The organism is Variovorax rhizosphaerae, from assembly GCF_037889975.1.
Classification (GTDB): domain Bacteria; phylum Pseudomonadota; class Gammaproteobacteria; order Burkholderiales; family Burkholderiaceae_C; genus Variovorax; species Variovorax rhizosphaerae.
In genome coordinates this window covers 111,620-168,325 of the sequence record NZ_JBBKZT010000009.1, presented here as the reverse complement: position 1 = coordinate 168,325, position 56,706 = coordinate 111,620, and the positions used below count along the sequence as shown (strand labels likewise).

Sequence of the window (56,706 nt, the reverse complement as noted above, 5' to 3'; positions counted from 1 at the left end):
GGAAGCCACCTGGAGCGGCGGTCGTGTCGTGCGCGACTACACGGTGCTGCTGGATCCCCCGCGCAGCCGCCCGGCCGCTCTCCCGCCGGTCAACCCGCTCGGGCCGCAGATCCAGATCGGCAACGCACCCCCGACGCGGATGGCAGCGCCTCCGGTCGCGCCCCCGATGGCACAAGCGGCCACGCCGCGCGCACGTCCGGCGCCAGCACCGGCGCCCGAACGGGCGGTGCGCACAGGCACCGGCGATGGCCAGCGGGTTGCGGTGCGCCCAGGTGACACTGCCAGCAAGATCGCGGGCGCCTACAAGCCGGCCGATGTGTCGCTTGACCAGATGCTGGTGGCAATGTTGCGTACCAATCCGGATGCCTTCCTCGGCGGCAACGTCAACCGCATGAAAGCCGGCGCGGTCATCAATGTGCCGAGCGCCGCGCAGGCCACCGCGACACCGCCCGATGAAGCCCGTCGCACGATCACTGCCCAAAGCCGTGATTTCAACGACTATCGCCAGCGCCTGGCCGGCAATGCGCCGACGTCCAGGGTGGCCCGTGCAGGGCGCCAGGCGGGTGGCAAGGTGCAGACCAACGTCGAGGACCGCAATGCCGGCACAGCCTCCCCCGACAGGCTCACTGTCTCGCCCGGCGCGTCGACCCAGTCGGCCGACGAGAAGCTGGCGGCGGAACGCCAGGCCAAGGACACCAGCACCCGCGTTGCCGAACTGTCGAAGAACATTTCGGAATTGAACAAGCTGCAGAGCGTCACCGCGCCGAATGCCGGAGCACCTGCCGCTGCACCCGCGACGCCAGCTCCCGCACCTGCTGCAAACACGCCCGCCACCGCGCCAACGGCTCCGGCCGTCGCCGGACCCGCACCGTCAGCGCCCGGCGTGACGGTGCCCGTCGCCGCGTCGCCCGCAGTCCCGGCCACTGCTGCAACCACCCCGCCAACGCCTGCCGCAGCGGCCACGCCCGAACCTGGTGCCACCAAGCCTCCAGCTGCCACGCCAGTGAGAGCCCCGGCGCCATCCGAACGCGGTTTCTTCGCGGAACTGATGGACAACCCGATGATGCTCGGCGCCGCCGCGTTGATCGCCTTGCTCATCGGTTTCCTGCTTTACCGCGTGCTCGGCCGCAAGCGCCAGGATGCCGGCGACAGCGTGTTCCTGGAAAGCCGCATCCCCAAGGACTCTTTCTTCGGCGCCAGCGGCGGCGAATCGGTCGACACCAAGAACCGCGGCTCGATGGCGTCGTCGCTCTCCTACTCGCCGAGCCAACTCGACGTCGGCGACGTGGATCCGGTGGCCGAAGCCGACGTCTACCTGGCTTATGGCCGCGACCTCCAAGCCGAAGAAATCCTGCGCGAGGCGCTGCGCAGCACGCCAGAACGCACCGCCATCCACCTCAAGCTGCTCGAGATCCATGCCAAGCGCCGCGACCTGCGCGCCTACGAGGCCCTGGCCGCCGATGTACACAAACTGACCAGCGGCACCGGCACCGAATGGAACCGCGTGGTCGAGATGGGCCGTGAACTGGACCCGGGCAACCCGCTGTACCAGCCCGGCTCGCGTCCGCTGGCAGCGGCAAGCACAGGCGCCGACACGGCCCTCGCAGGCAGTGGCGACACCGCGGTCACCGTCCCGCTCAAGATGCAGGCCAAGCCGGTGGCGCGCGAGCCGGTTGCATCGCCGCCCGCCTTTGTGGCATCGGTCGCGCCGCTGGATTTCGATCTCGACCTGAGCAAGCCCCCGGTCGCCAAGACGCCTGTGCAATCCGTGGCGGTGCCGGTGCCGGTGCCAGCGTCAGTGCCGGTGCCAGCGTCAGTGCCCGTCTCCAAGCCAACGCCGCCGGACGCCGCCCTGCCCCCAGCACGCCCGCAGGTCACGGACATCGACGACAACGAGCGTACCTTGCGCCCCGCGTTTGACGATGGCCACGGCAACAACACGGATTTTTTCAACGATTTCGACACAGCGCCCGCCACGCTGGACCCGTTTCGCCGCGCCGCCTCGCAGCAGGATGAGCGCACCCAGCCGGCCACGCTGCGCGCAGGCCTGCCGGGCGATACCGGCTTCATCGAATTCGACATGAGCTCCATGACTGGCCGTGCACCGCTCGAGACCCGCCGCGGCAGCCTCGAAGGCCACGACGACCCGCATGAAAGCCCGCACGCGATCAAGCTGTCGCTGGCGCGCGAACTGCAAGCCATCGGCGATGCCGAAGGCGCCCGCTCGCTGGTCGAGGAAGTGGCGGCCGAAGCCACCGGCGACCTCAAGGCCGAAGCCAGGCAGTTGCTGACGCAGCTCGCCTGAACCCCGCCCCGCCCATGACCGTTGCGCTGTGAGGCTGGCCCTCGGCATTCGCTACAACGGTCAGGGCTACCAGGGCTGGCAGAGCCAGCTTTCCGGCCAGACGGTACAGGACAAGCTGGAGAAGGCCATCGCGGACTTCGCCCGGAAGCGCATCGGCACCCTCTGCGCGGGCCGCACCGATGCCGGCGTCCACGGCATCCTGCAGGTCATCCATTTCGACACCGACATCGAGCGCACGCCCAACTCGTGGGTGCGCGGCACGAATCGCTTCCTGCCCGACGACATCGCGGTGCAATGGGCGGTGCCGGTGCCCGACGAATTCCATTGCCGCGCCCAGGCGCTGGCGCGCCGCTACATCTACCTGCTCTCGCAATCGCCCGTGCGGCCGAGTCTGGAGGCGGGCAGGGTCGGCTGGTCGATGCGTGCGCTGGATGGCGACGCCATGCGCAGCGCCGCGGCGCTGCTGGTCGGCGAGCACGATTTCAGTTCCTTCCGCGCGTCGGCCTGCCAGGCGAAGTCGCCGGTGAAGAACCTCCGCCGCATCGAGATCACGCGCATCGGCGAGGGCGAGCGCTGCCGCTGGCAGTTCGAGTTCGAGGCCGACGCCTTCCTGCACCACATGATCCGCAACATCATGGGCTGCCTGGTGCGCATCGGCCATGGCGACGAGCGGCCCGAGTGGATCAGCGAGGTCTTGCAGGCGCGCAGCCGCGTGGTCGCCGCACCGACTTTCTCGCCGGACGGGCTCTACTTCCTCGGCCCGTTGTACGACGCCATGTGGGGCCTGCCGGCCGAGGCGACGATGCAGTCCGAGCGCCCTGCCTATGATGGCTGGGCTTGAGCGCCGAACCGGCTGCAACCGTCAGGCGGCGCTGCATGGCGCGAAAACTTGAAATGACCCCCACCACTCGAATCAAGATCTGCGGATTGACCCGCGAGCAGGACGTCGACGCCGCAGTGGAAGCCGGCGCGGACGCGATCGGCTTCGTCCTCTACCCCAAGAGCCCGCGGGCCGTGAGCGCCGAACGCGCGGCCGAACTGGCCTCTCGCCTGCCCCCCTTCGTCACGCCAGTCCTGCTGTTCGTCAATGAGGACGCCCCAACCACCATAGCCGCCCTGACCCAGGTGCCCGGCGCCATGGCCCAGTTCCATGGCGACGAGACGCCCGCGCAGTGTGACGCCGGCGCAGGCAACGGCCGTTTTCGTTACATGCGCGCCGCCCGCATTCCAATTGGCGCTGCCGGCGCGGCCTTCGACCTCGTAAAATACGCGGCTGATTTCTCCAACGCCCAGGCCATCCTGCTCGACGCTCATGTCGACGGATTCGGCGGAGGCGGCAAGGCATTCGATTGGTCACTCCTTCCACACGTCGCAAACGCTCACCTCGTCTTGTCTGGTGGGTTGTCGCCTGCCAACGTCGGCGATGGCATCCGTGCGTTGCGCCCGCGTTGCAAGACGCTGGCCGTTGACGTGAGTTCCGGCGTGGAAGCCTCCAAGGGCATCAAGGACGCCGCCAAGATCCGCGAATTCATTGCCGCCGTACGCGCGGCGGATTCGAACGCCACCTGACCGCCGCACCCCTTGTTCCTCCGGGCGTGGGCTGCGGCCACCGAACGAGAGAAACATGGACACCCCCACCTACCAGCAACCCGACGCCAGCGGCCATTTCGGCCCCTACGGCGGCACCTTCGCGAGCGAGACGCTCACCCACGCGATCAACGAACTGCGAGATGCCTATGCGCGCTTCAAGGACGATCCGGCCTTCCTCGCGGAATTCCACTACGAGCTGAAGCACTTCGTCGGCCGGCCCTCGCCGGTCTACCACGCGGCCCGCACCAGCCAGGAAATGGGCGGCGCGCAGATCTACCTGAAGCGCGAGGACCTCAACCACACCGGCGCCCACAAGATCAACAACGTGATCGGCCAGGCCATGCTCGCCAAGCGCATGGGCAAGCCGCGCGTGATCGCCGAGACCGGCGCCGGCCAACACGGCGTGGCCACGGCCACGATCTGCGCGCGCTACGGCCTCGAATGCGTGGTCTACATGGGCAGCCAGGACGTCAAGCGCCAGAGCCCGAACGTCTACCGCATGAACCTGCTGGGCGCCACCGTGGTACCGGTGGAATCGGGCAGCAAGACGCTGAAGGACGCGCTCAACGAAGCCATGCGCGACTGGGTCACCAACGTCGAGAACACCTTCTACATCATCGGCACCGTGGCCGGCCCGCACCCGTATCCGACGATGGTGCGGGACTTCCAGAGCGTGATCGGCATCGAGGCGATCGACCAGATGCCGGCGATGCTCGCGGCGCAGGGCATCACAGGGGAGGCCGAGGGCCGGCAGCCCGATGTAGTGGTCGCCTGCGTGGGTGGCGGCAGCAACGCGATGGGGATCTTCTACCCCTACATTCCGTTCAAGAACACGCGCCTGATCGGCGTGGAAGCGGCCGGGGAAGGGCTGGACAGCGGCAAGCATTCGGCCTCGATCCTGCGCGGCAGCTCAGGCGTGCTGCACGGCAACCGCACCTACCTGCTGCAGAACGAGGACGGGCAGATCACCGAGACGCACAGCATCAGCGCCGGCCTCGACTATCCCGGTGTCGGGCCAGAGCATGCGTACCTGGCCGACATCGGCCGCGCCGAATACGTCGGCATCACCGATGAGGAAGCGCTGCATGCCTTCCACTACTTGTGCCGCACCGAAGGCATCATCCCCGCCCTGGAGTCGAGCCACGCGATGGCCTATGCGATGAAGCTTGCGAAGACCATGCGACCGGATCAATCGATCCTGGTAAATCTCTCGGGACGCGGGGACAAGGACATCGGCACCGTGGCCGACTTGTCTGGCGTCGACTTCTATGACCGCCCTTCCATGCGCGGTCTGCAAGTGAAGGGAGGCAAGGCATGAGCCGCATTGCTGCAACCTTCGAGGCGCTGCAAGCCCAAGGCCGCCGCGCCCTGATTCCCTATGTGACGGCCGGCTTTCCGTTTGCGGACATCACGCCGGAACTGATGCACGGCATGGTCCAGGCCGGCGCCGACGTCGTCGAACTCGGCGTGCCCTTCTCCGACCCGATGGCCGATGGCCCGGTGATCCAGCAGGCCGGCGAGAAGGCGCTGGCGCTGGGGATCGGCATGAAGCAGGTGCTGGCGATGGTCGGCGAGTTCCGCAAGACGGACCCGAAGACGCCGGTCGTGCTGATGGGCTATGCCAACCCGGTCGAACGCTACGACGGCATCCACGGCAAGGGCGCCTTCGTGCGTGACGCGGCCGCGGCCGGTGTCGACGGCGTGCTGATCGTCGACTACCCGCCGGAGGAGTGCGAGGACTTCGCCGCCGAGCTGCGCGCGAAGAACATCGACCTGATCTTCCTGCTGGCCCCGACCAGCACCGACGAGCGCATGGCGCAGGTGGCGCGACTGGCCAGCGGCTATGTCTACTACGTGTCGCTCAAGGGCGTGACGGGCGCCGGGCACCTCGATACCGACGCGGTCGGGCAGATGCTGCCGCGCATCCGCACGCACGTGAGCATCCCGGTGGGCGTGGGCTTCGGCATCCGGGATGCGCGCACGGCGCAGGCGGTGGGGGCGGCAGCGGATGCTGTCGTGATCGGGACGAAGATCATCCAGTTGATCGAGGAACAGCCGCGGGACAAGGTGGTGCCGGTGGTGGGGGAATTCCTGGCAGGGATTCGCCAGGCTTTGGATTCGCTGCCGCCAGCTACCGCCAAGAGCGCAGCTGGTCGATAATTGGGCGTTTTGTGCTCTACCCTGGCCCTCATCCGCTTGTGGATCAGGAGTTGGCGGTGGCGCAACGATTTACCCTCACCTCAACCCTCTCTCGCTGGCGGGAGAGGGCGTGAACAGTCAAGAAGGTGCCCTTCTTGAGAACCCAGGATCCCCCCATGAGCTGGCTTGAAAAACTGCTTCCGTCCAAGATCGTCCAGACCGACCCGAGCGAGCGCCGGCAGGTGCCTGAAGGCCTGTGGATCAAATGCCCGAGCTGCGAGACGGTGCTCTACAAGACCGATCTCGAGCACAACCAGAACGTCTGCCCGAGCTGCAGCCATCACCATCGCATCGGCGCGCGCGCCCGGCTCAATGGCTTCCTCGACGCGGAAGGCCGCTACGAGATCGGCCAGGAGGTGTTGCCGGTCGACGCGCTCAAGTTCAAGGACAGCCGCAAGTACCCCGAGCGGCTCAAGGAAGCGCTGGAGAACACCGGCGAGACCGATGCACTGGTGGTCATGGGCGGCTCGGTGCATTCCATCAACGTGGTGGTCGCCTGCTTCGAATTCGAGTTCATGGGCGGCAGCATGGGCAGCGTGGTCGGCGAGCGCTTCGTGCGCGGCGTCGAGACCGCCATCGAGCAGAAGGTGCCCTTCATCTGCTTCACCGCCACCGGCGGTGCCCGCATGCAGGAAGGCTTGCTGTCGCTGATGCAGATGGCCAAGACCAATGCCGCGCTCACGCGCCTCGCGAAGAAGGGCATGCCCTACATCAGCGTGCTGACCGACCCGACCATGGGCGGCGTCTCGGCCGGCTTCGCCTTCGTGGGCGACGTGGTGATCGCGGAGCCCAAGGCGCTGATCGGCTTTGCCGGCCCGCGCGTCATCGAATCGACGGTGCGCGTGACCTTGCCGGAAGGCTTCCAGCGCGCCGAGTTCCTGCAGACCAAGGGTGCGATCGACTTCATCAGCGACCGCCGCGAATTGCGCAAGACGATCGCCAACACGCTGGCCATGCTGCTGCGCCAGCCCGCCGACGCCGTGAGCTGAAGCACTGACGCTCGCCCCCAGGATCCGCGCCACCGCGTAGCGCGGATCCAACCCCCTGCCGAGGGCAGCACCAGAGGCCCGGCAAAGGTTCCTCGGCGTTTCTGGAATAGAGGCGCCACAACTGGCGTGCCGGGCTATTTGTCGATCACCCGCCGCGCGAATTCTTCGAGATAGTCAAGCAACTGGTTGGCGCCAGCCGCGGCCGCGGCCTCGTCGCCGGTGGCGATGCCTTCGGCCAGCTTCATGTGCATGCGCGCAGCCTCGCCGATCTCGCCTTCGTGCTGGTAGGCGTACCAGAAGCGGCGGCATTGCACGACCAGCGGCACCACGCACTGCACGGCGGACTGGTTGTGGCTGGCCTGGTGATTGACCACGTCGAGTTCGTGGTCGGCCTGCATGTAGTCGTGCAGGTTGCCGCGCGACGCGGCCTTCATCATCTTCTCGGCGCGCACGACGATCGCCTTTCGCTGCTCGGCCGTGGCCCGTCGCGCTGAACAGCCGGCGATCAGGCACTCCAGAACGCGCCGCGTCTGGAGCACGTCGAGATGGTCGGCCAGGTCGATGGCCGACACCAGCAGGCCGCGACGGGGTTGCTGCACGATGAGCCCATTGGAGACCATGCGCAACAACGCCTCGCGCACCGGCGTGCGGCCCAGGCCTGTCATCTCCACCAGTTCGCCTTCGACCACGGGGCTGCCCGGCTGGAGTTGCAGCGTGGCGATCAGCGCCTCGATGGCGTCGTACGCCACGTCCGCGGCACGGCGCTTGGACGGGGCGGGGGAAGTGGTAGAGGTAGGCATGGCGACAGTGGTTGCGAGGCTCATTGTCCCTGCGCCATAGGCACGTCCGGAAGCTGTGGCGCGAAGCCGGCCAGCGTGGCGGCGCGCGCCGGCGTCAACGGCGGGCGCGGTGTCGCTGGGGACCAGCCGAGCAGGAACTGCGCCGCCGCCCCGCAGACCCGCCCCTGGCAGGCACCCATGCCGCAGCGGGTGTGCAGCTTGGCGTCGTTCCAGTCGGAGCGGCCGGCCAGTGCGCCGAAGGGCACGTCCTCGCAGCGGCAGAACACGGTGTCGGGCTGGGTGAGCGTCCGAATCTGCTCTCCTGGCGAGAAGCGGCGGTGCAGTTGAGCGGCGAAGGCGTCCCAGCGCGCGAGTTCTTCACGCTGGCCTTCCGCCGGAATCGCACGTCCCACCGCCGAATGCCCGGCGATCGCGCCCTGCAACAGCGCCCGCTCGCTGCCGCCAATGCCCGTGCATTCGCCGGCCGCGAAGATGTTCGGCACGCTGGTCGCCTGGTTGGCGTTCACGTTGAGCGCGAGTCCGCCCGGCTGCGCAGTGACGGCGCAACCGAGCATGCGGCCCAGTTCGGTGTTGGGCACCAGGCCGAAGCCGCAGGCCAGGCGATCGCAGGCGAATTCCTCCGTCCCGTCACGGCCGTGCCGCAGCGTCACGGATTCAAGGCGGCCCTGGCCCTGGGCCGACAGCACGTGTGTACCGCTGCGGTAGCCCGGATGCATCAACGTCAGCGCCTGGCGCGCCTTGCCCGGCCAGCGCGCCAGGTGCGCCGCAAAGCCGAGCACATCGTGCAGCGGGGCCTGCTCGGCCACGCGCAGCACCTTGGCGCCGGCCTGGGTGGCGGTGGCCGCCGCGGCGAGCAGCAAGGGCCCGGTACCGGCGACCACGATGCGTTCGCCCTTGACCGGCATGCCGCCCTTGATCAGTGCCTGCAGTGCGCCGGCGCCGGTCACCCCAGCAAGGGTCCAGCCCGGAAAGGGCAGCAGCAACTCGCGCGCGCCGGTGCAGAGGATCAACTTCTTCCACTGCAGCAGCCAGCCGCGTTCCCCGTCTTCCAGCAACAGTTGCCGGGCGCGAGGCGCCGCGACGACGCGGGTGCCGCAATGGACACGTATGTTGGCCCGCTGGGTCACGGCGTTGCGGGCTTCGCGGGCGGCCGTGGGCAATTCGACGCCGGGACCATCGCGCCAGATCTGGCCGCCCGGCGCCGGGTTGTCGTCGATCACGACCACCGAGCCGCCGCCGAAGGCTGCCGCCGCCGCTGCGGCCATGCCCGCCGGGCCGGCGCCGATGACGAGGACATCGCATTCATCGAGCGCGAGTCGGGTCATGTCCATGTCTCCACTTGCATGCCCGCGACGCAGACCGTCTGGCAGGCCAGTCGCCGCGCGCCGTCGATGGTCACGCGGCATTCCTGGCAGATGCCCATGCCGCAGAACGGCGCACGCAGCTCGCCGCCGATGGCGCGACGCGTGACACCGAGGCTGAAAGCGTCCGCGATGCGCAGCGCCGCAGCCACCGAGCTGCCGGCCACAACCTCGACCTGCTGGCCATTGACCTGCAATACGACGGATGGCACCGGCTTCATGTGGCGGTCGCCTGTGCAAAGCGTCCTGCCTCGTAAGGCACGGGATCGAACGCCGGAGCGCGGCCGGTCATCAGCGCGGCCAGCAAGGCGGCAGTGCCGGTGGCGGTGGTCACGCCCAGGCCCTCGTGCCCCACGGCCAACCAGAGGCCTTCGCGCGACGGATGCGGCCCGAGCAAGGGCAGGCTGTCGGGCGTGGCGGCGCGCAGGCCGGTCCAGGTGCGCAGGATGTTGAGGGCGGCCAGCCCGGGCACGTAGTCGATCGCGCGCCCCAGCATCCGGGCGAGCATGTCGGGCTCCACGAGCGGGTCGACCGTGTCGAACTGGCGCGACGAACCCAAGAGCAACTGGCCGGTGGGCCTCGGCTGCAGGTTGAAGGCGACGGAGGGCGTCTCGCTGTGGTGCGCGCTGGTGACGTAGCCCAGTTCGACCAGTTGATGGTGCACCGTGCCCGGGTAGCGGTCGGTGATCGCGAGGTGGCCCTTCTTGGGACGGATCGGGAGTTCGGGGCACAGCTGCGTGGCCTGGATGCCGTTGGCCAGCAGCACCTGCGGCGCCTCGCGCACGCTGCCACCGACCAGTCGCACGCCGCCGTCCTCGATGGCTTCGACCTGGGCATGCTCGATCTCGATGCGTTCGCCGCCCTGCGCCAGCAGCCAGCGCGCAGCATTCGGCGCGTAGACGATGCCGTCGCCCATGACTTCGAGCGCACCGGCCAGGCCCGCACGCAGCGCCGGCTCGGCGCGGGCCAGTGCGGCTGCATCTAGCAGGCGGCAGGCGACGCCATGCCCGGCGAGTCGATCCTGCTTCTCTTCGGCAGCGGCCATCTCGGCGGCGTCGGACGCGATCCAGAGCGTGCCGCACGGGCTCCAGGCGCAGTCGGCGGCCATGCGTGATGCGAGGCCGCGCCACAGTTCGAGCGACCGGCGGCTCAATTCCAGTTCCGCCGGGTTGTCGTCCATCACGACGAGATGCCCCATGCCGGCGCCGGTCGCACCACCCAAGCCCGCATCGAGCACGCGGACCTTGAGGCCGGCCTCCGCCAGCGCATGGGCGCAGGCAGCGCCGACGATGCCGGCCCCGATTACCAGGACGTCAGGTTGCATCGGTCGATCGGCGAGGCGTCGAAAGGTGTGAAGATTTCGTAGCGAGGGCGCCGAGGTCGGGTCGCGGAGCGGAGCCGTACTTCAGTACGGTGCCAACGCATTTGCGGCAGAGGCTAACAGTTGCGCGAAGCGCTTGTTGTGCCGGAGCCAACACCACAGGCCCGAGATCGGTGGCCGCAGTAGAAATGTTCACACCTTTTTCAGGGGCGGATGCCCCAGGCGAAGGGATCGTTGGCGTCGACCAGCAGCGTGGCCTCCGCACTGACGTGGGCACGACCGCGCAGGATGGGAATGACCTGGCCGTCGACCAACGCGTAGCTGGCCTCGAACACGCTGCCGATCACGCTGGCCTGGCGCCAAACCTCGCCGGGCGCCAGCTTGCCGTCGGCGGCGAGGCAGGCGATCTTGGCGCTGGTGCCGGTGCCGCAAGGAGAACGGTCATACGCTTCACCAGGGCACAGCACGAAGTTGCGGCTGTCCGCATCGTGCGTCGGGCCGGCGAAGAGTTCGATGTGGTCGATCTCGGCGCCCTCGGCCCCTGTGATGCCCTGCGCCGCCAGCGCCGCGCGCAAGGCGACGGTGTAGCGGGTGAGCGCGGCCAGGTTGTCGCTGGCCACGCGCTGCCCGTGCTCACGCTCACTCACCAGGAAGAACCAGTTGCCGCCCCATGCCACGTCACCATGCACGCGGCCATGGCCCGGCACGTCGACGGCAACCTGCGCGAGGTGCCGGTACGCGGGCACGTTGCGCACGCTCACCGAGCCGTCGTCGTGCAGCGTGGCATTGACCGTGCCGACTGGCGTCTCGATCCTGTGCTCGCCAACGCCGATGCGTCCCATGTGCGCCAGCGACACGACCAGCCCGATGGTGCCGTGGCCACACATACCGAGGTAGCCGGTGTTGTTGAAGAAGATCACGCCGGCCGCCGCGTCCGGCGAGACCGGCTCGCACAGCAAGGCACCGACGATCACATCGCTGCCGCGCGGCTCCAGTACGGTGGCCGCGCGCCACTTGTCATGGTCGCGCGCCAGCAGCGCCTTGCGCTCGGCCATGCTGCCGCCACCCAGGTCGGGGAATCCGCCGATGACGAGCCTCGTCGGTTCGCCGCCGGTGTGCGAGTCGATGACCTGGATGCGGTGCATGTCGGATGGCAGCAGCTGGATCAATAGCTCGCGAGTGGCGTCGGCGCGGCGTTCTTGAACGTCGACACCGTGATCGGCGCCTGCGTCATGTTGCCCTTATCGTCATAACTGTAGGTGCCGACGGCGCCCTTGTAGCTGTTCTTGTAGAGGTAGCCCGCGACCTTGTTCGGATCGACCGAGCCGGTCTTCTCGATGCCCTCGCCGATGAACATCAGCTGGTCGTAGAACGAGGCCGCGTAGGCGTCCGGGTCGAGGTTGAAGCGCTTCTTGAACTTGGCCTTGAAGGCCGCGCCGCCCGCGGCCTTGTCGAGCATGGTGCCGCCCTGCGCGCAGTACACGACGTCGTTCACCGCATCGCCGCCGATCTTCCCCATCTCGGGGCTGCAAAGCGTGTCACCGCCCAGCAGCTTGGCCGACATGCCCAGGCCCTTCATCTGCCGCACCATCGGCGCGGCCTGCGGCGCGTAGCCGCCGAAGAAGATCGCTTGCGGTTCCTGCGCCTTCAGGCGCGTGAGGATCGGCTGGAAGTCGACCGACTTGTCGGTGGTGAACTCCTGCCCCACCACCGTCAGGCCTTGCTTCTTCGCTTCCTTGACGAACTCCTCGGCCACGCCCTGGCCGAACGCCGTGCGGTCGTCGATCACGCCGACCTTGGTGGCCTTGAGCACCTTGGCCGCGTAGACCGCCATGGCCGAGCCGATCTGGTTGTCGCTGGCGATGATGCGGAACAAGTTCTTGTAGCCGCCCTGGGTGACCTTGGGATTGGTGCCCACCGTCGACACCAGCGTGTCACCCTGGCTGTAGACGCGCGACGCCGGAATGGCCACGCCCGAGCAATACGGGCCCATGACGAACTTGACGTTGTCATCCACCAGCTTCTGCGCGGCCGCGACGCCGGCCTTGGCATCGCACTGGTCGTCTTCGGAGACCTGCACGAACTTCAGCGTCTTGCCGCCGACCACGATCTTCTTCGCGTTGAGTTCCTCGATGGCCAGTCGCACGCCGTTCTCGTTGTCCTTGCCGGCGAAGGCGTTGGGGCCGGACAGCGGTCCGGTCTGCCCGATCTTGACGACCTGCTCCTGCGCCATCGCGTGCCCCGCGAATGCCATGGCCGCGAGTGCCACGCACGAAATGTTCCGGTAGTTCTTCATTCCCTTGTCTCCTTCAGTTTTGGAAAACACCAACGGCTGCCGTCAGGCCACCGATTGATACTGAACCGGCCGGGTCGCCAGCGCCTTCTGCACGATGGCTTCCACGGCCTTGCGCTCGTCGCCGATCAGCGGCAAGCGCGGACGACGCATGTGCTCGGTGCCGACACCGGCCAACACGTCGATCAACTTGAGGTTCTGCACCAGTTTCGTCGATACGTCCAGGTGCAGCATCGGTGTCATCCACTGGTACAGCTTGAGCGCCTCGGCGAACTGGCCGGCTTTCATGAGGTCGTAAAGCGCCACGGTCTCGCGCGGAAAGGCGCAGCCCACGCCGGCCAGCAAGCCATCGCAGCCCAGCGCCAAGCCTTCGTAAGCGAGGTCGTCGACGCCGAGGAACAACTGGTAGCGGTCTCCCAACGCATTGCGCAGGTCGGTGATGCGGCGGATGTTGTCCGTGCTCTCCTTGATGGCCGCGATCCATTGGCAATCTGCCAGTTCGACCATGTGCTCCGGCTTCAGGTCGACGCGGTAGGCGACCGGGTTGTTGTAGACCATGACCGGCTTCTGCGCGGCCTCGGCCATGGTGCGGACGTTCAGCATCGCCTCGCGCGCATCGGCCACGTAGATCACCGACGGCATCACCATGAAGCCAGCCACGCCAATCTTGTTGGCTCCGTCGATGTAGCGCAGTGCCTCGCGCGTGCTGGTCTCGGACACGTTGGCGAGCACCGGGATGCGACCGTTGGCGGCCTCCAACGCGATGCGCGCCACCTCGAGCTTTTCTTCCAGCATCAGCGTGCTGGCCTCGCCGAGCGAGCCGCAGGTCACCAGGCCGTGAATGCCGTTGCGGATCTGGAAGTCGATGTGCCGCGCGGTGCCTTCGGCATCGATGCTTTCATCGGCATGGAACTTGGTGGTGATGGCAGGGAAGATGCCTTGCCAGCGGGGGTTGCTCATGGGGGGACGCTCCTGGGTTCGAGGGCATCGCACTCCACGGCGAGGCCTGGCGCCAGTGTAAATATATTAGCAAGATATCTACAAGCCCCGTTTACCGGCTGTAGCAATCTCCCGGGCCGCGTCCCGCGAAGCGCGAACGCTCGGCTACCCCAGTTGCATGACCCATCCGCGCAGGTCGACCAGCACGAAAGCCACCACCTGCAGCAGCACGACCGCGATGAGCGGCGTCAGGTCCACGCCGCCGATCAAGGGAACATAGCGGCGCAGCGGCCGCACCAGCGGCTTCGACAACCGGGCGATCAGGTCCTGCAGCATCGAGGAAGCGCCAGGCACCCACGACAACACGGCGTACACGATCAGCAGCGCCATCAATCCCGAGACTGCCAGGCGCATCAGGTCGACCAGCGCCACCAGCGGCAAGGTCGACCAGCGCGTCGGCTCGCCCATGAACATTAGGAACAGGCACTTCACCAGCACCAGCAGCCAGGCCGCGAGCGCGCTGGAGAGATCCCAGCGCCGAAACGGCGGCACGACCCGGCGCAGCGGCACCACGATCCAGTCCGACACCGCGAACACGAAGCGTCCCAGCGGATTGCCGAAGGGCACGCGCTGGTACTGCATGTAGAGCCGCAACAGGCAGGCGCCGCCGAGCAGGCCGACGATCACTTCCAGGAGATACGAAAAAATCTGGGTCATTGGTGCTAACAGGAACGTGCCGTGATGATAGCCACGGCATGCGTGCGCGCCCGCCGGGCGCCGGCAGACTTTCTCCGTTCGCACCGGCCCATGCCCCATCGGCATGAGACCCGAAACGTCATCCAGTCGACAACAGGCAACAATGTCGAACACTTCCACGCGGAAGCAGAATTCTCGACTCCCAGCCCGCCACCTCCCGGGGAACTCGTCATGCCGCAGCCATCGCCTCCGACGACCACGCCGTTGCCGCTCTTCCCCTTGGGCACCGTGCTGTTCCCGGGCGGCTTCATGCCCTTGCGCATCTTCGAGGTGCGCTACCTCGACCTGATCAACAGGTGCTATCGCAGCGGCGAACCCTTCGGGGTGGTGAGCCTCACGCAAGGCACCGAGGTGTTGCGGGCCGGTGCACAAGCCGAGCGCTTCGCAGACGTCGGCACGCTGGCCACGATCCGCTCATTCGAATCGCCGCAGGCCGGCCTCCTGCAGATCGAATGCGTCGGCGGCCATCGCTTTCGCATCCACAGCAGCGCGCAGCAGCAATACGGCCTGTGGACGGCGCAGGTGGAGGCCATCGAGGACGACGTTGCGCTGGCCATTCCAGACGACCTGCGCCATGCCGCCGCAGCGCTGCAACGCCTGGTCGACACACTGGCGGAACGACGCAGCATGCAGGCCATGGACGGCATGCAACTGCCCATCTACAAGCCCTACCGCTTCGACGATTGCGGCTGGGTGGCCAATCGCTGGTGCGAGTTCCTGCCGATCCAGGCCCAGGCCAAGCAACGATTGCTGGAACTCGACAGCCCGCTGATGCGCCTCGAACTGGTCTCCGATCTGCTCGCACACACGGGCATTGCTGAATAGTTCGCTACGTTTTTTATAGCAACCGATGCAGGATTGACGGGCACTCCAGCCCCAATCCGGGCGAACCCTATGAGGCTAAAATGCCCGCCTTGCGCAACGCGACCCTCCGAATCGCCCGCCGCGCCCTCCCCCTCACCTGATTCGCAGCAGCACCCATGTCCGATCACCTGACGCCATCCGTTCCCACGCCCGCAACCGCCGCCGCCGCGCCCGCTGCCGACGACAACCAGCTCATGGCGGAGCGTCGCGAGAAACTCAAGGCGATGCGCACGGCGCAGGCCGAGGGCAAGGGCGTTGCCTTCCCCAACGACTTCAAGCCCGGCCACCGTGCCGCGTCGCTGATCGCCGCGCATGGCGAGACCGATGCCGAACCGCTCGAAGCACAAGCCATCACCGTCAGCGTCGCCGGCCGGATGATGCTCAAGCGCGTGATGGGCAAGGCCAGCTTTGCCACGCTGCAGGATTCGACCAGCCGCATCCAGCTCTACGTGACGCGCGACGCGATCGGCGAGGAAGCCTATGCCGATTTCAAGAAGATGGACCTCGGTGACATCCTCGGCGCCGAAGGCACGCTGATGAAGACCAAGACCGGCGAGCTGTCGGTCAAGGTCACGAAGCTGCGCCTCCTCACCAAGAGCCTGCGCCCGCTGCCCGACAAGTTCCACGGCATGGCCGACCAGGAACAGAAGTACCGCCAGCGCTATGTCGACCTGATCACCGACGAAGCCGCCCGCACGCGCTTCGCCGCCCGCAGCCGCGCCGTCAGCGCCCTGCGCGAGTTCATGGTCGCCAACGACTTCCTCGAAGTCGAGACGCCCATGCTGCACCCCATCCCCGGCGGCGCCAATGCCAAGCCCTTCAAGACGCACCACAACGCGCTCGACCAGGAGATGTTCCTGCGCATCGCGCCCGAGCTGTATTTGAAGCGCCTGATCGTCGGCGGCTTCGAGCGCGTGTTCGAGATCAACCGGAGCTACCGCAACGAAGGCATCTCGGTGCGGCACAACCCCGAGTTCACGATGATGGAGTTCTACGCGGCCTACTGGAACTACCAGGACCTGATGGACTTCACCGAGATGATCATCCGCACCATCGCGAAGAAGACCGTCGGAACGGAACAGCTCACCTACCAGGGCAAGGCCGTGGACCTGAGCCAACCCTTTGAACGCCTGACGATCCGCGAAGCGATCCTCAAGCACACGGACGCGGGATCGAACGTCGATGACACCGCCTGGCTCATCAACGCCCTGCGCAAGATCGGCCTGAACGAAGAGAAGGACAAGCTGTCGCAGCGCAGCCTGGCTTCCCTGCAGGTGATGTACTTCGAGGAGACCGTCGAAGAGAAGCTCTGGCAGCCGACCTTCATCATGGAACACCCGACCGAGATCTCGCCGCTGGCCCGCGCCAACGACGACCGCCCGGAAGTCACCGAACGCTTCGAGCTCTACATCACTGGCCGTGAATTCGGCAACGGCTTCAGCGAACTGAACGATGCCGAGGACCAGGCCGCGCGCTTCAACGCACAGGTCGCGGCCAAGGACTCGGGCGACGACGAAGCGATGTTCTACGACCACGACTTCGTGCGCGCCCTCGAATACGGCATGCCCCCGACCGGCGGCTGCGGCATCGGCATCGACCGCTTCATGATGCTGCTGACCGACTCGCCGAGCATCCGCGACGTGATCCTGTTCCCTGCATTGCGCAGAGAGGCGTGATGCGAGCCAAGGCCACATCGGCCGCGGCGATCGGGATCGACTTCGGCACTTCCAATTCGGCCATCGCCTCGGCGGTCGCCGACGGGCCGGCGCGCCTGCTGCCGCTGGAGGGCGACTACACGGCGATGCCGACCGCGCTCTTCTTCAATGCCGAGGATCGCAGCACGCACTTCGGGCGCGAAGCCGTTGCGCTCTACCTCGCCGGCACCGAAGGCCGGCTGATGCGCTCGCTCAAGAGCCTGCTCGGCAGCGCGCTGATGCAGGAGCAGACGGCCGTGTACGACGGCATGCTGAGCTACGAGGACATCATCGCGCGCTACCTGCATGAACTGGCCACGCGCGCCGAACGTGAACTGGGCCATCGGCCCGAGCGCGCGGTCATCGGCCGCCCGGTGCATTTCGTCGATGACGACAGCAAGCGCGACCAGCGGGCCGAAGACGGCTTGCGCGCAGCCGCACGTGTCGCGGGCTTCCGCGAGGTGAGCTTCCAACTGGAGCCCATCGCCGCGGCCTTCGACTACGAGCAGCGCGTGACAAAGGAGTCGCTGATCCTCATCGCCGACATCGGGGGCGGCACCTCCGACTTCACCGTGGTCCGTGTCGGCCCGGACCGCATCGCCCGCGACGACCGCAGCGACGATGTGCTCGCCACCACCGGCGTCCACATCGGCGGCACCGACTTCGACCAGCGCCTGAACCTCGAGCGCGTGATGCCGCACCTGGGCTTCCGCCACCTCGGCCCGCAAGGCCGCGAAGTGCCGAGCACGGTGTTCTTCGAACTCTCGACCTGGCACCTGATCCATTGGCAGCAGACGCCCAAGGCCATCCGCCAGACGCAGCTCCTGCGCACCAACTACAGCGACACGAAGCTGCACGACCGGCTCATGCGCGTGCTCAAGCAAGCCGACGGCCATCGGATCGCCAACGCGGTCGAACAGGCCAAGATCGAGGCCTCGATCTCCGATGCGGAAGTCAGCATCGAACTCGACAGCGCCGAGCCCGGACTGGAGACGACGCTGACGCCACAAGACATGGCGCAGCAGCTCGCCACGCAACTCGAATCCGTCGTCGCTTGCGCGCATGCCTGCGTGCACCGCGCCGGCCTGCGCAGCGGTGACCTCGACGCGATCTACCTGACCGGCGGCTCGTCCGCGCTGCGGCCGTTCCAGCAGGCCTTGCGCCATGGCTTCGTCGGCGTGCCGCTGGTCGAGGGCGACCTGTTCGGCGGCGTCGCGGCCGGACTCGCCTACGCCGCGCGCGGCAAGGCGTAGATGTGAAGTACCTGGCCGGCTATCCGCCCGCGCTGCTCGCGCAGGTCAAGCAGCAGATCGAGTCACCGACTGGCCTCGCCGGCCTGCTGCGCAAGCGCTACGCCGCCGCCCACGAAATCCGCACCGACCGCGCGCTGTACGACTACGTCAACGGCCTCAAGTCCGACTTCATGCGCAATGCGGAGCCGCTCTCCAAGGTGGCCTTCGACAGCAAGCTGCACGTGATCCGCAACGCGCTCGGCACGCACACCACGGTGCAGCGCGTGCAGGGCAGCAAGCTCAAGACCAAGCGCGAGATCCGCGTGGCCAGCCTGTTCAAGGAAGTGCCGGAAGAGTGGCTCCGCATGATCGTCGTGCACGAGCTTGCGCACATGAAGCAGCGGGACCACGACAAGGCCTTCTACGCGCTCTGCACGCACATGGAGCCGGCCTACCACCAGCTTGAATTCGATATGCGCCTCTACCTTACGCACCTGGACCAGGGTGGCGAGCGGCTGTGGTCCGCCGCCGAATTGCGACCGCAATAGCCGGCGGCTACAGTGTCCGCTCCACCCAGCACACCGGGGATGCGATGACACAGTTCCTCTGGCAGGACCGGGACCAGCGCGCGTACACCTACGTCTTCAACCCTCGCCCCGAATGCCTGGCCCTGATCCAGCGCGACCCGACGGTGGCGTTGGACATCGGCTGCGGCTCCGGCGCCGTTGGCCAGGCGTTGCGCCAGCGCTTCCCGCATTGCGCGCTGTGGGGCTGCGAGTTCGATCCCTCCGCCGCCCAACTGGCCCGCCAGCATTTCGACCATGTTGTCGAACAGGACGTGGAGACGGTCGACTTCAACGCCCTCGGCCTCGCCAAGCCCTTCGACCTGATCTGCCTCTTCGACGTGCTCGAACACCTGGTCAACCCCTGGCAACTGTTGCACGGTCTGCTGCGCATCGTCGCACCCGATGCCCACCTGCTCGTGAGCCTCCCGAACGCATCGAACCTGCCGATGCTCTACGACGCCCTGCGCGGCCACTGGCACTACCGTCGCTGGGGCCTGCTGGATTTCACCCACCTGCGCTTCTTCACCGACTTCGACGCGCGCAAGATGTTCTACCAGGCCGGCTACCGTGTGCTGGACCATCGCGTCACGTATCTCGGCGAAGGCGGCGCGATCTTCCAGCGGCATCGGGGCGAGTCCTTTCCGTTGAGCCTGAGCGTGGGCGAGCTCTCGATCAAGGTGCAGTCGGTCGATGACCTGTCACGCCTGTGCGCCGACCAGAACCTCTACCTGATCGCGCCGCACCACGGCCAACTGCACGACGACGCCGAGCGCACCATGGCTTCGGCAGCCTACCCGCACACCTTTGCGTTCGGCGGCGATTGATCCATCAAGCCTCGTCCAGATGCCCCTGCCAGATCGCGCAGCGCTGCGCCAGGTAGGCTTCGACGGCGGCGCGGTTCTCGCCTGACACACTGGGCCGCGGCGACCCCATCGCCTTGCGCAGCGCCACCACCCCGCGCGTGGCCGATTCCCGGTCGAGAAACACCACCGCGTTGCCCCGCAGCAGCGGCTCCATCGCCTGCACTTCGGCAAAGCTCAGGTCCGGAAACCAGGTCAGCAACAGCCGCGTCTTCGCGCTGATCACGCCCACCTGCAACGCAACCATGTCGACCGAGGCCTGGCCCGCGTGCGTGCGGTAGCGCGTCATCACGCCCGGCAGGTTGGCGAAGTGGCCGCCAGCCAGGGTGCAATCGACCCACATGCCGTAGTCGCAGCTCAGCGGAAAACGCGGGTCGTTGACGATGGAATGCTGGCGCAGGAAGTCCATGCGCACCGTGCTCGCCGGATTGCCGATGTTGTTCATGCCGGTCAGCAGGTTGGCCTTGATGGTGCCGTCGTCCGCGGGCAGGCTGACCAGTCCGTTCTGCAGGCCGAAGTACAACAAGGCGCCACCGCAGACATCCACTTCCGGATGCGACTCCATGAAGGCGACCTGCTCGGCCAGCCGCGTCGGCTCGGCCACATCGTCCTGGTCCAGCCGCGCCAGGTACTTGCCGCGCGCCAGCCGGATCGCCAGATTGGAGGCGTTCGCAACGTTGAGATTGGCCGGTTGCCGCACCACCCGGAAGCGCGCGTCGCGGCAGGCGTCCTGGAGGATGCCCGGCGAGCCGTCGGTCGAACAGTCGTCGATGAGCAGGCATTCCCAATCGTCGAAGGTCTGCGCCGAGATCGAGTCGAGCGCCTCGCGCAGGTACGCGGCGCCGTTGTAGACCGGCACATGGAAGCTCACCAGTGGCGTGCGCTGCGCATCAGCCACCGCGTCCGTCCTCAGGCGGCGAAGCGCGCAGACACCGTGCCGAGTACGCCGAAGTCGACCTGCACCACGTCGCCCGCGACGATCTCCAGCGGCACCAGACACGTGCCCGTGGTCACGAACTGCCCCGCGCGCAAGGTCATCCTCTGCTGCGACAACTCGTTGACCAGCCACGCGAGCGCGATGCGTGGATCGCCCAGCACGGCGGCGCCGATGCCGTCGCGCTCGTAGCTGCGTGCGGTGCCGGTCACCGTGGCATGCACGCGATGCGCCGCAAGGTCCAGATCGCGCCACGGCACCGACACCGTCGGGCCGAGCACGAACTCATGCGCGCAGGCGTTGTCCGCGAGGAGCTGCGCCTCGCCCGCCGTCACGAAGTCGGCAAAGCGCGAGTTGGGCACTTCAATGCCAAGGCAGAGGTCGCCGACCGCAGCCATCGTCTCCTCGATGCTCCACGCCTGCGCACGCGGCGGCATGTCGCGCGCCATGCGAAACACGAACTCGGCCTCGGCCACCGCCATGCGGTTGCCCTTCATCGAGAACGCGCTGCCATCCGGATGCACCCGCTCGGCCATGATGCGGCCGGCGAGCGGGCCGCTCACGTTGATGTGCTTCTGCCCGGCCGCGCTGGTCGCGGCGATCTTCCAGCCCGCGACGGGCTTGTCGCTGCGGGCTTCGAGCAAAGCCTGGATGGCATAGCCCTCGGCGCGGGTGGTCGGCCGATCCGCCGGCAACAGGTGGTCGATGGCGGCACCGAGTTGCCATGCGCTCCAGAACGCGTTGGCGGCTTCGCTCATTTGATTGGGCGTCATGGTTCTTGTCTCCGGGTCAGTCTTGCAGCAGCGCACGGGCGCGCCGGTAGTGTTCGGATGCGGTCAGCTCGGCCCACGCCAGCGCAGGCGTGCGGGGCAGCAGCGCGCGGCGGCGGCGTTCGCAGTCCGCGTTGGGCGCCCAGCGTCCGTCAGCGCGGGCCTTGTCCATGTCGGCCAGCAATTCATCGAGCGGCGCGCCCTCGCCCACGCTCTGGTTGCACAGCAGCGCCAGGTCGCAGCCCGCGCCGAGCGCGGCCAATGCCGCATCGCCATAGCTCAGCAGCGTGCCATCGATCCAGCGCGCGGCCTCCATGCTCAGGTCGTCGCTGAACACCGCACCATCGAAGGCGAGTCGCGTGCGCAGGATGTCGCCCAGCCATCTGGCGGAGAAGCCTGCCGGCCGCGCATCCACTTTGGGATAGACCACATGCGCCGGCATGACCGCGGTGAGCGTGTTGCTCAGCCAGTCGTAGGGCCGCGCGTCGTCCGAGAGGATGGCCTTGAGGCTGCGCCGGTCGACCGGCACGGCCACGTGCGAATCGGCCTTGACGAAGCCATGCCCGGGAAAGTGCTTGCCGCAGTTGGACATGCCCGCTTGCAGCAGGCCCTGCATCAGGCTCTTGGCCAGCAACGAAGCCACGCGCGGATCGCGGTGGAAGCTGCGGTCGCCGATGACGCTGCTGCCGCCGTAGTCGAGGTCGAGCACCGGTGCGAAGCTGAAGTCCACGCCGCAGGCGCGCAGTTCCGATGCGAGCACCAAGCCGCAGGCGGTGGCGGCGCGCGTGGCCTCCATCGGGTCCTGCATCCAGCGTTCGCCGAGCGAGCGCATCGACGGCAACCGCGTGAAGCCGTCGGTGCGAAAGCGCTGCACGCGGCCGCCTTCATGGTCGACGCAGATCAGCATATCGGGCCGGATCTTCTTGATCTCGGCGTTGAGCGCGGTCATTTGCGCGCGGTCGGCCCAGTTGCGCGCGAAATGAATGATGCCGCCGACCAGCGGATCGGCTAGGCGACGGCGGTCGGCGGCGGTCAGTTCGGTGCCCGCGACGTCGATGATCAGCGGGGCGTGTATCGCTTCGGTACTCATTGGATAACCTCCGCGCTACGCGCTGCGGTGCGAGCGCCTTCGGGCGGCCGGGCGGTGCTCATGCTCTTTCAACGACGACAAAGCTCGCCGCGTAGTCGGTTTCGTCGGTCACGGTAACGTGGGCGGTCAAGCCCTGCGCCTCGAACCATTCCTTCAATGCACCATGCAGCACGATCGTCGGCTTGCCGCTCGGCAGGTTCGTGATCTCGCAGGAGCGCCAGGTCATCGGCATGCGCATGCCCATGCCGATCGCCTTGCTGAAGGCCTCCTTGGCGGAAAAGCGCGTCGCCAGGTAGCTGATGCCGCGCTTCGGCCAGCGCGCACTGCGAGCCTGCCAGGTCACGAATTCGGCATCGCTCAGGACCTTGCGCGCAAAACGCTCGCCCTGTCGCTCGAAGGTGCGGGCGATGCGGCGCACATCGCAGATGTCGGTGCCGATGCCGTAGATCATGGTGCCCCCACGCTCGGCACTGGCGTGTCCTCGCTGCCCCCCGAGGGCGCGCTCGCACCTTGGGGCGGCCCGGCGGTGCTCGGGTATGCCCCCACGCTTGGCACTGGCGCGGCCTCACCGCCCATCGAGGGGGCGCTCGCACCTTGGGGCGGCCCGACGGTGCTCGGGTGCACCCCCACGCTCGGCACAGCGCTCATCCCGCCTCGGCAATGCATTGCAGATAGGATTTGGTCGTCGCCTCGTATCCCAGTTCCAACGCATCCGCCACGAAGGCGTGACCGATGGAGACTTCCAGGACGCCCGGCACAGCGCGCAGGAATTCGGTGAGGTTCTCGCGGCTCAGGTCATGACCGGCGTTGACTTCGAGCCCTGCCGCCCGGGCCGCACGCGCGGCCTCGGTATACAGCGCCAGCACGGCATCGGCACGCGAGGTGCCGCGCGAGGCGGCATAGCCTTCGGTGTAGAGCTCGACGCGGTCGGCGCCCACGGCCTTGGCCGCAGCCATCATCTCGGGCTCCGGGTCCATGAACAGGCTCACCCGCACGCCCAGCGCCTTCGCCTCGGCGATCAGCGGGCGCAGCCGAGCCGCGTCCTCGGGGAAGATCCAGCCGTGGTCACTGGTCGATTGCGTTTCGCTGTCCGGCACGAAGGTCGCCTGGTGCGGCCGCAGTTCGCGCACGAAGTCCATCAGGTTGTGGAACGGATTGCCTTCGACGTTGAACTCCACGCCGGGCCATTCCTTGGCGATCAGGGCCGACAGTTGATGCACATCCTCCGCGCGGATGTGGCGCGCATCGGGCCGCGGATGCACGGTGATGCCCTGCGCGCCGGCATCGAGGCAGGTGGCCGCAGCGAACAGCACGCTCGGGATGCCGAGTTCGCGCGTGTTGCGCACCAGCGCGACCTTGTTGAGGTTCACCGAGAGCGCCGTCCCGGTGTGCTTTTTGGAGGTGGTGTTCATAGGCCTTGCAGGTCCCGGATCATTTGGCGGGTGCGCAGTGTGGTGACGCCGCAATGGTAGTTGAGCAGCATGCGCAATTGGGTGCGCAGCGCTGCCCCCAGGCCCGCTTCCATGCCGGCCACGTGATGCACCGTGGCCGAGAACGGCGCGCGGTCATCGAGCGTCCGCTGCAGCGCCAGCCATTCCACGCCGCGCAGCGCAGCCAGTTCGCCAGCCTCGGCCTCGCGGAGGCCGGCTTCGGGCGCCAGGCTGTAGCGCGCGTCGGGGTCGAGCGGCGCCAGCGTCGAGGTCTGCACTTCCAGCGACGGCAGCAGCCCGATCTCGCGCAACAACAGCAACTCGAAGGCACGCAAGGCGGAAGATTGCGTGGCCGCCTGCGCATCGCCATGGTTCGTCGCCAGCACCTGCACAACCGCCGCATAGGCATCGAACAGCGCCTCGTGCGCATCGTCACGCGCCAGCAGCCGCATCATCAGTTCATTGACGTAGTAGCCCGACAACAGCGACTCGCCCGTCGGCATGACATGCCCGCCCATCCACTCCGCGCCCTTGAGCGTGCGGATCTCGGTGTCGCCGCTGAAATTGAGTTGCAGCGGCTGCAGCGGCAGCAGCACCGGCCGAAAGTTGGAACTCGGCCGCTTGGCCCCCTTCGCGACCAGCGCGATGCGCCCATGGTGCCGCGTGAAGACTTCCAGGATCAGGCTCGACTCGCTCCAGTCGTAGCGATGCAGCACATAGGCCGGCTCGTGGGCGACGCGATGCGTGGCCGCTTTCACGTCCTATTCGTACCCAAAGCTGCGAACCCGCGCCTCGTCATCGGCCCAGCCGGAGCGCACCTTGACCCACAGTTCCAGGAACACCTTCGCATCCGCCAGCTTCTCCAGCTCCACGCGGGTCTCCATGCCGATGCGCTTGATGCGCTCGCCCTTGTCGCCGATCACCATCGCCTTGTGGCCGTCGCGCTCCACCACGATGGTCGCGGCGATGCGCAGCAGGCGCTTCTGGCCCTTCTTCTGCGGCGCCTCTTCCTCGAACTTGTCGATGATGACGGTGGACGTATAGGGCAGCTCGTCGCCGGTCAGGCGGAACAGCTTCTCGCGCACCAGCTCGCTCGCGAGGAACTTCTCGCTGCGGTCGGTCAGCTCGTCTTCGCCGTAGAACCAGGGCTGCTCGGGCAGGTACTTCTCGCAGATGCCGAACAGGCGCTCGATGTCCTTCGAATTCTTGGCCGACATCGGCACGATCTCGGCGAAGTCGTGCTTGGCCTGCATCGTCTGCAGCCACGGCGCGATGTCGCCGCGGCGGTGCACGTTGTCCAGCTTGTTGGCCAGCAGCACCGTCGGTATGCCCTTGCCCAGCAGCTTGAGCACGCGCTCGTCGGCCGGCGTGAAGCTGCCGGCCTCGACCACGAACAGGATCAGGTCCACGTCACCGACCGCGCCCTGCACCGTCTTGTTGAGCGACTTGTTCAGCGCGTTCGCATGCAGCGTCTGGAAGCCCGGCGTGTCGACGAACACGAACTGCGTTGGCCCGATGGTGCGCATGCCGGTGATGCGGTGCCGCGTGGTCTGCGCCTTGCTCGAGGTGATGCTGATCTTCTGGCCGACCAGGGCGTTGAGCAGCGTCGACTTGCCGACGTTCGGCTTGCCGACGATGGCGATCAGGCCGCAGTGTTGCGGGCCGGCGTCGCCCGCGCCCTCGTCAGAAGGCGGGGGGGGAATGGGAAGATCCGAGGTCATGTTGGCATTGTCGTGGAACACCGCGAGCCAGCCTTGCCAGACCACGGGTGCGGCCCCCGATGGGGGCGAAAAGGGAGAGCGACACGCAGTGCCGCGGAGCCCGGAGGCGAGTGCTATTTCTTCGACTTGAGCCGGATCAACATCGCCGCCGCAGCCGCCTGCTCCCCGGCGCGGCGTGAACCGCCAATGCCGCGTTCACTCAGGGCCAGCTCAGGCACCTCGCAGACGACATCGAAAGTTTGCTTGTGCGCCGCCCCGAGCGTGTCGACCACGCGGTAGAGCGGCAACTTCATTTTGTGGCCCTGCAGCCATTCCTGCAATTCGGTCTTCGGATCCTTGGACGCGGCTTCCATGCGTGGATTGATCTCGACCGCTTCGTACAGTCGATGCACCAGCGCCTCCGCCGCCACATAGCCGGCATCGAGATACACCGCGCCGATCAATGCTTCCAGCGCGTCGGCCAGGATCGATGGGCGGTTCGGCCCGCCCGACTTGGCCTCGCCCTCGCCCAAGCGCAGCAAGGGTGACAACTGCAGCCGCAGCGCGATCTGGTGCAGCGTGTCCTGCTTGACCAGGTTGGCCCGCACGCGCGAGAGGTCGCCTTCGGGCAAGGCGGAGAGCCGGCGGTACAACAGGTGCGCCACCGCCAGGTTCAGCACCGAGTCGCCGAGGAACTCGAGCCGCTCATTGTGGTCGGCCGAAAAGCTGCGATGCGTCAGCGCGAGTTGGAGCAGCCGCCCATCCGCGAATCGATGCTGCAGGCGCGCCTGCAGCGCAGCATGGCCTCCCTCACTCACGACGAATTTCTCACGATGTTCAGCGCGACTGGCCCTTGTACTTCATCGTCAGGTACGCCGGTCCGAACAGATGGATCTCGCGCTCGTACGCATACGACACGACCACTTTCTCGCCAACCTTCTCCACGACGATGTCCTTGCCGGTCAGCTTGAAGTCATCGATGGCCTGGGCACGATCGAAGATGGCGCGTACTTCAGGGACGGTCACGCCCTCCTTGGCCTGGGTCGCTGCCTTCTGGATGGCCTGGTACTCGACCAGCGTCGGAATGACCTGCGCCACCACCACACCCACACAGGCCAGCACGATGGCCACGAACAGGAGTCCGATGAATGAAATACCGCGTTGCTTGCTTCTTGGAGTCGACCGATATGCCCTCATTGCCCTCTGTCCTTCGAATGGTGTTGCTTGCTCAGTGAATCGAACCGATGCGGCCGAAGTCATGGCGACGCCGTCATGGTTCAAAGGCCCGCCCGCGCCGCACTCGTGGCGCACGAACTCCAAGGATGCACACCGCGGATTGTCGCGCGCGCCTCCCCGGACCCCAGTTGCTGCGAGTACCTTGTGGATGAAACCGTCGACACTGTAACGACAAATGTGACGGGTCGGTAACGAGTTGATCCGCCGTTTGGCATCGTCCCGACGGCCTGCTCGGTACGAGACCATAGCCCGGGCCCCCATCCGCGGCAGTGGCGTTTACTCGAAACCGCCGATGCGCTTCCAGTTGCCGAAATTCATCCAGACGAAGAACGCGCGCCCGACGATGTTCTTGTCCGGTACGAAACCCCAGTAGCGCGAGTCCGCGGAATTGTCCCGGTTGTCGCCCATCATGAAATACATGCCCGGCGGCACCTTGCAGACCACGCCTTCGACGTTGTAGCGGCAGTTGCCCTGGTCTTCGAACGGAATCACCTCCGCCTCCGACAAGCCGGCACGGCGGCTGTCGGTGTTCAGGATCTTGTGCTTCTTGTCGCCGAGCACCTCCTCGAACTGGGGCGTCTCCCGCATGTAGGTGTCTTTGTCGTCGTTGCTGTCGCCGAAGTACGGCGCCAGTGGCGTCTTGCTGACCGGTTGCCCGTTGATCGTCAGCTTCTTGTTCAGGTAGGCCACTTCGTCGCCCGGTATGCCCACCACGCGCTTGATGTAGTCCATGCTCGGCTTGGGCGGATAACGGAACACCATCACGTCGCCGCGCGCCGGCGGTGTGCCTTCGGTGATCTTCGTGTTGATCACGGGCAGGCGCAGGCCGTAGGTGAACTTGTTGACCAGGATCAGGTCGCCGGTCAGCAGCGTCGGCATCATCGAGCCCGACGGAATCTTGAAGGGTTCGAACAGGAACGAGCGCAGCAGGAACACCGCCACGATCACCGGGAACAGCCCCGCCGTCCAATCCAGCCACCAGGGTTGCATCAGCAGGCGCTCGCGCGCCTTGTCATCCACCGTGTCGACCTTCGTGATGCCCTGCTGCGCCAGCCGCTGATTGCGCGCGCCCAAGGAGGCTTCATACGCGGCGGCCGCCTTCGCGCGCTTCGGCAGGAAGTAGAAGCGCTCGGCCAGCCAGTAGATGCCGGTGACCACGCTGGCCAGGAACAGCAACAGTGCGAAGTTGCCTTCGACCGCGCCGAAGTACCAGGCGCCGATGTAGCCGACGAACGCGGCGAGGATCAGGGAAGTGAGAAAGGCCATGGGGGAAAAATCAGTCCTCGACTTGCAGGATCGCGAGGAAGGCCTCTTGCGGGACTTCCACGGAGCCGATCTGCTTCATGCGCTTCTTGCCCGCCTTCTGCTTTTCGAGCAGCTTGCGTTTGCGGGACACGTCGCCGCCGTAGCACTTGGCGAGAACGTTCTTGCGAAGGGCCTTGATTGTCTCACGCGCAATGATGTTGACCCCGATCGCCGCCTGGATGGCCACGTCGTACATCTGCCTCGAAATGATCTCGCGCATCTTGCCCACCACCGCGCGGCCGCGGTACTGGCTCTGGCTGCGGTGCACGATGATCGACAGCGCATCGACCTTCTCGCCGTTGAGCAGGATGTCGACCTTGACCACGTCGGATGCCCGGTACTCCTTGAACTCGTAATCCATCGACGCATAGCCACGGCTCACCGACTTCAGCTTGTCGAAGAAGTCGAGCACGATCTCGCCGAGTGGCATCTCGTACGTGAGCATCACCTGGCGGCCGTGGTAGGCCATGTTCATCTGGATGCCGCGCTTCTGGTTGGCCAGCGTCATCACCACGCCCACGTATTCCTGCGGCATGTAGAGATGCACCGTGACGATCGGCTCACGGATCTCCATCATCTTGCCGACGTCCGGCATCTTCGACGGGTTCTCGACCATGATCACTTCGCCACCGGTCTTCACCACCTGGTAGACCACACTCGGCGCAGTCGTGATCAGGTCCTGGTCAAACTCGCGCTCGAGCCGCTCCTGCACGATCTCCATGTGCAGCAGGCCAAGGAAGCCGCAGCGGAAGCCGAAGCCCAGCGCCTGGCTCACCTCGGGCTCGTAGTGCAACGACGAGTCGTTGAGCTTGAGCTTCTCGAGCGCGTCGCGCAGCGATTCGTACTCGCTCGCCTCGGTCGGGTACAGGCCCGCAAAGACCTGCGGCTGGATTTCCTTGAAGCCCGGCAGCGGCTCGGTCGCCGTGAATGCCGCGCCACCCGTGCCGGCCTTGATCAACGTCACCGTGTCGCCGACCTTCGCGGCTTGCAGTTCCTTGATGCCCGCGATGATGTAGCCCACCTCGCCCGCTTCGAGCGATTGACGCGGCTCGTTGTTCGGCGTGAAGACGCCGAGGCTGTCGGCGTTGTACATCGCGCCCGAAGCCATCATCTTGATGCGATCGCCCTTGGCCAGGCGACCATCGACCACGCGCACCAGCATCACCACGCCGACGTACGCATCGAACCAGCTGTCGATGATCATCGCGCGCAGCGCCGCATCCGGATTGCCTTTCGGCGGCGGCACACGCGCGACCACTGCTTCAAGAATCTCCTCGATGCCCATGCCCGTCTTCGCGGAGCAAGGGATCGCATCGGTCGCATCGATGCCGATCACGTCTTCGATCTCGGTGCGTGCGTTGTCGGGGTCCGCGTTGGGCAGATCCATCTTGTTGAGCACCGGCACCACTTCAACATGCAGGTCGAGTGCGGTGTAGCAGTTGGCCACTGTCTGTGCCTCGACACCTTGCGATGCATCGACGACGAGCAATGCACCTTCGCATGCAGAGAGCGAGCGACTCACTTCATAAGAGAAGTCGACATGGCCCGGTGTGTCGATGAGATTGAGGTTGTAGACCTTGCCATCGCGTGCCTTGTAATGCAGCGCAGCAGTCTGTGCCTTGATGGTTATCCCACGCTCTTTCTCGATGTCCATCGAGTCAAGAACTTGCGCTTCCATCTCGCGGTCAGCGAGCCCGCCACAGCGTTGAATCAGGCGGTCCGCGAGCGTCGACTTGCCGTGGTCGATGTGCGCAATGATGGAGAAATTTCTGATGTGATTCATCAACGGGAACGCTTAAGTACTTGAATTGCCTTGCACGCAGAAGGGGTGGGGCAAGAAAAAAGGGCGCGTCTGCAAGAGACGCGCCCTGAACCAACAAGCAATGGCAACTGCAGTAGTTGGAACTTCATTGTAGGCAAAAAGGGGGTCGCGTACATGCGGGGACAGGCTCTCGACGGGTCGTTGCAGGTCAGCAACATCTAACTTGTAAACACGTTATCCACAGGCTGGGTGGATCACTCTCTTAACAACTTGTGGGTGATCTGTGGAGCACCGGTGGACGGATGGCTGGAATCTCGCATCGTGGAGACGACCTCCCACGCTTATGCGTGCAGTCGGTCCAAAGGCAGGTCTATTCTACCGAAAAACATCATTAGCTCATTCGGAAGTTTGTGAGTGCTAACTAAAGTTAGCGCATTTTCGAGGCCAAAAAAAATTTCAAAGTGGGTGTCGAGTAGGCCGAAAGATGCAAAAAAAGGCCCCAATCCCGACTAATGGTTGGGGCCACTTGACGCCTTCCAACGTTCAGCGCGTCGGTCGGATCAAGGCATATTGCGCCCACTCGCCGCGCCGGAACAGCACGCTCACGGCCTTGGACTTGTCGGCCTTGCCGATCGCGCTTTCGAACTCCTTCATGTTCGCGACCTCGGTATTCGAGACGGCAAGGATGACGTCGCCCTCTCGCAAACCGGCGCGTGCGGCGCCTTCGGTGGCGGCATCCACCTTGACGCCACCCTTGAGCTTGAGCTCCTTCTTCTGTGTATCGTTCAGATCGCTCACTGCAAGGCCGAGCGATTTCGCCGCGGCGGAGGCCGTCGACTTGGGCGCCGGCTCTTCACGCTCATTGGAGGCACGCTTGGCTGGCTTGTCGGGCTCGATCTCGGCAATGACGACCGTGATGTCGCGCGACTGGCCACGACGGAACACCGTGAGCGTGCTCTTCGTGCCCGGCTTGGTGTTGCCCACCAGTCGCGGCAGGTCGCTCGGCTTCTCGATCGACTTGCCGTCGAACTTGGTGATGATGTCGCCCGGCTCCACGCCGCCCTTCTCGCCCGGCGAGCCCGCTTCGACGCTGCGCACCAGCGCCCCTTGCGCCTTGCCGAGGCCGATGGACTCGGCCACGTCCTTCGTGACCTGGTCGATCTGCACGCCGATGCGTCCACGCGAGACGCGGCCATTGGTGCGCAGTTGCTCGCTCACGCGAATCGCCTCGTCGATCGGGATCGAGAACGAGATGCCCATGAAGCCGCCGGAGCGCGAGTAGATCTGGCTGTTGATGCCGACGACCTCGCCGCGCATGTTGATCAGCGGGCCGCCCGAGTTGCCTGGGTTGATGGCCACGTCGGTCTGGATGAAAGGCAGGTAGTCGCCGGTGTCGCGCTGCTTGGCGCTGACGATGCCGGCGGTCACGGTGTTCTCCAGGCCAAAGGGCGAGCCGATGGCCATCACCCATTCGCCCACGCGCAGCTTGCTGATGTCCCCGATCTTCACCGCGGGCAGGCCGGTGGCTTCGATCTTCACCACGGCGACGTCGGTGCGCTTGTCCGCCCCAATCAGCTTCGCCTTGAACTCGCGCTTGTCGGTCAGCGTCACCAGCACTTCGGAGGCGTCCTCGACGACGTGCGCATTGGTCATCACGTAGCCGTCGGGCGTGAGGATGAAGCCCGAGCCCACGCCGCGCGGACGTTCTTCTTCCTGGGGCTGCTGAGGCCGGTTCGGGCGCGGACCCTGGCGCGGCGTGCCGGGCATCGGCTGCCCGAAGAAGCGTCGGAAGAACTCCTGCATCTCCTCGTCCATCTCCGGGCTGCTGCCACGCTGGGCGACCTTTTCGACGGTGCGGATGTTGACCACGGATGGCCCGACCTGGTCGACCAGATCGGTGAAGTCCGGCAGCGTGCGGGTCTGCGCGTGCGCGGCGGTCGCTGGCAGGAAGGTGGCACTGGCGGTGCCCACCAGTGCGAATGCCAGCAGCGCGGCGCGGATGCGACTTCCCTCAACCTTGAAAATCATCATGTTTTCTTTCAACTGAACAACGAGCAACAACAAACAACGAGACGCTCTTGTGAATATGGGGCGCCCCAAAGGTTCAGCAAGCCGCGCATTCAACGCGTTCGCGCCAATCCCTGTGCAAAGGCTTCCAGTGTCTGCGGCGGCACTTCACCGACCGCCGTCAGCCACCAGTCGCCATCCTTGTCGGCGAGCCGGCGCGTCAGCGTGTAGGTGGCACCGAGCGTCAACACGACCTCCTGCGATCGTCGCTGTGCATCGTAAGGCTCGAGGAACAGCGACACCGACGCAAGCCCATCCGAAAAAGTCCATTGCAATGTGTTTTCACGGTTCGCGCTGCCACCCATCGCGCGCCGATAGCAACTGATCGGCTTGAATCCCGCCACCGGCGTCTTCAAGGCCCATCCTTCGGACTGGGCCGTGGTGCGCTGCAACTGGGATTTCTCGACCTTGTAGCCGGCCGTGCTGGCCATCATCTGTGACAGCGCGTGCATCTTGATCGGCGCGTCGAGCTGAAGCTCCGAGAACGCCGATTGCTCGACCACATTGCCTTCGCCGTCCAGCGTCTGCAACTTCACGACCAGGCCCGAGCGACGCTCGCTCCATACGCGATAGCCGAAGCGCAACGTGTCACGCGGCACCAGTTGCACGACATCGGCATCGAAGCCTGCCACGCGGTCGCGGCCAGTGACACGGGCGCTGTACAGGTCGCCGAGGGAGGAATCCGGTGCGCCCAGCAGGTTCGGGAACAGTTCGAGGTTTTCACGGCGCTCGCTCCGGGCTACCCGGCTCTCGGGCAGGAAGGTCATCACCTGGTCGTTGCGCCGGAAGGTCGTTCGCGGCGGGCCGGACAGCGCCTCGATGCGCTCCATCTGCTGGTCGCCCTCGCAGACATGCCAGATGCGCGCGCTCGACAGGTTGCCCACGGCCGCCGACACCACGAAGGTCCCGATGTAGCTGCGTTGGCGCGAAGCCGAACGCATGCGCTGCAGCCATTCGACCACGCCCATCGACGGCGGCGTGTCCGCCGCGAGGCTCGGCGGTGCTCCCTTGTCAGTCGGCAGGGCCGCGGGCCGCGCAACATGCGTCTGCGCAGCCGCCAATTGCCACAGGCACAGCACGGCGAGCGCCATCACGGCCCGGCGCACAGCCCCCGGCGACGAGGCTGTCATTGCGGCTAGACGGGGCAGCACGATCAGCGCGACGGTCCTTCGAAGGTGGCGTTGCGCAGGAACGTCGACGGCATCTGCGACCCGCCACCCGCCTGCTGATGCGCGGCGAGCAGTTCGTCGAGGCGAGCGTCCCGCAACATCACTTGCGGCGCACCGCTGCCGACCTGCACGCGGGTCGGCACGGCGACGGCGCTGGTCGCGTGCGGATCGGCCGCCGCCAGCACAGAGCCCGCAGGCGCCTGTGGGGACACCAAAGCTTGTGGTTGCTGCGTCTGCGGCTGGGTCTGCGCCAGCTGCGCGCCCGCCGGCGCCCCACCCAGCGAGCCGGACAAACTCCAGCCCAGCGCAGCCACCGCCACCAGCGACGCGGCACCCGCCACCAGCTTCCAGCGCAACACTGGCTCATTGGCCGGCTCGGCACGCCGCTGGAGCGCCACCACCGCCGGCGCCACAGGCACGGAAACCCGCACCGGCGACTCGTGCGCCAGGCGCTGCTGCAGCTTGGCCAGGAAGGCATTGCTGTCGCTGCACGGCGCATGCGCGCCCGAGCGCAGCACGTCGCCCACCAGGTGATACGTACGCCAGGTGGCCTGCAATTCCTCATGCGCGCCGATGTCGCCCACGGCCTCGGCGAAGGCCTGGCCCTTCAACTGGCCGTCCGCCAGGGCGGAGACCTGCTCGCGAATACTGTCTGATGGATGGTTCATCTCTTTCACCCTGCTTACCAACGTTTGCCGGACTGGTTGTCGAGCAGCGGTTTGACCCGCGCCGATATCGCCTCGCGCGCACGGAAGATCCGCGAGCGCACAGTGCCGATCGGACAATTCATGACCTCGGCAATCTCTTCGTAACTCATGCCCTCGATCTCGCGCAGCGTGACTGCCTGGCGCAATTCGGCCGGCAGCGCATCCATGGCGGCCTCGACCGCACTTGCGATCTCCTGGGCTGCCAGCACTGTTTCAGGGGTTTCGTCGGTGGTTGGTTCGTTTGTCGGCCGGTAAGTTTCATCTTCGTCTTCGGAAGATGTGCGCAATGCGGCTTCGGACACCGTCGGATCGCGCTTCATGTCGACCAGCGCCTTCTTGGCAGTGTTGACGGCGATGCGGTAGAGCCAGGTGTAGAACTGCGCCTCGCCGCGGAACTGGTGCAGCGCGCGATAGGCCCGGATGAAGGTCTCCTGAGCGATGTCCTCGACCAGGTCGACATCGCGCACCATGCGGCCGATGAGCCGTTCGATCCGGCGTTGGTACTTGATCACCAGCAGCTCGAAGGCCTTCTGATCGCCTGCGACGGTGCGCTGGACCAGCTGGAAGTCGACCTCCCCCGGACGTGGACCCGCGGCAGGATCGGCGATCGAACCCGTCTCGGGTGGCACGGGTGGGGGCGCGGAGGCGGTCATGGAGAGTCGTGCGAGGCGCCCTGGAGCGCCGATGGCTGCGGCGCAGCGGCTGGCCCGTCGGGTTCAACCGGCGAGGCGCGCGAATATACCGCACGGCGCAGTTCCAGCCAGCGCTCGGGGGCACTGCGCCGCTCCAGCCACAGCCAGCGATGGCGGCGCTTCGGCGCCCACAGGCGCACAAGCATCAGGGATTGGAAATCAAGCGCCGGCGTCAAGCGCGCCGCACGAAAGTTCACCGCGCCGGTCATTCGCCAATCCCGCCCGTCGAAGCGCAACTCGCCCGGCCGCTGGCGCCCCAACAGCGCCCCGGCGGCCAGCGCCGCCAGCAAAACGCTGCAAGCGAGCATCGTCGCGCGCCAACCCCCTGCGCCGATCTGCCAGCACACCCAAGCCGCGCAGCCAGCGCCAGCCGCCCAGATCGCGACCAGGAGGCGCGCCGCAACGCGCGAACGCCCCATCGGATAGCTCACCGATGGGGCGTTGTGCATGGGATATCCGGAAGACTCAAGCCCGCTTGAACACCAGCGTGCCGTTGGTGCCGCCGAAGCCGAAGTTGTTCTTCACCGCGACGTCGATCTTCATGTCCCGCGCCTCGTTGGCGCAGTAGTCCAGGTCGCACTCCGGATCCTGGTTGAAGATGTTGATCGTCGGCGGGCTCTTCTGGTGATGCAGCGCGAGCACCGTGAACACCGACTCGATGCCGCCCGCGCCGCCCAGCAAGTGGCCGGTCATCGACTTGGTCGAGTTCACCACCAGCTTCTTCGCGTGATCGCCGAAGCAGTTCTTGATCGCGTTGGTTTCGTTCAGATCGCCGAGCGGTGTCGAAGTGCCATGGGCATTGAGGTAGTGCACCTCGTCCCTGTTCACGCCGGCGTTGGCCAGGGCCATGTCCATCGAGCGCTTGGGGCCGTCGACGTTGGGCGCGGTCATGTGGTACGCGTCCGCGCTCATGCCGAAGCCGATCACCTCGGCATAGATCTTGGCGCCGCGTGCCTTGGCGCGCTCGTATTCCTCGAGTACCAGCACGCCGCCGCCCTCGCCCAGCACGAAGCCGTCGCGGTCCTTGTCCCAGGGGCGGGAGGCGGTCTTGGGATCGTCGTTGCGCGTGCTGAGCGCACGCGCAGCCGCAAAGCCGCCGATGCCCAGCGGGGAAACCGTGGACTCCGCGCCGCCGGCGATCATGACGTCGGCGTCGCCGTACTCGATCATGCGGGCGGACAGGCCGATGGCATGCAGGCCGGTGGTGCACGCCGTGACCACGGCGATGTTCGGCCCCTTGAAGCCGTACTTGATCGACACGTGACCGGAAATCATGTTGATGATCGAGGCCGGCACGAAGAACGGCGACACGCGGCGCGGGCCGCGGTTCACGAGTTCCGCATGCGTCTCCTCGATCAGCGGAAGTCCGCCGATGCCCGAACCGATGTTGCAGCCGATGCGAACGGCCTCTTCATGCGACAAGGCCTCACCCGTGGGCAGGCCGCTGTCAACCACCGCCTGCATGGCGGCGGCCAGGCCGAGATGGATGAAGCGGTCCATGTGACGCGCTTCCTTCTCGGGAATGTATTGGGTGATGTCGAAACCCTTGACCTCGCCCGCAAACTTGCAGGCGAAGGGGCTCGCATCGAAACTGGCGATCGTGTCGATGCCCGTCTTGCCGGCCAACAAGTTGGTCCAGCAATCGACAGCAGAGTTTCCGACAGGAGCGATGCAACCGAGTCCGGTCACGACGACGCGGCGTTTGGTCATGCCGGCAAACCTTTCTGGAAGCGTTGGAACCGTGTCCGGGGCGCGCAGGGTGCGAAGGAGTGCCGAGGGCCCGGACGGTTATCAGCGAGGCCTGTCAGGCCTTTTGGTTCTTGGAGGCGTAGTCGACGGCGTTCTGCACCGTCGTGATCTTCTCGGCGTCCTCATCGGGGATCTCGATGCCGAATTCGTCTTCGAGGGCCATCACGAGTTCAACCGTGTCGAGCGAATCGGCGCCGAGGTCGGCCACGAAAGCCTTCTCGTTGGTCACTTGGGACTCTTCGACTCCGAGTTGCTCGGCAATGATTTTCTTGACTCGTGCTTCGATATCGCTCATTTGGTTCCCTCTGAGGGTTGTAAAGAATCGTTGGATTTTAGCCGGCCGAATTGTGGCATTTGCCACACCGGCCGTCCGGTGAAAAATGGGCCCTTGCCCTTGCTTACATATGCATGCCGCCGTTGACGTGCAATTCCTGCCCCGTCACGTAGCCGGCTTGCGGTGACGCGAGGAAGGCCACCGCATTCGCGATGTCGGCCGGCTTGCCCAGGTGGCCCAGCGGAATCTGGGTGAGCAGCGCTTGCTGTGCTGCCTCGGGAAGCTTGGCGGTCATGTCAGTTTCGATGAAGCCCGGCGCCACGCAATTCACGGTGATGGCTCGACTACCCAACTCGCGGGCGAGCGCCCGGGTCATGCCTGCCACGCCGGCCTTGGCGGCCGCGTAGTTGGCCTGCCCGGCATTGCCCGATGCACCCACCACGCTGGTGATGCTGATGATGCGGCCATAGCGCTGCTTCATCATGGGCTTGATCACGGCGCGCGACATGCGGAACACGGCGCGGAGGTTGGTGTTCAACACGGCGTCCCAGTCATCGTCCTTGAGGCGGGCCGCGAGCATGTCGCGGGTGATGCCGGCGTTGTTGACCAGGACGTGCAGCCCGCCATAGGCCTTGACGATCTCGTCGACCAGCGCATCGACGGCCGGGCCGTCGTTGACGTCCAGTGCGCGGCCTCGGCCGCCGTATGCACTGAGCGCCGTGGTGATCTTCTGGGCGCCTTCTTCCGTGGTGCCGGTGCCAATGACCTTGAGGCCGCGCTGCGCCAGCTCCAATGCAATCGCGGCGCCGATGCCGCGCGACGCGCCCGTCACCAGGGCGATCTGGCCTTCGAACTGGATATTGCTCATGCTGTGGTGCTCAACAGGTTTTGGGTTTCGGCAAGCGTTGCTGGATCGTAGACCGAGGCGGCGGCCAGGTCGGGCGCTATTCGCTTGGCCATCCCGGCCAGCACACGGCCGGGGCCACATTCGATGAGGGCCGTGACGCCACGCGCCTTCAGCGCCTGGACGCTCTCGACCCAACGCACCGGGCCGGCCGCTTGGCGCACCAGCGCTTCGCGGATCCGCGATGGCTCGGTCTCGACGGACACATCAATGTTGTTGAGAACGGGAATTTGAGGGGCGGCCAGTTCCATCGTGGCGAGCTTCCCGCGCAGTGCCTCGGCAGCGGGTTTCATGAGGCTCGAATGGAAGGGGGCCGACACCGGCAGCGGCAACGCACGCTTGGCGCCGTTGGCCTTGAGCACCTCGCACGCCTTTTCGACCGCGGCCTTGCTGCCGGCGATCACGGTCTGCATCGGATCATTGAAGTTGACCGCTTCGACGACCTCGGCACCGCCCGCGCCGAAGCCTGCCGTCACCTCGGCGCAACCCGCGATGACCTTGGCCGAATCCATGCCGAGGATGGCGGCCATCGCGCCAGTCCCGACCGGCACCGCCTTCTGCATCGCGTCGGCCCGGAATCGCACCAGCGGCGCGGCCTGCGCCAAGGTCAGGACGCCGGCGGCCACCAGCGCCGAATACTCGCCCAGCGAATGGCCGGCGACGATGGATGGCTGCGCGCCGCCCTCGGCGAGCCATGCGCGCCAAGCGGCCACGCCGGCCACCAGCATCACCGGCTGGGTGTTCGTGGTCAGGCCGAGCGCTTCCTTCGGGCCCTCATGGATCAGCTTGGCAACATCTTCACCCAAGGCGTCGGAAGCCTCCTCGAGCGTCTGACGGACGGCCGGATGATCGCCCCATGCGTCGAGCATGCCGACGGCCTGCGAACCCTGACCCGGGAATACAAATGCGAAGGAAGTCATCGTTGTCATGTCTCCAGTCACGCGGCCACACCTTGTTGCGGGCGCCTTGCGCTCAAAAATTCAAAAGCACCGAACCCCAGGTGAAGCCCCCGCCCACGCCTTCGAGCATGCAGGTGTCACCCTTCTTCACCTTGCCGCTTCGCACGGCATCGTCCAGCGCGAGCGGGATCGACGCGGCTGAGGTGTTGCCATGTTCATGCACCGTCACGATCAGTTTGTCGCGCGAAAGCTTCAGCTTCTTCGCGGTGCCATCCATGATGCGGATGTTGGCCTGGTGCGGAATGAGCCAGTCGATATCGGCTTCGGTCTTGCCGGCCTTGGCCAGCGTGGTCCGCGCCGACTCCTCCAGCACGCGCACCGCCAGCTTGAAAACGGCCTGGCCGTCCATATGCAGCAGCGGCTTGCCCAGCACCTCGCCGCCCGACACATGGCCCGGCACGCAAAGGATGCCGACATGCTTGCCATCGGCATGCAGGTCGCTGGCCAGGATGCCAGGCTCCTCGCTGGCCTCGAGCACCACGGCGCCCGCGCCGTCGCCGAACAGCACGCAGGTGGTGCGATCGTTGAAGTCCAGGATCCGGGAGAAAACTTCCGCGCCGACCACCAATGCACACTTGGCGGTGCCGGTGCGAATCAAGGCATCCGCCACGGTCAGCGCATACACAAAGCCGCTGCAAACGGCCTGCACGTCGAAGGCAGCGCACCCGGCGATGCCGAGCTTGTTCTGCAGGATGGCCGCCGACGAGGGGAACACCATGTCCGGCGTGGAAGTCGCGACGATGATGAGATCGAGGTCAGCGGCCGTGCGGCCTGCTGCTTCCAGCGCCTTGTGGGCTGCCTGCAAGCCAAGGTCACTGGAGTTGACACCGGGATCAGCGAAGTGGCGCGCTCGAATCCCGGTGCGCTCGATGATCCACTGATCAGAGGTTTCGATGCCGTGCGAAGCGAGTTGCTTTGCAAGGTCATCGTTGGTCACTCGTCGGGGCGGTAGATAGCTGCCGGTGCCGGTGATTCGCGAATAGGAGGTCATCAAGCGTGGATTGCCGCCGCGTCGGCCGGCGCCGCCTGCTCCTGCCGCGCTAGAAGTGGCGCGGCGTGTGCGATGCGGGCCCGCACGCGTTCGAGCAGGTTGTTGCGAGCGGCATCATAAGCGCGATCCAGCGCGTGCCCGAACGCGACCTCATCGGCGGAGCCGTGACTCTTGAACACCAACCCGCGCAATCCAAGCAGCGCCGCGCCGTTGTAGCGACGATGATCAAGTCGTTTTTTAAGCGACTTTAGGACCGGATAAGAGATGACAGCGGCGACTTTGCTGAATATGCCGCGCGAATACTCTTGCCTTAAAAAGTCAACGATCATCGCGGCAACGCCTTCCGTGGCCTTCAGCGCGACGTTTCCGACGAAGCCGTCGCAGACGACGATGTCGGTGGTGCCCTTGAAAATGTCGTTGCCCTCGACATTTCCGAAGAAATTGAGATCACCCGAGTCGCCAGCCATTTTCAGCAGCTGACCCGCTTTCTTGATGACTTCGCTGCCCTTGATGGCTTCCTCGCCGATGTTCAGCAAGCCCACGGTAGGCGAATCGTTGCCCGTGAGCGCAGAAACCAGTGCCGAACCCAGAACCGCGAACTGGAGCAAATCTTCGGCGTCGCAATCCACATTGGCGCCCAGATCGAGCACCGTCGTCGCCCCGCCCTTGCTGTTGGGCATTTGTGGCGCGATGGCAGGACGATCGATTCCTTCCAGCGTCTTGAGCAGATAGCGTGCAATCGCCATCAATGCCCCCGTGTTGCCAGCCGATATTGCAGCCTGCGCCGCGCCATCCTTGACCTGCTGGATGGCGACGCGCATCGAGGAATCCTTCTTCCTGCGAAGTGCGATTTCGATCGGATCGTCCATGCCGACCACTTCGCTGGCCGCAACGACGCGGGCACGCGGGTGGGTCAAGCCGGCCAGCGCATCGGGCACCCCGACGAGCAGCAGCGATGCGTCCGAATGACGCTCAAGGAATGCACGGCAGGCGGCAAGTGTGACGCGCGGGCCGTGGTCGCCGCCCATGCAATCGACGGCGAGCGTGATTGCGGCGGGCGCCGGAGTGGGAGCAGCGGACGTAAGCATCAAGACAAAGGCCCGACGCTACAAGGAAAGTAGCTTCGGGCCTTGGCGTCGAAACGGAAGGTCAGGCTTCGGACTTGGTCTTCAACACCTTGCGGCCACGATAGAAGCCGTTGGGGCTGATGTGGTGACGCAGGTGAGTTTCGCCGGTGGTCGGCTCGACAGCGATGCCGGGCACGTCCAATGCATTGTGTGAACGGTGCATGCCGCGCTTCGAAGGCGACTTCTTGTTTTGCTGGACTGCCATGGTGGCTCCTGGACTGGTAAATGGTTAGTGGAGGTGCGGGCGGTGTACCGTCGACCCATGCTTGGCGCAGCCGGACCTGCTGCAATCGGCATGAGGCCACTGAAGCCTGTGAATCAATGGCGGCGCGCGCGAAGCCCACGATTATAGCCCAAGCTCGAAGTTGGAGCCAAGCTGCCCGCGCATCGAGCTACTCCGGCTTGCCGCCGCGCAGTTTGCCAAGCACCGCGAAGGGATTGGGCCTGGAACCTTCGGCAAGGTCGAAATCGGCGTCTGTCGCAGACAACGGAGGTGCATCCGGACAGGTGTCATGCCGAGGCGTGACGGGGATTTCCATCAGCATTTCATCCTCGATCAGGGCGTGCAGATCGAAATCGCGGCTCGCCACCAGGATGTCTTCCTCAGACTCCTCGTCCTCGATCACTGCCGTTTCCTCGTCCGCGACGAAACGAAACCAGCGATCCACGGTCAACGCGATGTCCACGGGCGCGAGGCACCGCTGGCAAGCGAGAGGCACTACCACGTCGGCTTCCAGATGCAGCCACGGCACCGGGGCGCCCGTCACGCCGGCACGCTGCTGGCCTTCGGCCGTCCATGTCACCTCTGCCCCAGGCGACATGCCGGTGGTTTCAGCCACCAGGCGGGTGAAGTCAGGCAAGGGCGTACGGCCCGACAGGGTGGCGCCGTCTTCTGCAAAGGCGACCACATCGAGGCGTTGGGGAGCGAATTCTCTGGTCATCGCGGCCAGTCTAAGCCAATGCAGGACGAATCCGCGGGACGGCGTGCCCCCAGCAGGAGGACAGATTGCCCGGCCCGTCCCCCACAATCAGGGGCTATGCAACGCACCGTGATCCTTGCCTCCACGTCGCGCTACCGGCGTGAACTGATGAATCGCCTGCGCCTGCCCTTTGAAGTGCACGCGCCCGAAGTCGACGAAACACCGTTTCCCGGTGAAAGCCCCGGCGCCCTTGCCAGTCGATTGGCGCTGGAGAAGGCGCGAGCCGTCGCCCGGCACTTTCCGGAGGCCGTGGTCATCGGTTCCGATCAAGTGGCCGACCTGGCTGGCGAATCACTCGGCAAACCTGGCGATCACCAACGCGCAACCGCGCAACTGCAGCGCATGCGTGGTCAGACGCTCATCTTCCAGACGGCAGTGGCGGTGGTGTGCGAGGCCGCAGGTTTCGCGCAGCAAGACATCGCCGCGGTTCGCGTGGTGTTCCGCAACCTCGATGACGCTGCGATCGAACGCTATTTGCGACTGGAACAACCCTACGACTGCGCAGGCAGCGCAAAAAGTGAGGGGCTGGGCATTGCCCTGCTCGAAGCGATCGACAGCGACGACCCCAGTGCACTGGTCGGCCTGCCGCTGATCCGCACCTGCCGAATGTTGCGCGCCGCGGGCGTGGACCTGCTATGAAGCAGGGCACGCTCTATCTGGTGCCGGCGCCCCTGGATTTCGGTTGCGACGTCCAGGCACCGCTGCAGGACGCCCTTCCCTTGGGAACCTTGCAGAAAGCGGCGGCAATCACCCATTGGATCTGCGAGAACGCCAAGTCCGCGCGCGCCTATCTCAAGCGCATCGACGCCGTCACGCCGCTCGCGGCCTCCTTGCAGGCGCAAGAGATCACCGAACTGCCGCGCGATGTGCACAAGAAGGGGGACCACGCCGGACAGTTCGACGCCCGTCCGCTGTTGACGGCCGCCTTGAACGGCCATGACATCGGTCTCCTGAGCGAAGCGGGGATGCCGGCCGTGGCCGATCCGGGTTCGTCGGTTGCCCGTGCGGCGCACGATCTTCGCATCGCGGTGGTGCCGCTGACCGGGCCGGTGTCACTCTTGCTGGCGCTCGCGGCGAGTGGCCTCAACGGCCAGAACTTCGCGTTCGTGGGCTACCTGCCGCAAGAGCCTGCAGCGCGCAGCCAGCGCATTCGCGAACTGGAGACGCTGGCGCTGCGCACCGGCCAGACCCAGCTCTTCATCGAAACGCCCTATCGCAATGCTGCCCTGCAGCAAGCACTCCTCCAGACCTTGCAGCACAACACGCGACTGGCCGTTTCACGCGGCCTGACGCTGGCAAACGCAACGGTGCGCAGCGACACCATCAAGGGCTGGCGCGCGGCTCCGGGGCAGTCCGAAGACCGCCTGCCGGCAGTTTTCGCGATCGGGCGCTGACCCGTGGGCAACAGGATCGGCATTGGCACGCGCTGGGCTTCGCGCACGCAATTCTTCGCCTCGGGCTTCATCTTTGCGACCTGGGGCGTTCATATTCCAACGGTCAAGGCGCACTATGCCGTCGACGAGGCGCAACTGGGATTCGCCCTGCTGGCGGCGGGATTCGGCGCCCTGGCCGGCCTGTCGCGCGCCGGCCACTGGATCGGCCGCTACGGCGCACGTGATACGGCGCGAATCTGCGGAACGGTCTACGCCCTGCTGATCGCCGCATTGATCGCCATGCCGGGCTACGGGGCGCTGCTCGCGTTGCTGGCCGTGTTCGGCATTGCCACCAGTGTGTTCGACGTGGCCATCAACACCGAGGCGGCGAAGCTCGAGTTGCTGGATGGCGGCACGCTGATGAGCGGCATGCATGGCATGTTCAGCCTGGGCGGCATGGCTGGCGCCATGACCGGCGCTGCCGCGCTCGCGGCCGGCATGGCGCCGCAAGCGCATTTGATCTGGGTGGCAGGAGCGACTGCGCTCGCGGTCTTGCTGGCGTCGCAATACATGCTGCCGCGTGCGGCAACCTCCTCTGCGGCACCGGCGGCCGATGGCTTCAACTTGCCACGCGGTGCGTTGGTGATCCTCGGCATCCTGGCGGCGCTGGGCCTGATCGCTGAAGGCGCGATCTACGACTGGAGCGTGCTGTACCTGCAACAGGAACTCGGCAGTCCGCAGGGCCAGGCCGCCCTCGCCTACGCGAGTTTTTCCGCCGCCATGGCCGCGGCCCGCTTCGGCGGCGATGCCATGCGGGCACGCTTTGCGCCGGCCGTGCTGCTGCGCGGCAGTGCGGTGCTGGCGGCTGTGGCCATGGCACTCGTGCTCGTCGCTCGCCAGCCCTGGCTTGCGCTCGTCGGATTTGCCGGCGTGGGCGTCGGCTTTGCCAACGTGGTGCCGATCCTTTTCTCGGCTGCGGCACGGGTGCCTGGGGTGGATCCGGCGCGCGGCATCGCGGCCGTCTCGGCCGCCGCCTACCTGGGGTTCATGGCCGGGCCACCGGTGATCGGCTTCGTGGCGCGTGTCAGTTCGCTGGGTTGGGCGCTGTGGCTGGTGGTCGGCTTTGCGGTCGCGCTCGCGGTATCGGCGAGGCGGGTCGAGGCGCCGCGCGGCTGACGACGCTGAACCAGTCTCGCGAGGGGGCGCCCCGCGAAGGATTTGCTCCGAGCCCCTTGCTCAGCGCACGCCAGGTGACAGGCGCAGGGCGCGAACCGTGGCATCCCCCATGGCGGCGCCGAACTTCTTGGCCAGCTTTTCCGCGACGTTGTCGCGCCGCGTGTAGTCGATCACCTCTTCGGCCTTGACCACCTCGCGCGCCACGAAATCGACGTTGCCAAGCTGGTCGGCCAGGCCGAGTTCGACAGCCTGCTGTCCGCTCCAGAACAGCCCGCTGAACAAGCCCGGCGTCTGCAGCTTGAGCCGATCGCCGCGCCCCGTCTTGACGACGTTGATGAATTGGTCGTGGATCTGGTCGATCATCTGTTGCGCATGGGCGCGCTGGGCGTCGTTCATCGGGCTGAACGGATCGAGAAAGCCCTTGTTCTCGCCCGAAATGATCAGGCGGCGCTCGACGCCGAGCTTTTCCATCGTACCGGTGAATCCGAACCCGTCCATCAGCACGCCGATGCTGCCGACGATGCTGGCCTTGTCCACGAAGATCTTGTCCGTGGCCGCGGCAATGTAATAGGCGGCGGATGCGCAAGTCTCCTCGACCACTGCATACACCGGCTTGTTGTACTTGGCCCGCATGCGCTTGATTTCGTCGTTGATGATGCCAGCCTGCACCGGGCTGCCGCCGGGCGAATTGATCAGCAACACCACGGCCTTGGCGCCCTCGTCCTCGAACGCCGTCTTCATGGAGGCGATGACGGATTCGGCATTGGCATCGGAACCGTTGGCGATTTCTCCCTTGATCTCGACGACTGCGGTGTGGGCCGTCGACTTGGCGGTGGTCGGTGTCCCGCGGGACATCCCGAACCAGAGCACGATGGCCAGGAACGCCAGCCAACTGAGCCGCACGAAGGTCCGCCACCGGCGTGCCGTCTTCTGCTCATTGAGCGCGGCAAACGCCAGCTTCTCGAGGGTGGCACGCTCCCACCCGGTGGACAGCGTCGGATCGGCCTGGCCCGCCTTCCTTGCAGCGGCCTGCGACGCCGTGAGGGGTGCCGTGGATTCAAAGGGCTCGAATCCTTCGGGCTCCTTGCGGGTGGGGTCAGTCATGTGCAAAGGCCGCTCAGAAGGCCAGGGGTTGAAGGTTCCAGTCAGTATGCCAGTGCACCACGCCGTCACGTTCGCTGAGGGCAATCTTCACCAGGCCGCCGCGGCAGGGGCCGCCGGCGCACTCTCCCGTGTCGGGCTTGTAGACGGCGCCGTGCGTGGCACAGAGCAGCCACTGGCCGGTGTCGTCGAAGAAGCGATCCGGCTGGAAGTCGAGTTCCATTGCCACGTGGCTGCAGCGGTTGAGAAAGGCATGCGGCCGCCTTTCGAAGCGGATGGCGAAGGCGCGGCAGGTTTCACCACGGAAGACCACGTCGAAGGGCACGGCACGCCCGCCCTCGACCAGGTCGGAAGCGTTGCACAGGGGAATGGCTTGCTCGGTCATGGGGCAGTCTTCCCGATGTCCTATCCGTTGGTCAGCAACCAGTGTTGCAGAGAGTCCACCGAGTGGGCAATGAACAGCGGGTTGAGCGCGTCGAAGGCGTCGGGCTCATGCGCGCCGTAACTCACGCCGACGCTGGAACAGCCGGCATTCAACGCCAGTTGAAGGTCGTGCGTGGTGTCGCCGATCATCAGCGTGCGTTCGGGCGGGACTGCCAGCTCCTCCATCAATTCGAGGAGCATGCGCGGATGCGGCTTGCCGGCCGTCTCATCGGCAGTCCTGGAACTGTCGAAGCGATCGTGCAAGGTTGCCGTGGCGAGCGCCGCGTCCAGGCCGCTCCGCGATTTGCCGGTGGCCACTGCGAGCTTGTGGCCGCGCGCACGAAGCGCATCGAGCATCGGCAGCACGCCGTCGAAGAGCACCAAGTCGTCGTGATGACCGATGTAATGGTGACGGTAGCGCGCCCCCAGCTGGGCGTACTTCTCACGCGGCACGTCAGGCGCCGCCTTCGCCAGGGCTTCGGCCAGGCCGAGACCGATGACCCAGGCCGCGTCCTTGTCGGACGGCCGGGCACCACCCACGTCCACCACGGCCGCCTGGATGCATCGCACGATCAGTTGCGTGGAGTCGTACAGCGTGCCGTCCCAGTCGAAGGCGATCAAGTCGAAGCGGCGGTCGCGGTAATCAGTCATTGCTGGACAGTTCTAGAACGGTGGCCGGAGGCAGCAAGCGTGCCAGCTCCGGCGGGAGCATCGCCTGCACTGCGATTCGTTCGCCGGAGGTTGGGTGGTTGAATTGCAGGCGCCAGGCATGCAGGAACATTCGCTTCAGCCCGGCCTTCTGCAGCGCGCGATTGCGCTCGAAGTTGCCGTACTTGTCGTCGCCCCCGATGGCGTGGCCTTCCGACGCAAGGTGCACCCTGATCTGGTGCGTGCGGCCGGTCTTGATGGTCACGGCCAGCAGGGACATCGGGTGGGTCTCGCCCGGCAGCGTGATGCGTGCCTTGACACGGACCAGCGTCACGGCGCGCATCGCATCCGCATGCTCCTTGGCGACCACGCGCACGCGGCGCTCGCCGTCGGGCAGCAGGTATTTGGCGAGGGAAGCGTCGAGCACCTTCCGTGAAGCGGGCCATTCGCCGTCCACCAGCGCCAAGTAGGTCTTGCCGGTCTCCCGTTCTCGAAACTGGTCCTGCAGCGCGACCAGGGCACTGCGCTTCTTGGCCACCAGCAATACGCCGGAGGTTTCCCGGTCCAGCCGGTGAACGAGTTCGAGGAATTTCGCGCCGGGTCGCGCGGTCCGCAATTGCTCGATGACCCCGAAGCTTACGCCACTGCCGCCGTGAACCGCGACGCCGGCCGGCTTGTCAATGGCCAGCATCGCGTCGTCTTCATACAGCAGGGGAAATTCGCGCGCCGGCGCGGGCGGCGTGGCGCCTTCCTCGGACCGGGCCGAAACACGCACCGGCGGCAGCCGCAGCACGTCGCCCGCCTCGATGCGCGTCTCAGCCTGCACACGCCCCTTGTTGATGCGCACCTCCCCCGACCGGATGATCCGGTAGACATGGGTCTTGGGAACGCCCTTCAGATGGCGGAACAAAAAATTGTCGAGTCGCTGACCGGCAGATTCGTCATCAACCGTCAAAAACCTGACTTCTGCCGCTTCGGGGTCGGGCTTCGCACCTATAATGTTTTTCACCAGCGCGGTCGTGTAAGTGCTTGATAAAACAGAAGTTTAGAGCACTCATGTTTGCGCTGTGAGGTCGATGCCGCTTTGGCGCGTCGCCTGCAGGCCCAACGCAAGAGCGTACGGCGGCAAGCGCAGCGTCCAAGTCAAGCCGACGCCCAACGAAACACCGATACGGAATACCAGCAGACAGGCCCACAGGCTGTCTGCGGATCAAAGCGAGTCCCCCAGTGTTGATGCTGCTGATTCAAATGTGCTTGCGCTGGCTGATGCCCGCGCCCGCAAACATTGAGTCGCCCGCAGAGCGCGACATCATTGCGCACCCAGCTATCAAAAAGATAGCGCCTCAACACCGCATCTGGCTCGCGCCCATCCACGCGCCCCCACCCCCACTGTCCTTGTTGAGCTGACGCTCATATGTAGGCCGCCCGCGCTTGCGCGCGAACGGCCAGGACCAGCGGGATCAAGCGGCAATTCCCCTCGTTTCGCAAGCGTCGTCCGTGCATCGTGCGCCCGTCATGGGCCGGTAAAACGATAGAAACAAGGACAACGCATCATGAAGCGGATGCTGATAAATGCCACGCAGGCCGAAGAACGCCGCCTGGCCATCGTCGACGGACAGAAGCTCCTCGACTACGAAATCGAAATCGAAGGGCGCGAGCAGCGCAAGGGCAACATCTACAAGGCCGTCGTCACGCGCGTCGAGCCCTCGCTGGAAGCCTGCTTCGTCGACTACGGCGAAGACCGCCACGGCTTCCTGCCGTTCAAGGAAATCTCCAAGCAGTACTTCGCAGAGGGCGTGTCGGCCAGTTCGGCACGCATCAACGAAGCGATCCGCGAAGGCCAGGAACTGGTCGTGCAGGTCGAGAAGGAAGAACGCGGCAACAAGGGCGCGGCGCTGACCACCTTCATTTCGCTGGCCGGCCGCTACGTCGTGCTGATGCCGAACAACCCGCGCGGTGGTGGCGTCTCGCGCCGCATCGAGGGCGAAGACCGGGCCGAGCTGAAGGAGGCAATGGACCAGTTGGAGTACCCGAAGGGCGCCAGCATCATCGCTCGTACGGCCGGCATAGGCCGTTCGGCACCCGAGCTGCAATGGGACCTGAACTACCTGCTCAAGCTCTGGAGCGCCATCGACGGCGCGGCCAAGGGCGGCAAGGGCGCCTTCCTGATCTACCAGGAGTCCTCGCTGGTGATTCGCGCGATCCGTGACTACTTCAATCACGACATCGGCGACATCCTGATCGACACGGACGACATCTACGACCAGGCGCAGCAGTTCATGGCGCACGTCATGCCCGAGCATGCCGCCCGCGTGAAGCGCTACCGCGACGACGCTGCCCTGTTCAGCCGCTTCCAGATCGAGCACCAGATCGAATCGGCCTATGCCCGCACGGTGCAACTGCCCAGCGGCGGCGCGATCGTGATCGACCACACCGAAGCGTTGGTTTCGGTCGACGTGAACTCGGCCCGCGCCATCAAGGGCGGCGACATCGAAGAAACCGCCACCCGCACCAACCTCGAAGCCGCCGACGAAGTGGCCCGTCAGATGCGCCTGCGCGACCTGGGCGGCCTGATCGTCATCGACTTCATCGACATGGACGAGTCCAAGAACCGCCGCGAAGTCGAGAGCCGCCTGCGCGACGCGCTGCGCCAGGACCGCGCCCGCGTACAGTTCGGCTCGATCAGCAAGTTCGGCCTCATGGAAATGAGCCGCCAGCGCCTGAAGCCGGCGCTGAGCGAAGGCTCGTCGATCCCCTGCCCGCGTTGCGGCGGCTCCGGCCACATCCGCGACACGGAATCAAGCGCGCTGCAGATTCTGCGCATCATCCAGGAGGAGTGCCTGAAGGACAACACGGCCGCAGTGCACGTGCAGGTGCCAGTAGAAGTTGCCTCCTTCCTGCTCAACGAAAAGCGCCCGGAAATCGCCAAGATCGAGCTGAAGCAACGTGTCACCGTGCTGATGGTGCCCAACAAGACGCTCGAGACGCCCAACTACAAGCTCGAACGCCTGAAGCACGACGATCCGCGTCTCGACCACATCGACGCCAGCTACAAGATGGCGGACGAGTTCGAAGACCCGACTTCGGTGACGCGCCGGTCGCAAGAGCCAACCAACAAGCAAACGCCGGTGATCAAGGGCGTGCTGCCCGATGCACCCGCGCCCGTCGCTGTGCCAAAGCCGGAACCTGTGCGTGCCCCCGCACCCGTCGCCGCCGCGCCAGCGGTCGTGCCTGCCGCACTGCCGGCTCCTGCCGAAACCGGGTTCTTCGCCAAGCTCAAGAGTTTCTTTGGCGGGTCACCAGCCCCGGCGCCGATACCCGCGCCAGCGCCCACCCCGGCTGTCGCGGCGGAAGAAGCGCCTCGGCAACCACGCCGGGAAGGCCGCGATGGCCGTCAAGGCAGTGAAGGTCGTGGCGGACGTGACGGCGAACAGCGTCGCGGCGGTCGCGGCGGTCGTGACGGTGACCGTCGCAACGGGCGTCCCGGAGAGCGCCGTGAAGGGCGCCCTGAAGGCGCACGCGCAGAAGCGCCGGTGCGCGAGGCGCGCGAGCCACGCGAAACGCAACAGCAGCGTGAACCGCGTCCGCCACGTGAGGGCGGCGAACGCCGGGGAGGCCGTGGCGAACGGCGCGAAACCGACTCGCGTGCGCTGCCCGTTGCAACGGCAGTCGAGGGCGGCCAAGTCGCAATGGGGCAGGTTGGCGGCGAGGAGAATTCGGCTGCGGTCGAGCGACAGCCTCGAGCACGCAGTGAACGCGGCGAACGCCGTGAGCGCGGTGACGGTCGTGAGCGCAGCGAAGATCGCGACCGCGGTGAAGGCCGCCGTGATCGTCGACCAGACGGGGTGGCCACGAATGACACGCCTCAAGGGGATGGTTCGCAGCCGCCCATGCGCACAGGCACGACGATCGAGGAACCCTTCGTTGTACAAGCGCCTGAAGGCGAGGAGCGCCGTCCGCGTTCACGCGACCGTTACGGCCGCGATCGCCGAGACCGGGCCCCACGCGAAAGCGTCGATGGCATCGTCGAAGCGCCCACCACCGATGTGCCTGCGCCTGCGTCTGCCGCTGCAGTGCCAGTTGCCAACCGCGAGGAAAAACCGGTTGGCTCCATCGAAGCCGTCGTCCCCCCCGTGCGGCACGAGGCCTCCCTGCCAGAAGCAACGCCCGTCGAGCCCCGCGTGAAGCCTGGGCCTGCAACGACTCCCAGCGCCGGTCTGCCCAAGGTTACGCCCTTCGAGCTGCCGATCTCACAGCTGGCCCAGATCGCCGAAGAATCCGGCCTGCAGTGGGTCAACTCCGACGCGCAGCGGATTGCACAGGCCCAAGCCGCAATGGCCGCCGAGCCAAAGCAGATTCACGTTCCGCGGGAACGCCGGCCAGCAGTCGTCCTCGACGAAGGTCCGCTGGTGCTGGTCGAAACGCGCAAGGATCTCTCCCAGGTCATCCTGCCCTTCGAAGAGCCAACGACGCGAGGCAACGCCTTGGCGTGATGCGGGCCTGTTGTTCTGGCTCACAAGCCCCTTGGCGGCCTATTGCTGGCGCCAAGGGGCTTTTTTCTGATTCCCGGCGAACTGGCGAGTACCAAGCGCATCCAGGCTGATCGGAAAATTTCACCCGGCAAGGCTTCTTGTGAGATTTCGTGAAATTCGGCGTGTAAAGACAACATATGCGGCGAGCCATGTTACGGATGTGTCAGGCCAAAGGCTTACAGTTCATCAGCTGTTTTTGCAGCGCATGTGCAGGTGTTGAACCACCGTTTGAGAGCGGGTAAGCAACTTCCTTCATCGGATGGCTTACGACTTTTGCCGACAAGACGGCATAGCTCAAATGTGTTCAAATTCTTGCCAATAGTAGTAAAGCGTTACACTGTTGCCTTCGGTGAAGCAGTGCCGTTCCAGGGGATTTTTTGATGTTTCGTTCCGATTCCGCCGCCCATGGCCCCGTAGCCCCTCGCCTCCTGCCAGGTGGGAGCGGCTCGCCGCCACAAACGCCGCTACCCCTGCCGCGGCGCCTCAGCACGCTCGAACGCGCGGCAAAGCGTACGCTCGACATCGCGGGGGCATTGGTTTTCTTCGCGTTGTTCGGACCCATCTACCTCGTCGTCGCGGTGGCTGTGCTGATCAGCATGGGCCGGCCCATCCACTTCTGGCAAAACCGGCTCGGCGCAGGTGGGACACGTTTTCGCTTTTACAAATTTCGGTCCATGTTGCGCAACTCCGAGCAGGTCCTCGAAGAGTATCTGAGTCGCAACGAAGTGGCACGAATCGAATGGGACACCTTCCAGAAGCTCGAGAAGGACCCCAGGATTACGCCGATCGGCCAATTCATCCGCAAACTCAGCCTGGACGAATTGCCTCAGTTCTGGAATGTCCTGAAGGGAGATATGAGCCTTGTCGGCCCGCGCCCCTGCATGGAACGCCAACGCAGCCTGTACGGCAAGAACTGGCCGCACTACTGCCAGATGCGCCCCGGGATCACGGGCCTTTGGCAAGTCAGCGGCCGCAACAGGTTGCCTTACGCCAAGCGCGTGGAACTCGACGCCGAATATGTAGACAACTGGTCCCTCTGGCTCGACATCAGGATCCTGCTGAAGACGGTGAGTGCAGTTGTCACAGGGGATGGCTCGCGTTGAATGACTGACGATCGAGCTGGTCGTCGGAAGTTCAAGGGGTCTTTCTCATTCGATTCGCGATCACCCCATCGGCGCGCAAACCGAAACATTCGTGCCGAAAGTCATTGAACACGCCTCCGAATGCCTTCTTCACAGCAAAGACGTAGTTGGCTCAACCCCGGAACCTGCCAAGATCTCCCGGCTTCGTCAACGGCCGCTGACATTGACTCCTATTTGCGGCACGTGCCGCTCGACACACCATGAACGAATCTCAAGAACGCATCTATGTCGCCGGCCATCGCGGAATGGTCGGAAGCGCGATCGTGCGAAACCTCCAACGCAGGGGCTTCAAAACCATCATCACCCGCACACATGACGAACTCGACCTGACCGATCAGTCGGCCGTTCGCCGCTTTTTCGCCGAGGAAAGACCTGATCAAGTCTATTTGGCGGCCGCCCGCGTCGGCGGCATTCATGCAAACAACACCTATCCCGCCGAGTTCATTTACTCCAATTTGATGGTGCAAACCAATGTCGTGCATGAAGCATGGCGCGCGGGTGTGCGAAAATTGATGTTTCTTGGTTCGAGTTGCATATATCCCAAATTGGCTGAGCAGCCGATGACCGAAGCGGTCCTGCTAACCGGAAAGTTGGAACCCACCAACGAGCCATATGCGATTGCAAAGATCGCCGGCATCAAGCTTTGCGAGAGCTACAACCGCCAGTACGGCACTGATTACCGCAGCGTCATGCCAACGAACCTCTACGGCCCAGGCGACAACTACCACCCCCAGAACAGCCACGTCCTGCCGGCAATGCTTCGCCGGTTCCACGAGGCCAAGCTGGCCGATGCACCCGCTGTAGTTATCTGGGGAACGGGATCCGCCCGGCGCGAGTTCCTGTACGTGGACGACATGGCCAGTGCGTCAATCCATGTGATGCGCCTGCCGGCCGAGGAATATCGTCGCCACACTCATGTCATGGAAAGTCACGTCAACGTCGGAACAGGCGAAGACTTGACGATTGCAGAACTCGCAGCGCTGGTCAGTGATGTCGTCGGCTACAAAGGCCGCATCCAGACCGACCCCAGCAAACCAGATGGTGCACCTCGCAAGCTTCTTGACGTATCGAAGATCCGGCAGCTTGGCTGGCAAGCCACGACATCCTTGCGCACCGGCATCGAACTCGCGTACCTGGACTTCGAGCGCTCGCTGCAAGGCGAGGAAGCCATCGCCTGAGGCGTGACGTCGCGACGCATGCACCATTCGCCCCACCAGCAAGCCAGCAGACAAGCGAGTCAATGATGAGCACGAGCGCCGTTCGCGGCGAGCAGCGATACGCCTTGCCCGACGAGTTCGGCACGGCCGATGCCCCGCGCAAAGAACCGCAGTTGATTGAATCACGCTCAAACACGGCGATGACACGATCTGTTCTCGTCACGCATCCAGGCCTCCAACACTCGCACCAGCTCGCACTGGCTTTGCACGAGAGGAACCTGCTTCAGGCCTTCTGGTCCGGTGTCCCTGTAGCGGAAGATGCGGAGGCGCTCGCGTGGTGGCTTCCGGAGCACTTCCGCAAGCGGGTACGCCGCGTTGGCATTCCCGCCGCGCTTCGTGTCCACCCGATTCGATTTCAGGTGTTGCAGCAGGCATCGATGCGCGTGAAAAGCGGCCACCCGGGTGACCGGCTTCATCGACTCTTTCACGGCTTTGACGCTTGGGCGGCAAAGCGCATCGTGGCGTTGCGCCCGAAGGTCGTCGTCGCTTACGAGAACGCGGCGTACCACACGTTTGCCGCGGCAAAGTCGGTCGGTGCGCGATGCATTCTGGATGCTGCTGCGTTCCACCACAAGACGCGTGCTGAGCAACTGGCGCCACCGTACACGCCGTACACTGCGGAAGTGAACCGACGCAAGGATGTCGAGATCGCGATGGCCGACTTGATCCTGACCTGCTCGCCCCTTGCCGCGGACAGCTACGCGGCCAACGGCGTCGAACGCAGCCGGCTCAAGCCATTGTTGCTAGGTGCAGATCCCAAGCTGGTGACGCCGATCACCTCCATGCGCAAGGACGGGCCCGCGCGATTCATATTCGCCGGGCAGCTGACGCTTGGGAAGTCAATCGACCTTATCCTCTCCGCATTCACTCGCCTGCATGCGGAGGGATTCAAGTACGAATTGAATTTCGTGGGCGGCGTGGGCGACCATGAACTTCTGGCGGCAGTTCAGAACACGCCGGGCGCGCACTACCATCCGAGCGTTCCGCAGAGCCAGCTTTTCGAGTTCATGGCCGGCGCTGATTGCCTGCTGTTGCCCTCGCGATCGGACTCGTTCGGAATGGTTGTCGCAGAAGCGATGTCCTGCGGAACGCCGGCGCTGGTGTCGACCCAGACGGGAGCGAAGGCCGTTGTGGAAGCCTTTCCCGAGAGCGGATGGGTGGTCGAGCCCAACGGCGACGCATTGCATGACATGCTCCGCGAACTGGTCAGCGATCCGGCGCGTTTGCAGCGCGCCCGCGCGCCGGCGCTGGTCGCATCGAAAGAATTCACATGGGAGCGATATCGCGCGCGAGCCGGTAGTGTGTTGCAGGAGTACTTGCAATGAACGCTCTCGCGGCGCGAATGCCGCTTTCGATGGCGCGGCCCGCGCTCAGTCGCACAGGCCGCCTGTTCATCGGCGTGCTTCTCATCGTGGTGTTCGAAGGTGCCGTGCGCAAATGGGGCACGTCAGCAGCCACGCTGCCGATGATCCTGTTGCGCGATGCGATGGCCCTCTACCTGATCTTTCATGCCTGGAAGAGCGGGCATCTTCGGACCTACAAGAATCAGACAGCCGTGCTTGTGGCATGGACCTGCTGCGTCATTGCGTGGGGCTTGCTGCAGGTCATCCTGAATGACAGCAATCCGGTGGTGTTCCTGATCGGGCTGCGCTTCTGGTTGCTGTACGTCTGGTTCGGCTTTGCGGCCGCTGCGTCCATGACTGAGACTGACTTCCGTGCGGCAATGCTGACATCGACGGTCTTGCTGATATTGCTTGCCCCGTTGGTCGTCCTGCAGTATGCGTCGCCCCCTGGCGCACGCATCAACACCGAAGTTGACAGCGTCGATGACGAAGTATTCATCGTGATCGCGGGCGTCGTGCGAACCACTGCAACGTTCAGTTTCACGGCGGGCTTTTCGACCTTTCTCAGCTTGGTTATCCCCGTAGCGCTTGCCGTTGTTGCAGCTCGCAAGAGACGCTTGTCGCACGTGTTTCTTGCCGTGGCCGCATTTACCGCATTGGTCACCGAGTCCATCGTGAGTGGCGCGCGCAGCGCCGTGATCTTCTCGGGCGCCATGGTTGCGATCTATCTGCTGGGGCGCCTCGTTTTCTCCAAAGCCGCGGACAAGGCCCGGGCCTTGCTCACACTGCTGCTGGTGCTTGGGGCAATTGCAATTCTTGCGATCATTTTCCAGACAGCAATTGAAAACACGCAACAACGATTCGGTGAGGCCGCCGAAACAGAGAACTTCTGGGCGCGACTCCTTGTCGTCTTTGCGGGTGAACCTGTTGTCTATGACCAGCTGTCCTTTCTAGGCGTGGGATTTGGCCAATTGTCGAATCTTGCGGGATACGTCCGTAGCGGGGTTGCTGGCTTTACCTTGGCCGAGGCGGAAGCGGGTCGCGTATTGCTGGAGGGCGGCGCGGTTGGCGGTCTCTACACCGCCATGAAGTTGATCGTGATGGGCCTGGGCTTGTACAGAAGCCTGGTTATTGCGATACGCCGTGCCATCATCTATCCGCTCCTGCTCTGGGTCTCGCTGGCAATTGCGTTGTTGACGTGGTCCGCCATCGGACAACTCTCGGCCAATGCCCTGCTCGGCTTCGCATTGGCATTTGCGCTCGCCGCATTGCGTTATCCGACGCTTGAAATATTTCCATCTCGTGCAGCTTCGAGCCGGAGGATCCGTTGAAATTTCTTCACATCATTGCATCGATCGACCCCCGTGGTGGCGGACCGATCGAAGGACTGCTGCGCATCCATGGTGCGTTGCAAGCCTTGGGGCACCAGGGCGATATCTTGTGCCTCGATGCGCCCGACTTCGAGCCGGTGCTGAACTACCCTGGCCGCATCCACGCTCTCGGACCCGTCCGGGGAACGTATGGCTACTGCGAAGCGCTCGCTCCGTGGCTGAGACAGCATGCCGGCAACTACGACGCCGTGATCATCAACGGATTGTGGCAATACATCGGGTTGGCAGCCTGGCGCGCATTGCGCGACACCGCCCCCGGCTACTACGTTTTCACACACGGCATGCTGGACCCCTGGTTCAAGCGGCGCTACCCGCTCAAGCACTTGAAGAAATGGCTTTACTGGCCCTGGGGCGAGTACCGCGTGTTGCGCGATGCCAAGGCCGTTCTGTTCACCTGCGACGACGAGCGCCTGCTCGCACGCGAGTCGTTCTGGCTCTACAAGTGCAACGAGGCCATCAGTTCATTCGGCACTTCGGAACCGCCGGCCAATGACCAGTCCCGGTTGTCCGAGGCCTTTCTGACGGCGTACCCGGCGTTGCGCGGGAAGCGTCTCGCCTTGTTTCTCGGTCGCATCCACGAAAAAAAGGGCTGCGACTTGTTGATCGAGGCATTTGCCAAGTCCTGCGCCGGATCGCCTGACGCACATCTCGTGATGGCCGGGCCTGACCAGGGCGGTTGGGCTGAGCAACTGGGCCGGCGGGTTGCCGAGTTGGGTATCTCCGATCGGGTGACTTGGACGGGCAT

The 56,706-nt window shown here is 65.3% G+C and carries 56 protein-coding genes (2 of these 56 only partly in view); 20 read left to right on the top strand and 36 right to left on the bottom strand.

From position 1 onward, the window contains the following. The 6 genes from WKW82_RS20345 to accD all read left to right on the top strand — a co-directional run. A protein-coding gene (locus WKW82_RS20345; protein WP_340344150.1) for a motility hub landmark protein FimV crosses the window boundary here: on the top strand, nt 1-2,305 show its 3' portion. The gene continues 404 nt to the left of window position 1, outside the view; only the last 2,305 of its 2,709 coding nucleotides appear in the window; its start codon lies off the left edge, out of view; its stop codon occupies nt 2,303-2,305. Nucleotides 2,306-2,333: 28 nt separating this feature from the next. Beyond that, a complete protein-coding gene (truA, locus tag WKW82_RS20340; protein ID WP_340344149.1) occupies nt 2,334-3,146 on the top strand; it encodes a tRNA pseudouridine(38-40) synthase TruA in 813 nt (270 codons plus the stop codon). 53 nt (nt 3,147-3,199) lie between these two features. Continuing rightward, nucleotides 3,200-3,874 (top strand): phosphoribosylanthranilate isomerase, encoded by a 675-nt coding sequence (locus WKW82_RS20335; protein WP_340344339.1) that lies wholly within the window; start codon nt 3,200-3,202, stop codon nt 3,872-3,874. Nucleotides 3,875-3,929: 55 nt separating this feature from the next. Continuing rightward, nucleotides 3,930-5,213, top strand: a complete 1,284-nt coding sequence (trpB, locus tag WKW82_RS20330; protein WP_340344148.1) for a tryptophan synthase subunit beta — start codon at nt 3,930-3,932, stop codon at nt 5,211-5,213. Further along, the gene (gene trpA / locus WKW82_RS20325) at nt 5,210-6,055 is read left to right on the top strand and encodes a tryptophan synthase subunit alpha (RefSeq protein WP_340344147.1); all 846 of its coding nucleotides are present in this window, start codon (nt 5,210-5,212) and stop codon (nt 6,053-6,055) included. The genes trpB and trpA overlap by 4 nt, the downstream gene beginning before the upstream one ends. Nucleotides 6,056-6,210: 155 nt before the next feature. Continuing rightward, the gene (gene accD, locus WKW82_RS20320) at nt 6,211-7,083 is read left to right on the top strand and encodes an acetyl-CoA carboxylase, carboxyltransferase subunit beta (RefSeq protein ID WP_340344146.1); all 873 of its coding nucleotides are present in this window, start codon (nt 6,211-6,213) and stop codon (nt 7,081-7,083) included. 134 nt (nt 7,084-7,217) lie between these two features. Here accD and WKW82_RS20315 read toward each other — a convergent pair whose 3' ends face one another. The 8 genes from WKW82_RS20315 to WKW82_RS20280 form a co-directional block, all read right to left on the bottom strand. Next, nucleotides 7,218-7,883: a GntR family transcriptional regulator gene (locus WKW82_RS20315; protein ID WP_340344145.1), complete on the bottom strand. Its 666-nt coding sequence runs from the start codon at nt 7,881-7,883 to the stop codon at nt 7,218-7,220. 20 nt (nt 7,884-7,903) lie between these two features. Further along, entirely contained in the window at nt 7,904-9,208 is a 1,305-nt protein-coding gene (locus WKW82_RS20310) for an FAD-dependent oxidoreductase (RefSeq protein WP_340344144.1), read from the bottom strand. Continuing rightward, nucleotides 9,205-9,465, bottom strand: coding sequence for a (2Fe-2S)-binding protein (locus WKW82_RS20305; RefSeq protein WP_340344143.1), 261 nt, complete (start codon nt 9,463-9,465; stop codon nt 9,205-9,207). The genes WKW82_RS20310 and WKW82_RS20305 overlap by 4 nt, the downstream gene beginning before the upstream one ends. Continuing rightward, nucleotides 9,462-10,568: an NAD(P)/FAD-dependent oxidoreductase gene (locus WKW82_RS20300; protein ID WP_340344142.1), complete on the bottom strand. Its 1,107-nt coding sequence runs from the start codon at nt 10,566-10,568 to the stop codon at nt 9,462-9,464. Before WKW82_RS20300 ends, WKW82_RS20305 begins: the two co-directional genes overlap by 4 nt. 200 nt (nt 10,569-10,768) lie before the next feature. Then, nucleotides 10,769-11,710 carry a 4-hydroxyproline epimerase gene (locus tag WKW82_RS20295; RefSeq protein WP_340344141.1) on the bottom strand — a complete coding sequence of 314 codons (942 nt, stop codon included), beginning with the start codon at nt 11,708-11,710 and terminating at the stop codon, nt 10,769-10,771. A 20-nt stretch (nt 11,711-11,730) separates the two neighbouring features. Then, entirely contained in the window at nt 11,731-12,861 is a 1,131-nt protein-coding gene (locus WKW82_RS20290) for a branched-chain amino acid ABC transporter substrate-binding protein (RefSeq protein ID WP_340344140.1), read from the bottom strand. Between the two features lie 42 nt (nt 12,862-12,903). Next, a complete protein-coding gene (locus tag WKW82_RS20285) occupies nt 12,904-13,818 on the bottom strand; it encodes a dihydrodipicolinate synthase family protein (RefSeq protein ID WP_340344139.1) in 915 nt (304 codons plus the stop codon). A 144-nt stretch (nt 13,819-13,962) separates the two neighbouring features. Beyond that, nucleotides 13,963-14,514, bottom strand: a complete 552-nt coding sequence (locus WKW82_RS20280) for a YggT family protein (protein WP_340344138.1) — start codon at nt 14,512-14,514, stop codon at nt 13,963-13,965. A gap of 210 nt (nt 14,515-14,724) precedes the next feature. On the opposite strand from WKW82_RS20280, the gene WKW82_RS20275 reads away from it, so the two are divergent. The 5 genes from WKW82_RS20275 (at nt 14,725) to WKW82_RS20255 (ending at nt 19,733) form a co-directional block, all read left to right on the top strand. Next, nucleotides 14,725-15,378, top strand: a complete 654-nt coding sequence (locus WKW82_RS20275; protein ID WP_340344137.1) for an LON peptidase substrate-binding domain-containing protein — start codon at nt 14,725-14,727, stop codon at nt 15,376-15,378. A gap of 155 nt (nt 15,379-15,533) precedes the next feature. Further along, nucleotides 15,534-17,093, top strand: a complete 1,560-nt coding sequence (lysS, locus tag WKW82_RS20270; RefSeq protein WP_340344136.1) for a lysine--tRNA ligase — start codon at nt 15,534-15,536, stop codon at nt 17,091-17,093. Further along, complete coding sequence (locus WKW82_RS20265) at nt 17,093-18,364, top strand: Hsp70 family protein (RefSeq protein WP_340344135.1); 1,272 nt, start codon at nt 17,093-17,095, stop codon at nt 18,362-18,364. Before lysS ends, WKW82_RS20265 begins: the two co-directional genes overlap by 1 nt. Nucleotides 18,365-18,366: 2 nt before the next feature. Continuing rightward, nucleotides 18,367-18,891 carry a YgjP-like metallopeptidase domain-containing protein gene (locus WKW82_RS20260; RefSeq protein ID WP_340344133.1) on the top strand — a complete coding sequence of 175 codons (525 nt, stop codon included), beginning with the start codon at nt 18,367-18,369 and terminating at the stop codon, nt 18,889-18,891. Nucleotides 18,892-18,935: 44 nt separating this feature from the next. Further along, nucleotides 18,936-19,733: a class I SAM-dependent methyltransferase gene (locus tag WKW82_RS20255; protein ID WP_340344132.1), complete on the top strand. Its 798-nt coding sequence runs from the start codon at nt 18,936-18,938 to the stop codon at nt 19,731-19,733. 4 nt (nt 19,734-19,737) lie between these two features. On the opposite strand, the gene WKW82_RS20250 is transcribed toward WKW82_RS20255, so the two are convergent. The 24 genes from WKW82_RS20250 to WKW82_RS20135 form a co-directional block, all read right to left on the bottom strand. Then, a complete protein-coding gene (locus WKW82_RS20250) occupies nt 19,738-20,667 on the bottom strand; it encodes a glycosyltransferase family 2 protein (protein ID WP_340344131.1) in 930 nt (309 codons plus the stop codon). A gap of 11 nt (nt 20,668-20,678) precedes the next feature. Next, entirely contained in the window at nt 20,679-21,476 is a 798-nt protein-coding gene (locus WKW82_RS20245) for a 2-keto-4-pentenoate hydratase (protein ID WP_340344130.1), read from the bottom strand. Between the two features lie 16 nt (nt 21,477-21,492). Next, on the bottom strand, nt 21,493-22,563 hold the full coding sequence (gene nagZ, locus WKW82_RS20240; protein ID WP_340344129.1) for a beta-N-acetylhexosaminidase: 1,071 nt from the start codon (nt 22,561-22,563) through the stop codon (nt 21,493-21,495). A 58-nt stretch (nt 22,564-22,621) separates the two neighbouring features. Continuing rightward, entirely contained in the window at nt 22,622-23,014 is a 393-nt protein-coding gene (gene acpS, locus WKW82_RS20235) for a holo-ACP synthase (protein ID WP_340344128.1), read from the bottom strand. A 193-nt stretch (nt 23,015-23,207) separates the two neighbouring features. Beyond that, nucleotides 23,208-23,975 carry a pyridoxine 5'-phosphate synthase gene (locus WKW82_RS20230; RefSeq protein ID WP_340344127.1) on the bottom strand — a complete coding sequence of 256 codons (768 nt, stop codon included), beginning with the start codon at nt 23,973-23,975 and terminating at the stop codon, nt 23,208-23,210. Next, nucleotides 23,972-24,751: a DNA repair protein RecO gene (gene recO, locus WKW82_RS20225; protein ID WP_340344126.1), complete on the bottom strand. Its 780-nt coding sequence runs from the start codon at nt 24,749-24,751 to the stop codon at nt 23,972-23,974. Before recO ends, WKW82_RS20230 begins: the two co-directional genes overlap by 4 nt. A gap of 3 nt (nt 24,752-24,754) precedes the next feature. Continuing rightward, the gene (era, locus tag WKW82_RS20220) at nt 24,755-25,714 is read right to left on the bottom strand and encodes a GTPase Era (protein WP_340344125.1); all 960 of its coding nucleotides are present in this window, start codon (nt 25,712-25,714) and stop codon (nt 24,755-24,757) included. Nucleotides 25,715-25,827: 113 nt separating this feature from the next. Beyond that, nucleotides 25,828-26,511, bottom strand: a complete 684-nt coding sequence (gene rnc / locus WKW82_RS20215) for a ribonuclease III (RefSeq protein WP_340344124.1) — start codon at nt 26,509-26,511, stop codon at nt 25,828-25,830. A gap of 19 nt (nt 26,512-26,530) precedes the next feature. Next, entirely contained in the window at nt 26,531-26,890 is a 360-nt protein-coding gene (locus tag WKW82_RS20210) for a DUF4845 domain-containing protein (RefSeq protein WP_340344123.1), read from the bottom strand. Between the two features lie 315 nt (nt 26,891-27,205). Next, nucleotides 27,206-28,195: a signal peptidase I gene (lepB, locus tag WKW82_RS20205; RefSeq protein ID WP_340344122.1), complete on the bottom strand. Its 990-nt coding sequence runs from the start codon at nt 28,193-28,195 to the stop codon at nt 27,206-27,208. 10 nt (nt 28,196-28,205) lie between these two features. After that, nucleotides 28,206-30,017: a translation elongation factor 4 gene (gene lepA, locus WKW82_RS20200; RefSeq protein ID WP_340344121.1), complete on the bottom strand. Its 1,812-nt coding sequence runs from the start codon at nt 30,015-30,017 to the stop codon at nt 28,206-28,208. Nucleotides 30,018-30,539: 522 nt separating this feature from the next. Beyond that, nucleotides 30,540-32,024, bottom strand: coding sequence for a DegQ family serine endoprotease (locus WKW82_RS20195; RefSeq protein WP_340344120.1), 1,485 nt, complete (start codon nt 32,022-32,024; stop codon nt 30,540-30,542). A gap of 92 nt (nt 32,025-32,116) precedes the next feature. Then, nucleotides 32,117-33,193 (bottom strand): MucB/RseB C-terminal domain-containing protein, encoded by a 1,077-nt coding sequence (locus WKW82_RS20190; protein ID WP_340344119.1) that lies wholly within the window; start codon nt 33,191-33,193, stop codon nt 32,117-32,119. A 23-nt stretch (nt 33,194-33,216) separates the two neighbouring features. Next, complete coding sequence (locus tag WKW82_RS20185) at nt 33,217-33,900, bottom strand: sigma-E factor negative regulatory protein (protein WP_340344118.1); 684 nt, start codon at nt 33,898-33,900, stop codon at nt 33,217-33,219. Between the two features lie 14 nt (nt 33,901-33,914). After that, nucleotides 33,915-34,592: an RNA polymerase sigma factor RpoE gene (rpoE, locus tag WKW82_RS20180; RefSeq protein WP_340344117.1), complete on the bottom strand. Its 678-nt coding sequence runs from the start codon at nt 34,590-34,592 to the stop codon at nt 33,915-33,917. Beyond that, nucleotides 34,589-35,080: a hypothetical protein gene (locus tag WKW82_RS20175; protein ID WP_340344116.1), complete on the bottom strand. Its 492-nt coding sequence runs from the start codon at nt 35,078-35,080 to the stop codon at nt 34,589-34,591. The genes rpoE and WKW82_RS20175 overlap by 4 nt, the downstream gene beginning before the upstream one ends. A gap of 16 nt (nt 35,081-35,096) precedes the next feature. After that, nucleotides 35,097-36,341 carry a beta-ketoacyl-ACP synthase II gene (gene fabF, locus WKW82_RS20170; RefSeq protein ID WP_340344115.1) on the bottom strand — a complete coding sequence of 415 codons (1,245 nt, stop codon included), beginning with the start codon at nt 36,339-36,341 and terminating at the stop codon, nt 35,097-35,099. Between the two features lie 94 nt (nt 36,342-36,435). Beyond that, nucleotides 36,436-36,675, bottom strand: a complete 240-nt coding sequence (gene acpP, locus WKW82_RS20165; RefSeq protein ID WP_140843300.1) for an acyl carrier protein — start codon at nt 36,673-36,675, stop codon at nt 36,436-36,438. 103 nt (nt 36,676-36,778) lie between these two features. Further along, a complete protein-coding gene (gene fabG, locus WKW82_RS20160) occupies nt 36,779-37,522 on the bottom strand; it encodes a 3-oxoacyl-ACP reductase FabG (protein ID WP_340344114.1) in 744 nt (247 codons plus the stop codon). Then, nucleotides 37,519-38,478, bottom strand: coding sequence for an ACP S-malonyltransferase (gene fabD / locus WKW82_RS20155; protein WP_340344113.1), 960 nt, complete (start codon nt 38,476-38,478; stop codon nt 37,519-37,521). Before fabD ends, fabG begins: the two co-directional genes overlap by 4 nt. Nucleotides 38,479-38,530: 52 nt before the next feature. Continuing rightward, complete coding sequence (locus tag WKW82_RS20150) at nt 38,531-39,508, bottom strand: beta-ketoacyl-ACP synthase III (RefSeq protein ID WP_340344112.1); 978 nt, start codon at nt 39,506-39,508, stop codon at nt 38,531-38,533. Then, nucleotides 39,508-40,596 (bottom strand): phosphate acyltransferase PlsX, encoded by a 1,089-nt coding sequence (gene plsX / locus WKW82_RS20145; protein ID WP_340344338.1) that lies wholly within the window; start codon nt 40,594-40,596, stop codon nt 39,508-39,510. Before plsX ends, WKW82_RS20150 begins: the two co-directional genes overlap by 1 nt. Before the next feature lie 61 nt (nt 40,597-40,657). Then, on the bottom strand, nt 40,658-40,840 hold the full coding sequence (rpmF, locus tag WKW82_RS20140) for a 50S ribosomal protein L32 (RefSeq protein ID WP_213959550.1): 183 nt from the start codon (nt 40,838-40,840) through the stop codon (nt 40,658-40,660). A 187-nt stretch (nt 40,841-41,027) separates the two neighbouring features. Beyond that, nucleotides 41,028-41,576 carry a YceD family protein gene (locus WKW82_RS20135; RefSeq protein ID WP_340344111.1) on the bottom strand — a complete coding sequence of 183 codons (549 nt, stop codon included), beginning with the start codon at nt 41,574-41,576 and terminating at the stop codon, nt 41,028-41,030. 96 nt (nt 41,577-41,672) lie between these two features. Between WKW82_RS20135 and WKW82_RS20130 the strand changes: the two genes are divergently transcribed. The 3 genes from WKW82_RS20130 to WKW82_RS20120 are packed head-to-tail and all read left to right on the top strand — an operon-like array spanning nt 41,673 to nt 44,164. Further along, nucleotides 41,673-42,254 (top strand): Maf family nucleotide pyrophosphatase, encoded by a 582-nt coding sequence (locus WKW82_RS20130; RefSeq protein ID WP_340344110.1) that lies wholly within the window; start codon nt 41,673-41,675, stop codon nt 42,252-42,254. Further along, nucleotides 42,251-43,009: an SAM-dependent methyltransferase gene (locus tag WKW82_RS20125; protein WP_340344109.1), complete on the top strand. Its 759-nt coding sequence runs from the start codon at nt 42,251-42,253 to the stop codon at nt 43,007-43,009. The genes WKW82_RS20130 and WKW82_RS20125 overlap by 4 nt, the downstream gene beginning before the upstream one ends. A 3-nt stretch (nt 43,010-43,012) precedes the next feature. After that, nucleotides 43,013-44,164, top strand: coding sequence for an MFS transporter (locus WKW82_RS20120; protein WP_340344107.1), 1,152 nt, complete (start codon nt 43,013-43,015; stop codon nt 44,162-44,164). A 60-nt stretch (nt 44,165-44,224) separates the two neighbouring features. On the opposite strand, the gene WKW82_RS20115 is transcribed toward WKW82_RS20120, so the two are convergent. From WKW82_RS20115 to WKW82_RS20100, 4 genes are read right to left on the bottom strand one after another with little or no spacing between them, the layout of a single operon-like run. Next, on the bottom strand, nt 44,225-45,268 hold the full coding sequence (locus WKW82_RS20115) for a S49 family peptidase (protein WP_340344106.1): 1,044 nt from the start codon (nt 45,266-45,268) through the stop codon (nt 44,225-44,227). 13 nt (nt 45,269-45,281) lie between these two features. Then, a complete protein-coding gene (locus WKW82_RS20110; RefSeq protein ID WP_340344105.1) occupies nt 45,282-45,650 on the bottom strand; it encodes a Rieske (2Fe-2S) protein in 369 nt (122 codons plus the stop codon). A 20-nt stretch (nt 45,651-45,670) separates the two neighbouring features. Continuing rightward, the gene (locus WKW82_RS20105) at nt 45,671-46,339 is read right to left on the bottom strand and encodes an HAD family hydrolase (RefSeq protein ID WP_340344104.1); all 669 of its coding nucleotides are present in this window, start codon (nt 46,337-46,339) and stop codon (nt 45,671-45,673) included. After that, nucleotides 46,332-47,345: an RluA family pseudouridine synthase gene (locus tag WKW82_RS20100; RefSeq protein WP_340344103.1), complete on the bottom strand. Its 1,014-nt coding sequence runs from the start codon at nt 47,343-47,345 to the stop codon at nt 46,332-46,334. The genes WKW82_RS20105 and WKW82_RS20100 overlap by 8 nt, the downstream gene beginning before the upstream one ends. A gap of 544 nt (nt 47,346-47,889) precedes the next feature. Here WKW82_RS20100 and WKW82_RS20095 point away from each other — a divergent pair. From WKW82_RS20095 to WKW82_RS20070, 6 genes are all read left to right on the top strand, one after another. After that, nucleotides 47,890-50,829: an Rne/Rng family ribonuclease gene (locus tag WKW82_RS20095; protein ID WP_340344102.1), complete on the top strand. Its 2,940-nt coding sequence runs from the start codon at nt 47,890-47,892 to the stop codon at nt 50,827-50,829. Nucleotides 50,830-51,248: 419 nt separating this feature from the next. After that, a complete protein-coding gene (locus tag WKW82_RS20090; protein WP_340344101.1) occupies nt 51,249-51,971 on the top strand; it encodes a sugar transferase in 723 nt (240 codons plus the stop codon). 239 nt (nt 51,972-52,210) lie between these two features. Then, nucleotides 52,211-53,188 (top strand): GDP-L-fucose synthase, encoded by a 978-nt coding sequence (fcl, locus tag WKW82_RS20085; RefSeq protein ID WP_340344100.1) that lies wholly within the window; start codon nt 52,211-52,213, stop codon nt 53,186-53,188. A gap of 65 nt (nt 53,189-53,253) precedes the next feature. Further along, nucleotides 53,254-54,552, top strand: a complete 1,299-nt coding sequence (locus WKW82_RS20080; protein ID WP_340344099.1) for a glycosyltransferase family 4 protein — start codon at nt 53,254-53,256, stop codon at nt 54,550-54,552. Continuing rightward, the gene (locus tag WKW82_RS20075; RefSeq protein WP_340344098.1) at nt 54,549-55,901 is read left to right on the top strand and encodes a hypothetical protein; all 1,353 of its coding nucleotides are present in this window, start codon (nt 54,549-54,551) and stop codon (nt 55,899-55,901) included. The genes WKW82_RS20080 and WKW82_RS20075 overlap by 4 nt, the downstream gene beginning before the upstream one ends. Next, nucleotides 55,898-56,706: the 5' portion of a glycosyltransferase gene (locus WKW82_RS20070; RefSeq protein ID WP_340344097.1), read on the top strand. The gene runs 391 nt beyond the window's last position; 809 of the gene's 1,200 nt are visible here — the first part of the coding sequence; it begins with the start codon at nt 55,898-55,900; the stop codon falls past the right edge of the window. Before WKW82_RS20075 ends, WKW82_RS20070 begins: the two co-directional genes overlap by 4 nt.

Coding starts and splice junctions, on each gene's coding strand:
- WKW82_RS20335 (WP_340344339.1), top strand. CDS start 3,200: ATGACCCCCACCACTCGAATCAAGATCTGCGGATTGACCCGCGAGCAG.
- trpB (WP_340344148.1), top strand. CDS start 3,930: ATGGACACCCCCACCTACCAGCAACCCGACGCCAGCGGCCATTTCGGC.
- trpA (WP_340344147.1), top strand. CDS start 5,210: ATGAGCCGCATTGCTGCAACCTTCGAGGCGCTGCAAGCCCAAGGCCGC.
- accD (WP_340344146.1), top strand. CDS start 6,211: ATGAGCTGGCTTGAAAAACTGCTTCCGTCCAAGATCGTCCAGACCGAC.
- WKW82_RS20315 (WP_340344145.1), bottom strand. CDS start 7,883: ATGCCTACCTCTACCACTTCCCCCGCCCCGTCCAAGCGCCGTGCCGCG.
- WKW82_RS20310 (WP_340344144.1), bottom strand. CDS start 9,208: ATGACCCGACTCGCGCTCGATGAATGCGATGTCCTCGTCATCGGCGCC.
- WKW82_RS20305 (WP_340344143.1), bottom strand. CDS start 9,465: ATGAAGCCGGTGCCATCCGTCGTATTGCAGGTCAATGGCCAGCAGGTC.
- WKW82_RS20300 (WP_340344142.1), bottom strand. CDS start 10,568: ATGCAACCTGACGTCCTGGTAATCGGGGCCGGCATCGTCGGCGCTGCC.
- WKW82_RS20295 (WP_340344141.1), bottom strand. CDS start 11,710: ATGCACCGCATCCAGGTCATCGACTCGCACACCGGCGGCGAACCGACG.
- WKW82_RS20290 (WP_340344140.1), bottom strand. CDS start 12,861: ATGAAGAACTACCGGAACATTTCGTGCGTGGCACTCGCGGCCATGGCA.
- WKW82_RS20285 (WP_340344139.1), bottom strand. CDS start 13,818: ATGAGCAACCCCCGCTGGCAAGGCATCTTCCCTGCCATCACCACCAAG.
- WKW82_RS20280 (WP_340344138.1), bottom strand. CDS start 14,514: ATGACCCAGATTTTTTCGTATCTCCTGGAAGTGATCGTCGGCCTGCTC.
- WKW82_RS20275 (WP_340344137.1), top strand. CDS start 14,725: ATGCCGCAGCCATCGCCTCCGACGACCACGCCGTTGCCGCTCTTCCCC.
- lysS (WP_340344136.1), top strand. CDS start 15,534: ATGTCCGATCACCTGACGCCATCCGTTCCCACGCCCGCAACCGCCGCC.
- WKW82_RS20265 (WP_340344135.1), top strand. CDS start 17,093: ATGCGAGCCAAGGCCACATCGGCCGCGGCGATCGGGATCGACTTCGGC.
- WKW82_RS20255 (WP_340344132.1), top strand. CDS start 18,936: ATGACACAGTTCCTCTGGCAGGACCGGGACCAGCGCGCGTACACCTAC.
- WKW82_RS20245 (WP_340344130.1), bottom strand. CDS start 21,476: ATGACGCCCAATCAAATGAGCGAAGCCGCCAACGCGTTCTGGAGCGCA.
- nagZ (WP_340344129.1), bottom strand. CDS start 22,563: ATGAGTACCGAAGCGATACACGCCCCGCTGATCATCGACGTCGCGGGC.
- acpS (WP_340344128.1), bottom strand. CDS start 23,014: ATGATCTACGGCATCGGCACCGACATCTGCGATGTGCGCCGCATCGCC.
- WKW82_RS20230 (WP_340344127.1), bottom strand. CDS start 23,975: ATGAACACCACCTCCAAAAAGCACACCGGGACGGCGCTCTCGGTGAAC.
- era (WP_340344125.1), bottom strand. CDS start 25,714: ATGACCTCGGATCTTCCCATTCCCCCCCCGCCTTCTGACGAGGGCGCG.
- WKW82_RS20210 (WP_340344123.1), bottom strand. CDS start 26,890: ATGAGGGCATATCGGTCGACTCCAAGAAGCAAGCAACGCGGTATTTCA.
- lepB (WP_340344122.1), bottom strand. CDS start 28,195: ATGGCCTTTCTCACTTCCCTGATCCTCGCCGCGTTCGTCGGCTACATC.
- lepA (WP_340344121.1), bottom strand. CDS start 30,017: ATGAATCACATCAGAAATTTCTCCATCATTGCGCACATCGACCACGGC.
- WKW82_RS20195 (WP_340344120.1), bottom strand. CDS start 32,024: ATGATTTTCAAGGTTGAGGGAAGTCGCATCCGCGCCGCGCTGCTGGCA.
- WKW82_RS20190 (WP_340344119.1), bottom strand. CDS start 33,193: ATGACAGCCTCGTCGCCGGGGGCTGTGCGCCGGGCCGTGATGGCGCTC.
- WKW82_RS20185 (WP_340344118.1), bottom strand. CDS start 33,900: ATGAACCATCCATCAGACAGTATTCGCGAGCAGGTCTCCGCCCTGGCG.
- rpoE (WP_340344117.1), bottom strand. CDS start 34,592: ATGACCGCCTCCGCGCCCCCACCCGTGCCACCCGAGACGGGTTCGATC.
- WKW82_RS20175 (WP_340344116.1), bottom strand. CDS start 35,080: ATGCACAACGCCCCATCGGTGAGCTATCCGATGGGGCGTTCGCGCGTT.
- fabF (WP_340344115.1), bottom strand. CDS start 36,341: ATGACCAAACGCCGCGTCGTCGTGACCGGACTCGGTTGCATCGCTCCT.
- acpP (WP_140843300.1), bottom strand. CDS start 36,675: ATGAGCGATATCGAAGCACGAGTCAAGAAAATCATTGCCGAGCAACTC.
- fabG (WP_340344114.1), bottom strand. CDS start 37,522: ATGAGCAATATCCAGTTCGAAGGCCAGATCGCCCTGGTGACGGGCGCG.
- fabD (WP_340344113.1), bottom strand. CDS start 38,478: ATGACTTCCTTCGCATTTGTATTCCCGGGTCAGGGTTCGCAGGCCGTC.
- WKW82_RS20150 (WP_340344112.1), bottom strand. CDS start 39,508: ATGACCTCCTATTCGCGAATCACCGGCACCGGCAGCTATCTACCGCCC.
- plsX (WP_340344338.1), bottom strand. CDS start 40,596: ATGCTTACGTCCGCTGCTCCCACTCCGGCGCCCGCCGCAATCACGCTC.
- rpmF (WP_213959550.1), bottom strand. CDS start 40,840: ATGGCAGTCCAGCAAAACAAGAAGTCGCCTTCGAAGCGCGGCATGCAC.
- WKW82_RS20135 (WP_340344111.1), bottom strand. CDS start 41,576: ATGACCAGAGAATTCGCTCCCCAACGCCTCGATGTGGTCGCCTTTGCA.
- WKW82_RS20130 (WP_340344110.1), top strand. CDS start 41,673: ATGCAACGCACCGTGATCCTTGCCTCCACGTCGCGCTACCGGCGTGAA.
- WKW82_RS20125 (WP_340344109.1), top strand. CDS start 42,251: ATGAAGCAGGGCACGCTCTATCTGGTGCCGGCGCCCCTGGATTTCGGT.
- WKW82_RS20115 (WP_340344106.1), bottom strand. CDS start 45,268: ATGACTGACCCCACCCGCAAGGAGCCCGAAGGATTCGAGCCCTTTGAA.
- WKW82_RS20110 (WP_340344105.1), bottom strand. CDS start 45,650: ATGACCGAGCAAGCCATTCCCCTGTGCAACGCTTCCGACCTGGTCGAG.
- WKW82_RS20105 (WP_340344104.1), bottom strand. CDS start 46,339: ATGACTGATTACCGCGACCGCCGCTTCGACTTGATCGCCTTCGACTGG.
- WKW82_RS20095 (WP_340344102.1), top strand. CDS start 47,890: ATGAAGCGGATGCTGATAAATGCCACGCAGGCCGAAGAACGCCGCCTG.
- WKW82_RS20090 (WP_340344101.1), top strand. CDS start 51,249: ATGTTTCGTTCCGATTCCGCCGCCCATGGCCCCGTAGCCCCTCGCCTC.
- fcl (WP_340344100.1), top strand. CDS start 52,211: ATGAACGAATCTCAAGAACGCATCTATGTCGCCGGCCATCGCGGAATG.
- WKW82_RS20080 (WP_340344099.1), top strand. CDS start 53,254: ATGAGCACGAGCGCCGTTCGCGGCGAGCAGCGATACGCCTTGCCCGAC.
- WKW82_RS20075 (WP_340344098.1), top strand. CDS start 54,549: ATGAACGCTCTCGCGGCGCGAATGCCGCTTTCGATGGCGCGGCCCGCG.